Annotated in this window: 50 protein-coding genes (1 of these 50 running past the window's edge); 26 read left to right on the forward strand and 24 right to left on the reverse strand. The window is 61.0% G+C overall.

The window, feature by feature from the left end:
* Positions 1-204 precede the first annotated feature (204 nt).
* The 7 genes from cobU to HX801_RS27065 all read left to right on the forward strand — a co-directional run bounded on the left by cobU (position 205) and on the right by HX801_RS27065 (position 5492).
* Positions 205-726 carry a bifunctional adenosylcobinamide kinase/adenosylcobinamide-phosphate guanylyltransferase gene (cobU, locus tag HX801_RS27035; protein ID WP_087695211.1) on the forward strand — a complete coding sequence of 174 codons (522 nt, stop codon included), beginning with the start codon at positions 205-207 and terminating at the stop codon, positions 724-726.
* Complete coding sequence (gene cobT, locus HX801_RS27040; protein ID WP_177023053.1) at positions 723-1778, forward strand: nicotinate-nucleotide--dimethylbenzimidazole phosphoribosyltransferase; 1056 nt, start codon at positions 723-725, stop codon at positions 1776-1778. The genes cobU and cobT overlap by 4 nt, the downstream gene beginning before the upstream one ends.
* Positions 1775-2350 (forward strand): alpha-ribazole phosphatase family protein, encoded by a 576-nt coding sequence (gene cobC / locus HX801_RS27045; RefSeq protein WP_177019647.1) that lies wholly within the window; start codon positions 1775-1777, stop codon positions 2348-2350. The genes cobT and cobC overlap by 4 nt, the downstream gene beginning before the upstream one ends.
* A 2-nt stretch (positions 2351-2352) precedes the next feature.
* Complete coding sequence (locus HX801_RS27050; RefSeq protein ID WP_177023054.1) at positions 2353-3081, forward strand: adenosylcobinamide-GDP ribazoletransferase; 729 nt, start codon at positions 2353-2355, stop codon at positions 3079-3081.
* A gap of 42 nt (positions 3082-3123) precedes the next feature.
* Positions 3124-3528: a MarR family winged helix-turn-helix transcriptional regulator gene (locus HX801_RS27055; protein WP_177023055.1), complete on the forward strand. Its 405-nt coding sequence runs from the start codon at positions 3124-3126 to the stop codon at positions 3526-3528.
* A gap of 62 nt (positions 3529-3590) precedes the next feature.
* Positions 3591-4790, forward strand: coding sequence for an MFS transporter (locus tag HX801_RS27060; RefSeq protein WP_161635735.1), 1200 nt, complete (start codon positions 3591-3593; stop codon positions 4788-4790).
* A gap of 150 nt (positions 4791-4940) precedes the next feature.
* Positions 4941-5492, forward strand: coding sequence for a glutathione peroxidase (locus HX801_RS27065; RefSeq protein WP_102368350.1), 552 nt, complete (start codon positions 4941-4943; stop codon positions 5490-5492).
* A gap of 65 nt (positions 5493-5557) precedes the next feature.
* Here the strand turns inward: HX801_RS27065 and HX801_RS27070 are convergent, their stop codons facing one another.
* The 3 genes from HX801_RS27070 to HX801_RS27080 all read right to left on the reverse strand — a co-directional run bounded on the left by HX801_RS27070 (position 5558) and on the right by HX801_RS27080 (position 7966).
* A complete protein-coding gene (locus HX801_RS27070) occupies positions 5558-6847 on the reverse strand; it encodes an OmpP1/FadL family transporter (RefSeq protein ID WP_177019644.1) in 1290 nt (429 codons plus the stop codon).
* 146 nt (positions 6848-6993) lie between these two features.
* The gene (locus HX801_RS27075; RefSeq protein WP_087695206.1) at positions 6994-7476 is read right to left on the reverse strand and encodes a hypothetical protein; all 483 of its coding nucleotides are present in this window, start codon (positions 7474-7476) and stop codon (positions 6994-6996) included.
* Positions 7477-7741: 265 nt separating this feature from the next.
* The gene (locus HX801_RS27080) at positions 7742-7966 is read right to left on the reverse strand and encodes a hypothetical protein (RefSeq protein WP_003214941.1); all 225 of its coding nucleotides are present in this window, start codon (positions 7964-7966) and stop codon (positions 7742-7744) included.
* A gap of 846 nt (positions 7967-8812) precedes the next feature.
* Between HX801_RS27080 and HX801_RS27085 the strand changes: the two genes are divergently transcribed.
* Together HX801_RS27085 and rmuC are read left to right on the forward strand one after the other, a co-directional pair.
* Positions 8813-9136 (forward strand): sel1 repeat family protein, encoded by a 324-nt coding sequence (locus tag HX801_RS27085; protein ID WP_023659092.1) that lies wholly within the window; start codon positions 8813-8815, stop codon positions 9134-9136.
* A 175-nt stretch (positions 9137-9311) separates the two neighbouring features.
* On the forward strand, positions 9312-10676 hold the full coding sequence (rmuC, locus tag HX801_RS27090; RefSeq protein ID WP_173406092.1) for a DNA recombination protein RmuC: 1365 nt from the start codon (positions 9312-9314) through the stop codon (positions 10674-10676).
* 102 nt (positions 10677-10778) lie between these two features.
* On the opposite strand, the gene HX801_RS27095 is transcribed toward rmuC, so the two are convergent.
* Together HX801_RS27095 and HX801_RS27100 are read right to left on the reverse strand one after the other, a co-directional pair.
* The gene (locus tag HX801_RS27095; protein ID WP_003214948.1) at positions 10779-14249 is read right to left on the reverse strand and encodes a PAS domain-containing hybrid sensor histidine kinase/response regulator; all 3471 of its coding nucleotides are present in this window, start codon (positions 14247-14249) and stop codon (positions 10779-10781) included.
* 120 nt (positions 14250-14369) lie between these two features.
* On the reverse strand, positions 14370-15116 hold the full coding sequence (locus HX801_RS27100) for a 3-oxoacyl-ACP reductase family protein (RefSeq protein WP_177023056.1): 747 nt from the start codon (positions 15114-15116) through the stop codon (positions 14370-14372).
* A 114-nt stretch (positions 15117-15230) separates the two neighbouring features.
* Here HX801_RS27100 and HX801_RS27105 point away from each other — a divergent pair, with 114 nt between their 5' ends.
* Positions 15231-16154, forward strand: coding sequence for a LysR family transcriptional regulator (locus tag HX801_RS27105; RefSeq protein ID WP_177023057.1), 924 nt, complete (start codon positions 15231-15233; stop codon positions 16152-16154).
* 118 nt (positions 16155-16272) lie between these two features.
* On the opposite strand, the gene HX801_RS27110 is transcribed toward HX801_RS27105, so the two are convergent.
* The 3 genes from HX801_RS27110 to HX801_RS27120 form a co-directional block, all read right to left on the reverse strand.
* The gene (locus tag HX801_RS27110; RefSeq protein ID WP_003214954.1) at positions 16273-17001 is read right to left on the reverse strand and encodes an aspartate/glutamate racemase family protein; all 729 of its coding nucleotides are present in this window, start codon (positions 16999-17001) and stop codon (positions 16273-16275) included.
* A gap of 13 nt (positions 17002-17014) precedes the next feature.
* Positions 17015-18544 carry an NCS1 family nucleobase:cation symporter-1 gene (locus HX801_RS27115; protein WP_102368353.1) on the reverse strand — a complete coding sequence of 510 codons (1530 nt, stop codon included), beginning with the start codon at positions 18542-18544 and terminating at the stop codon, positions 17015-17017.
* Positions 18545-18896: 352 nt separating this feature from the next.
* Positions 18897-19631 (reverse strand): phosphoadenylyl-sulfate reductase, encoded by a 735-nt coding sequence (locus HX801_RS27120; RefSeq protein WP_003214958.1) that lies wholly within the window; start codon positions 19629-19631, stop codon positions 18897-18899.
* Positions 19632-19783: 152 nt separating this feature from the next.
* On the opposite strand from HX801_RS27120, the gene thrH reads away from it, so the two are divergent.
* The gene (gene thrH, locus HX801_RS27125; protein ID WP_177023058.1) at positions 19784-20401 is read left to right on the forward strand and encodes a bifunctional phosphoserine phosphatase/homoserine phosphotransferase ThrH; all 618 of its coding nucleotides are present in this window, start codon (positions 19784-19786) and stop codon (positions 20399-20401) included.
* A gap of 115 nt (positions 20402-20516) precedes the next feature.
* Here thrH and HX801_RS27130 read toward each other — a convergent pair whose 3' ends face one another.
* From HX801_RS27130 to HX801_RS27155, 6 genes are all read right to left on the reverse strand, one after another.
* Positions 20517-20873: a type II toxin-antitoxin system HigA family antitoxin gene (locus HX801_RS27130; RefSeq protein WP_087695204.1), complete on the reverse strand. Its 357-nt coding sequence runs from the start codon at positions 20871-20873 to the stop codon at positions 20517-20519.
* Complete coding sequence (locus tag HX801_RS27135) at positions 20873-21175, reverse strand: type II toxin-antitoxin system HigB family toxin (RefSeq protein WP_003214964.1); 303 nt, start codon at positions 21173-21175, stop codon at positions 20873-20875. The genes HX801_RS27130 and HX801_RS27135 overlap by 1 nt, the downstream gene beginning before the upstream one ends.
* A gap of 227 nt (positions 21176-21402) precedes the next feature.
* Complete coding sequence (pabB, locus tag HX801_RS27140) at positions 21403-22743, reverse strand: aminodeoxychorismate synthase component I (protein ID WP_177023059.1); 1341 nt, start codon at positions 22741-22743, stop codon at positions 21403-21405.
* Positions 22744-22748: 5 nt separating this feature from the next.
* Positions 22749-23735 carry an alpha-L-glutamate ligase-like protein gene (locus HX801_RS27145; protein WP_003214969.1) on the reverse strand — a complete coding sequence of 329 codons (987 nt, stop codon included), beginning with the start codon at positions 23733-23735 and terminating at the stop codon, positions 22749-22751.
* The gene (locus HX801_RS27150) at positions 23735-25267 is read right to left on the reverse strand and encodes an inactive transglutaminase family protein (RefSeq protein WP_003214971.1); all 1533 of its coding nucleotides are present in this window, start codon (positions 25265-25267) and stop codon (positions 23735-23737) included. Before HX801_RS27150 ends, HX801_RS27145 begins: the two co-directional genes overlap by 1 nt.
* A gap of 5 nt (positions 25268-25272) precedes the next feature.
* A complete protein-coding gene (locus HX801_RS27155) occupies positions 25273-25806 on the reverse strand; it encodes an ATP-dependent zinc protease (protein WP_023659091.1) in 534 nt (177 codons plus the stop codon).
* A gap of 272 nt (positions 25807-26078) precedes the next feature.
* On the opposite strand from HX801_RS27155, the gene HX801_RS27160 reads away from it, so the two are divergent.
* The 6 genes from HX801_RS27160 (at position 26079) to prpD (ending at position 34530) form a co-directional block, all read left to right on the forward strand.
* Positions 26079-26792 carry a GntR family transcriptional regulator gene (locus HX801_RS27160; RefSeq protein ID WP_008432676.1) on the forward strand — a complete coding sequence of 238 codons (714 nt, stop codon included), beginning with the start codon at positions 26079-26081 and terminating at the stop codon, positions 26790-26792.
* The gene (gene prpB / locus HX801_RS27165; RefSeq protein ID WP_003214976.1) at positions 26789-27682 is read left to right on the forward strand and encodes a methylisocitrate lyase; all 894 of its coding nucleotides are present in this window, start codon (positions 26789-26791) and stop codon (positions 27680-27682) included. The genes HX801_RS27160 and prpB overlap by 4 nt, the downstream gene beginning before the upstream one ends.
* A 40-nt stretch (positions 27683-27722) precedes the next feature.
* Entirely contained in the window at positions 27723-28850 is a 1128-nt protein-coding gene (prpC, locus tag HX801_RS27170) for a 2-methylcitrate synthase (RefSeq protein ID WP_008432675.1), read from the forward strand.
* 201 nt (positions 28851-29051) lie between these two features.
* A complete protein-coding gene (acnD, locus tag HX801_RS27175; RefSeq protein WP_102605101.1) occupies positions 29052-31646 on the forward strand; it encodes a Fe/S-dependent 2-methylisocitrate dehydratase AcnD in 2595 nt (864 codons plus the stop codon).
* A 42-nt stretch (positions 31647-31688) separates the two neighbouring features.
* Entirely contained in the window at positions 31689-32879 is a 1191-nt protein-coding gene (prpF, locus tag HX801_RS27180) for a 2-methylaconitate cis-trans isomerase PrpF (protein ID WP_177023060.1), read from the forward strand.
* Positions 32880-33045: 166 nt separating this feature from the next.
* Positions 33046-34530: a 2-methylcitrate dehydratase gene (gene prpD / locus HX801_RS27185; RefSeq protein WP_177023061.1), complete on the forward strand. Its 1485-nt coding sequence runs from the start codon at positions 33046-33048 to the stop codon at positions 34528-34530.
* A gap of 113 nt (positions 34531-34643) precedes the next feature.
* Here the strand turns inward: prpD and HX801_RS27190 are convergent, their stop codons facing one another.
* From HX801_RS27190 to HX801_RS27220, 7 genes are all read right to left on the reverse strand, one after another.
* Positions 34644-35966 carry an AAA-associated domain-containing protein gene (locus tag HX801_RS27190; RefSeq protein WP_177023062.1) on the reverse strand — a complete coding sequence of 441 codons (1323 nt, stop codon included), beginning with the start codon at positions 35964-35966 and terminating at the stop codon, positions 34644-34646.
* A gap of 14 nt (positions 35967-35980) precedes the next feature.
* Positions 35981-37726, reverse strand: coding sequence for an ABC transporter permease subunit (locus HX801_RS27195; protein ID WP_003214988.1), 1746 nt, complete (start codon positions 37724-37726; stop codon positions 35981-35983).
* Positions 37727-37953: 227 nt separating this feature from the next.
* Entirely contained in the window at positions 37954-38682 is a 729-nt protein-coding gene (locus HX801_RS27200; protein WP_003214990.1) for an alanyl-tRNA editing protein, read from the reverse strand.
* Positions 38683-38684: 2 nt separating this feature from the next.
* Complete coding sequence (locus tag HX801_RS27205) at positions 38685-39677, reverse strand: serine O-acetyltransferase (RefSeq protein ID WP_003214992.1); 993 nt, start codon at positions 39675-39677, stop codon at positions 38685-38687.
* A gap of 22 nt (positions 39678-39699) precedes the next feature.
* Positions 39700-40614, reverse strand: coding sequence for a PLP-dependent cysteine synthase family protein (locus HX801_RS27210; protein WP_043225528.1), 915 nt, complete (start codon positions 40612-40614; stop codon positions 39700-39702).
* Positions 40615-40638: 24 nt separating this feature from the next.
* Positions 40639-42501, reverse strand: a complete 1863-nt coding sequence (gene moeB / locus HX801_RS27215) for a molybdopterin-synthase adenylyltransferase MoeB (RefSeq protein ID WP_177023063.1) — start codon at positions 42499-42501, stop codon at positions 40639-40641.
* 1 nt (position 42502) lies between these two features.
* On the reverse strand, positions 42503-43396 hold the full coding sequence (locus HX801_RS27220) for a DMT family transporter (protein ID WP_166742189.1): 894 nt from the start codon (positions 43394-43396) through the stop codon (positions 42503-42505).
* A gap of 150 nt (positions 43397-43546) precedes the next feature.
* Between HX801_RS27220 and HX801_RS27225 the strand changes: the two genes are divergently transcribed.
* Positions 43547-44971, forward strand: coding sequence for a PLP-dependent aminotransferase family protein (locus HX801_RS27225; protein ID WP_032899027.1), 1425 nt, complete (start codon positions 43547-43549; stop codon positions 44969-44971).
* 190 nt (positions 44972-45161) lie between these two features.
* Here the strand turns inward: HX801_RS27225 and HX801_RS27230 are convergent, their stop codons facing one another.
* A complete protein-coding gene (locus HX801_RS27230; protein ID WP_003215001.1) occupies positions 45162-45980 on the reverse strand; it encodes a pyruvate, water dikinase regulatory protein in 819 nt (272 codons plus the stop codon).
* 178 nt (positions 45981-46158) lie between these two features.
* On the opposite strand from HX801_RS27230, the gene ppsA reads away from it, so the two are divergent.
* The 8 genes from ppsA to HX801_RS27270 all read left to right on the forward strand — a co-directional run bounded on the left by ppsA (position 46159) and on the right by HX801_RS27270 (position 54294).
* Positions 46159-48534, forward strand: a complete 2376-nt coding sequence (gene ppsA, locus HX801_RS27235; protein ID WP_003215003.1) for a phosphoenolpyruvate synthase — start codon at positions 46159-46161, stop codon at positions 48532-48534.
* Positions 48535-48641: 107 nt separating this feature from the next.
* Complete coding sequence (locus HX801_RS27240) at positions 48642-49631, forward strand: alpha/beta fold hydrolase (protein ID WP_003215005.1); 990 nt, start codon at positions 48642-48644, stop codon at positions 49629-49631.
* Positions 49632-49853: 222 nt separating this feature from the next.
* Positions 49854-50345, forward strand: coding sequence for a ribonuclease E activity regulator RraA (rraA, locus tag HX801_RS27245; RefSeq protein WP_003215007.1), 492 nt, complete (start codon positions 49854-49856; stop codon positions 50343-50345).
* A gap of 25 nt (positions 50346-50370) precedes the next feature.
* Positions 50371-51366, forward strand: coding sequence for a zinc transporter ZntB (locus HX801_RS27250; protein WP_003215009.1), 996 nt, complete (start codon positions 50371-50373; stop codon positions 51364-51366).
* Positions 51367-51452: 86 nt separating this feature from the next.
* Complete coding sequence (locus HX801_RS27255) at positions 51453-51698, forward strand: hypothetical protein (protein ID WP_003215011.1); 246 nt, start codon at positions 51453-51455, stop codon at positions 51696-51698.
* Positions 51699-51700: 2 nt separating this feature from the next.
* Positions 51701-52525 (forward strand): mechanosensitive ion channel domain-containing protein, encoded by an 825-nt coding sequence (locus HX801_RS27260; RefSeq protein ID WP_008432650.1) that lies wholly within the window; start codon positions 51701-51703, stop codon positions 52523-52525.
* 87 nt (positions 52526-52612) lie between these two features.
* Positions 52613-53203 (forward strand): RNA polymerase sigma factor SigX, encoded by a 591-nt coding sequence (gene sigX / locus HX801_RS27265; RefSeq protein ID WP_003215014.1) that lies wholly within the window; start codon positions 52613-52615, stop codon positions 53201-53203.
* Positions 53204-53310: 107 nt separating this feature from the next.
* Entirely contained in the window at positions 53311-54294 is a 984-nt protein-coding gene (locus HX801_RS27270) for an OmpA family protein (protein ID WP_003215016.1), read from the forward strand.
* A 60-nt stretch (positions 54295-54354) separates the two neighbouring features.
* On the opposite strand, the gene cobA is transcribed toward HX801_RS27270, so the two are convergent.
* Positions 54355-55098, reverse strand: a complete 744-nt coding sequence (cobA, locus tag HX801_RS27275) for a uroporphyrinogen-III C-methyltransferase (protein WP_003215019.1) — start codon at positions 55096-55098, stop codon at positions 54355-54357.
* A gap of 9 nt (positions 55099-55107) precedes the next feature.
* Positions 55108-57671, reverse strand: partial view of a nitrate reductase gene (locus HX801_RS27280; protein ID WP_177023064.1) — the 3' portion only. The gene runs 145 nt beyond the window's last position; the window shows 2564 of its 2709 coding nt (coding positions 146-2709); the start codon falls outside the window, past its right edge — the gene reads right to left on this strand; it ends in the stop codon at positions 55108-55110.

Consider the following 57671-nt stretch of genomic DNA (forward strand, 5'->3'; position numbering starts at 1 on the left):
GGCCAGGGATGGCCCATGACGGCGGCCCACGGTCCAAAGCCGGAGTGAGGGCACACCGAGCCTAAGCGAGGTGCCGAGTGGTGGGGCAAGAGCGTTTTGCTTACTTTTGCGCTCTTCAAAAGTGAGCCGCTGTAAGAGCGGAACCAATAGTCGCCGTTACCTAAATAACGGATATACACACAGTCAAAAACAGAGGCACAACCCATGCTCCAGTTGATCCTCGGCGGCGCCCGCTCCGGCAAAAGCCGCCTGGCTGAAAAACTCGCCACCGACAGCGGCCTAAGCGTCACCTACATAGCGACCAGCCAACCTCTGGACGGCGAAATGACCGCACGCGTCGCCCACCACCGCGAGCGGCGCCCGACCGAATGGGGCCTGATCGAAGAGCCCATCGAACTGGCCCGTGTCCTCAAGGAAAACGCCACCCCGAACCATTGCCTGCTGGTCGACTGCCTGACCTTATGGCTCACCAACCTGCTGATGCTCGAAGACCCCGACCGTCTCAACCACGAGCGCGAGGCCCTGCTACAAACCCTGGCCACCCTCCCAGGAGAAATCATTTTTGTCAGCAACGAGACCGGAATGGGTGTCGTCCCGCTGGGCGAATTGACTCGCCGCTATGTCGATGAAGCCGGTTGGCTGCATCAAGCCTTGGCCGAACGTTGTCAGCGCGTTGTCCTGACCGTCGCCGGCCTGCCCCTGACTTTGAAAGGTACTGCGTTATGACCGACACCTGGTGGCTCAACCCCTGCAAAACGATCGACCCCCAAGCCCACGAACAAGCCCTGGCCCGCCAGCAGCAACTGACCAAGCCCGCCGGCTCCCTCGGCCGGCTGGAAGCCGTGGCCGTCCAACTGGCCGGCCTCCAGGGCCAGGTCAAACCCAGCGTCGACCACCTGTGGATCGCGATCTTCGCCGGCGACCACGGCGTCGTCGCCGAGGGTGTCTCCGCCTTCCCCCAGGAAGTCACCGGCCAGATGCTTCACAACTTCGTCACCGGTGGCGCCGCCATCAGCGTGCTTGCGCGCCAACTCGACGCCAAGCTGGAAGTGGTCGACCTCGGCACCATCACCCCGACGTTGAACCTACCGGGCGTCCGCCACCTGAATATCGGTCTCGGTACCGCCAACTTCGTCAACGGCCCGGCAATGACCGAAGCCCAGGGCCAACTTGCCCTGCAAGCCGGCCGCGACAGCGTGCACCGCGCTATCACCAGCGGTGCGCAACTGTTTATCGGTGGCGAAATGGGCATCGGCAACACCACCGCCGCCAGTGCCCTGGCCTGCGCGCTGCTGGATTGCCAGGTCAGCGACCTGACCGGCCCCGGCACCGGCCTGAACGCCCAGGGTGTCAGCCACAAGGTCGCCGTCATCGAGCGCGCCCTTGCGCTGCACGCCAGCGACCGCGACGACGCACTGAAAACCCTGTTCAACCTCGGCGGCTTTGAAATTGCCGCGCTGGTCGGCGCCTACCTGGCCTGCGCTCAAGAAGGGGTCGTGGTGCTGGTGGACGGTTTTATCTGCACCGTCGCCGCCTTGGTCGCCACGCGCCTGAACCCCGGCTGCCGTGAATGGCTGCTGTTCGGCCACCGCGGTGCCGAGCCCGGCCATCGTCACGTGCTGCAAAGCCTCAACGCCGAGCCTTTGCTGGAACTCGGGCTGCGCCTGGGCGAAGGCAGTGGCGCCGCGCTCGCTGTGCCGTTGCTGCGCCTGGCCTGCGCGCTGCACGGGCAGATGGCGACCTTCGCCGAAGCAGCCGTAGCGGATCGCCCGGCATGACTTTGCGCCTGGACCTGCTGCGCCACGGCGAAACCGAACTGGGCGGCGGCTTGCGCGGCAGCCTGGACGATGCGCTCACGGCCAAGGGCTGGGAGCAGATGCGTGGGGCGGTGGTGGAGCAGGGCCCATGGGAGCGTCTGGTCAGTTCGCCGCTGCAACGTTGTGCGCGGTTTGCCGAGGAGTTGGGCACGCGCCTGAACCTGCCGGTCACCCTCGAAAAGGATCTGCAGGAACTGCACTTCGGCGCCTGGGAAGGGCAGAGCGCTGCAGCCTTGATGGAAACCGACGCCGACGCGCTGGGCCTGTTCTGGGCTGATCCCTACAGTTTCACGCCGCCGCAGGGCGAGCCGGTTTCACAGTTTTCCGCGCGTGTTTTGGGGGCTGTCGGCCGCTTGCATCAAGCCTATGCCGGCCAGCGAGTGCTGCTGATCAGCCATGGTGGAGTCATGCGTCTGCTGCTGGCCCAGGCGCGTGGCCTGCCGCGTGAGCAACTGTTGAATGTCGAAGTCGGCCATGGTGGCCTGTTCAGCCTGCAGGTCGAGGCGGATGGCGTATTAAGGGAAGGACGCTGAGCATGTTGCCGTTCTGGATCGCCTTGCAGTTTCTCAGCAGCCTGCCGATTCGCTTGCCGGGCATGCCGCAACCCCAGGAACTGGGGCGTTCGTTGCTGTTTTATCCGGTGGTGGGACTGCTGTTCGGGCTACTGCTGTGGGGCTTGAACGCCGTGTTGATGGGCGCGCCATTGCTGCTGCACGCCGCGCTGCTGTTGACCGCGTGGGTGTTGCTCAGTGGCGGCCTGCACCTGGACGGCCTGGCCGACAGCGCCGACGCCTGGCTCGGTGGCTTCGGTGACCGCGAGCGCACCCTGACCATCATGAAAGACCCGCGCAGCGGCCCGATCGCGGTGGTCACCCTGGGCCTGGTGTTGCTGCTCAAATTCACCGCGCTGGTGGCATTGATCGAGCAGCACAACGGCGCCGCGCTGATCCTCGCACCGTTGATTGGCCGCGCTTCAATGCTGGCGCTGTTTCTCACCACGCGCTATGTGCGCGTCGGTGGCCTGGGGCAGGCCCTGGCGGATCATTTGCCACGGATCGTCGGCCAACAGGTGCTGATCCTCAGCGGCCTGGCGTGTATCTTGATCGGCGGTTTCAGTGGCGGGATTGCCGTGCTGGTGGCTGCCCTTTGTTTTATCGGCTTGCGCCAATTGATGGTCAATCGCCTCGGCGGCACCACCGGCGACACCGCCGGCGCGCTGTTGGAGCTGCTGGAAGTGGCGGTGTTGATCAGTCTGGTGCTGTAACACTTTCTTGCATTTCATTAATCCCGGGTATATACACGCTCCATGCTTGCCTCCCAATGTTTATGCACAAACCTGCGTCGCGCCGCTCGTGGCGTCAGCAGGCATTACGACGGCGCTCTCGACGGCTTCGGGATCAACGTTGCCCAGTATTCTTTGCTGTGTAATCTGCAGCGCCTCGATCAACCGAGCATTTCCAGCCTGGCCGACGCCATGGGCCTGGATCGCAGCACGCTGGGGCGCAACCTGCGGGTGCTGGAAGGCGAGGGCCTGGTGCAGTTGGTGGAGGGCGATGACTTGCGCAACCGCCTGGTCTTGCTGACCGAGGCGGGTATCGAACGGCTCTCCGCCGCATTGCCGGCCTGGGAAGCGGCGCAGCAGAAATTGATTGATAAGTTGGGCGCCGAAAAGCGCGAAACCCTGTTGGCCTTGCTGGATGAACTCGCTTGACGCGAGTTTGTTCGATGATAAGCGGGTATATACCCGCGAACGGAGAATAAGAAATGACCTCGATGTGGCGCACCAGCGGCTGGATTCTTGTGGGGAGTGCGCTGATCCTCGCGTTGTCCCTCGGCGTGCGACATGGCTTCGGCCTGTTCCTGGCGCCCATGAGTGCCGAATTCGGCTGGGGCCGTGAGACCTTTGCCTTTGCCATCGCCCTGCAAAACCTGATCTGGGGCCTGGCACAGCCGTTTACCGGCGCCCTGGCCGACCGCTTCGGCGCCGCCAAGGTGGTGATGATCGGTGGTGTGCTTTACGCGCTGGGCCTGGTGTTCATGGGCCTTTCGGATTCGGCGTGGTCGCTGTCCCTGAGTGCCGGGTTGCTGATCGGCATTGGCCTGTCGGGTACTTCGTTCTCGGTGATCCTCGGGGTGGTGGGGCGTGCCGTGGCGCCGGAAAAACGCAGCATGGCCATGGGTATCGCCAGCGCCGCCGGCTCGTTCGGCCAGTTCGCCATGTTGCCGGGCACCCTCGGTTTGATCGGCTGGCTTGGCTGGTCCGCCGCGTTGCTGGTGCTGGGCCTGATGGTGGCGCTGATCGTGCCGTTGGTGACCATGCTCAAGGACCGACCGTTGCCTGCGGTGGCTGGCCAGCAGACCTTGCGCGAAGCCTTGGGTGAGGCCTGCTCCCATTCAGGGTTCTGGCTGCTGGCGTTCGGCTTTTTTGTCTGCGGTTTCCAGGTGGTGTTTATCGGCGTGCACTTGCCATCGTACCTGGTGGACCAGCACTTGCCGGCCTCGGTGGGGACGACCGTGCTGGCATTGATCGGCCTGTTCAATATCTTTGGCACCTATACCGCCGGATGGCTCGGCGGGCGCATGTCCAAACCCCGTTTGTTGACCGGTTTGTACCTGCTGCGGGCGGTGGTGATTGTGATCTTCCTGTGGGCGCCGGTGACGCAGACCAGCGCCTACCTGTTCGGCATGGCGATGGGCTTCCTGTGGCTGTCCACGGTGCCACTGACCAACGGCACGGTCGCGACCTTGTTTGGTGTCAGAAACCTTTCCATGCTCGGTGGGATCGTGTTCCTGTTCCATCAACTGGGCTCGTTCCTCGGCGGCTGGTTGGGCGGGGTGGTCTATGATCGAACCGGTAGCTACGATTTGATCTGGCAGGTGGCAATCGTCCTGAGCCTGGTGGCAGCGGCGCTGAACTGGCCAGTGCGCGAGCGCCCGGTGGCACGTTTGCAGGCGCAAATGGGGGTGGCATGAATTCGACCTGGCATTGGCTCGGCGCAGCAGGAGCAGGACTCTTGCTGCTGCTGGCGTGGTGGGGCTGGCAACAGGGCGGCCTGGCATTGATGCAGTTGGGCATGGCGATCTGTTAAGTTCTGTGTCTGAGACTTTTCAAGGACACCTCACATGCAGATGCGCTGGTTCGCAGTACCCGCTCTGATGGTGGCTTTTGGCGGTGTCGCCATGGCTGCCGATTGCCCGCCGTTGCTTGAAGGCCAGTTGCCCAAGCTGCGCGCCAAGGAATCCATCGACCTGTGCCAGCGCTTTGCCGGCAAGCCGCTGCTGATCGTCAACACCGCCAGCTTCTGCGGGTTTGCGCCGCAGTTCAAAGGGCTTGAAGCGTTGTACCAGCGCTACAAGGGGCAGGGGCTGGAAGTGATTGGCGTGCCGTCCGATGACTTCAAGCAGGAAGCCAAGACCGGGGAGGAAACTGCCAAGGTTTGTTACGTTAATTACGGCGTGACCTTCACCATGACCGAACCACAGAAGGTCAAGGGCCCGGACGCGGTGCATCTGTTCAAGATCCTGGCGCAGCAGAGCAGTGCGCCGAAGTGGAATTTCTACAAGTACGTGGTGGACCGCCAGGGCAAGGTGATCGCCAACTTCTCCAGCCTGACCAAGCCGGATAGCCCGGACCTGGTCAAGGCGGTGGAAGAGGCGCTGGCTTCGAAACCCTGATGGGCACCCACTAAAAAGCCCCGCCTCTTTTGCAAGAGTGCGGGGCTTTTTTATGTCGCTTTACATCAGAACTTGTACGTCACACCCAGGCCGAAACCGTTGGCGCTGTTTTCGTACTTGGCATTGTAGGATTGGCCCAGTGCGTTAGCGCGTGCAACTTTGACAGGTTCTTCCTTGAGGTAGGAGTAAGCCAGGTCGACGGTCATGTTCGGCATGACGTCGTAGCCCAGGCCGAGACTGAAGATCGTCCGGTCACCGGTAGGGATGCGAGGCGAGCGATCAGTGTTGTTGGTCGGCGACTGGTCGAACGTCAGGCCGGTACGCAGTACCACCTGCTTGGTCACGCGGTACGAAGTACCCAGGGCGTAGGCCCAGGTGTCGTGCCAGTTCTGGTCTTCCTTGATGGTGCCGACAATTTGCGGAGCCAGAGCGCCACTGCCTGCGGCGGCCGATACGCCTTCGTTATTGACGGTGATGTCTTTCAGGCGGCTCCAGCGAGTCCATGTTGCGCCCGCATAGAGTTTCCAGGCGTCGCTCAGGTCTTGAGTAACAGACAGATCCCAGGATTCAGGGGTGTCGATCTTCAACGAAGCGTCGTAACGACCGTTGTTCAAGAGACTGGCGGGAACGTTGGCCCCCTTGGTCACTTCGGTATGGCCTTCGAGCTTGTACTTCACTTTCGAGTGATAGGTCAGACCCACTCGAGTGGTGTCAGTGGCTTGTACCAGCAGGCCGGCATTGAAGCCGAGTGCGGTGTCATCACCCTTGATCTTGACGTTGTTGGAGCCGGTCCCGGCGATTGGCAGGTTGATATCGGACTCAAGCGTACCGGCGATACGGTTGATAGTCGGACCAAAACCAATCGACACCCGGTCGTTGAAGGCATAGCTGACGGTTGGCTGGAAGGTAATGACCTTCACTTCGCTCTTACTGCCGAATGCTTTGCCCTGGAAGCCGCTTTCGTAGTCAGTCACCAGGCCAAAGGGTGCATAGACGCCGAAACCGACAGCCCATTGCTCATTGAGTTTATTGGTGTAGAAACCGAAAGGAACGGCAGTGAAAGGGACCATGTCGCCTTTATTGCTACCGCTGGAGCGACCACTGACATCTTTGATGTTGGTGGAAGCATCAATCGCTGCAACACCACCTGTAACTTGCTGGCCGTCAAGGCGAGCCATACCGGCAGGGTTGCCATAAACAGTGCTTGCGTTTTCGGCAGATGAAGAACGTCCCGCAAAACCGGTACCCATCCCGGCAACGTCTTGTTCGTTGAGGGCGAAGCCGCTCGCGAACACGTGGGAGGATGCCATTGCAACGGCGAGGCTAAGTGTCGTCTTGAGCATTACTTTTTTCATTATTAGAACTCCGTGGTGATCACCGCTGCGGAAAGTAACAATAAATTTATGTTTGCGCTATAGGCTCAAACACAGGAGATAGAGCGTTTTTGTAGGACAATCCGACCAAAATCAACGTTTTTAGCCGAATCTTGCAAATCGCCCGGTCAACAGGCGACGTGATTCATGGGTGAAACACAGGTTTGCCAGGCCTGGGTGAAATCCCGGAGCCGGCCTTGAGGGTGAAATATTTCTTTCCAGATACGTGCCATCGCCAATACGTCGTCGGCCGGTGGCAGGTTTGGGCGGTGTTGTTCCACCAGCAGCCAGGCGATGGCGGTGGCGTAACGCAGGTTGACCGTCAGCTCAAGCTGCGGCCCGCTGAGGAAGGCATGCTGGCTGGCGAGTCCGCGTACCAGGCTGGCGCGCTCGGGGTCCAGCGCCAGGTAGTTATCCCACAGCGCGCGATGACGCGGCTCGGTGATGCTGTAGAGGCCATGGCCGCGGCGGTCGTGCAGGGCTGAACCGAGTGCCGACTGGCTGGCGGCGATGCCCAGCAGCAGGGATTCAGCCGTCTGGTTATGGCGACCCAGGTAAAGCAGGGTGGGCCGGATCACATAACGACACAATTCGCTGGCGGCGATGCCCATAAATGCCTCAATCCATGAAATTAATCGGCGATACCTGAGCGAGGGCTTGGCAGCGGTGAATCGGATCTCAGGTCCGCCGGAAGCGGATCATGCCGCTTGAGTTGAAGTGTAGTGTCATATTTACGATGTAAAGGACTGTTTTTAAAATATTTTCATCATTTAGTTATATCGTTTATATCAATTTAAACTTAGCGCGCCTGAATTTCAGGCAATAAAAAACCCCGGGTTTTAACCGGGGTTTTTGTGTTTCAGCGATTCGGGTCGATCAGGCAACCAGTGCCTGGCGAGTACGATCGATCACGGCCTGCAGCGGTTCTGCGCTGGAGTATTGATCGGGGTACAGGCGTTCGCTGTGACGAGCGATGCCGTGTTCGTTGACCAGGGTAAAGCTGAAGCAGCCTTTGCGAGCGGCCATGATCAGGCAGTTCATTGGTGCAAAAGCGTTGGTGAGGGTGCGAATGGCATCCTGAGTGTGGATTTGAGTGGACATATTATTGGTGTTCCTACAAATGACACGGTTAAGAACCGTGCAACGTTAAAACGTTCCAGTGACGTTGATCACCATTGATCGAACGAAGAACCCGACTGGAACAAAGCAGCCAGTTTGAAGCGCTATTAAGTTGGCGCGCTTGGGCTGGCAGGTAGGTACTTAGGAGGGCAGGCAACACAACAGGGGCAAAGGTTCTGGGCCCGGGGTGAAGATCCTGATCAATTTGCAGGTTGGTTCTTTCAGAGTATGGAAACTTCGCGACACCCTTTGCATTGTTCAAAGGCCGTGTCGTCGCAAGTGATACCTGGAAACCATCGAGGTGGTCGATCCCTTTTTGTCGGCGGTGCCGTGAGGGAGTTGTTCGACCAGAATTGACTTTCAGCTTGGTACTAACGCCGCGGATAGTAACGGATTGAAACGATGAAAGGAAGTGTGATAGGCAAAAAACTTTTCGGGTCCTGGGCCTGCGGTAACATTCCTTAGCCGCTGCCTGAGCAAAAAACGCGGTTGATATAACCGGCGAGTGGGTAGTTGTGCACATTGGTGGCGCCCTGTGTAACTGAACTGACATACGCCCCGCAAAGCGCCCGGGTGCCTGCAACTAAAATTTAAGTCAATGAAAAATCGAGCTTTTTTTTATTGGTGAAAAAATCGTCAGTTTGACTGCGGCCCCCGTTCCATGGGCCTTTGCGGGACTTACAGAACGGTTGTCCACTGAGTTATCCACAGCTTCTGTGGATTGTCCCAAGCGCTTGCTCTAGAACGGGCGTGCAGGCTTTTTTCAGCTTTACCTGTACGAAAAAAAGAGTAGAGTGGCGCGCCTTCCGTTCTGTCCCACAGTGCTTTATGAAGTTTCGCTCAGTATCACCTTCTGTTACCGACAGCCCTCAGGTTGTTACCGCACCCAAGCGTTTTTCCCTGAAAGTTGCCTTGTGGTTGCTCGACAGCCCGCGCCTGGGCCACAGCCCCAACGTCAAACATTTTGCAGGGCATTTGCTCAAGCAACCGGCTCGTGCTGGCGTGGTGGTGGCGCAAAGCCGTCTGGGCCAGTTGATGTGCCGCGAGTGCGGCAATGCCCGCGACCGCCGTATCGGCCACGAACTGCTGCGCCAGGCCGCCCGCGCCGGTGACCGCATCGCCCAGCGTGAACTGGGCCAGATCGAAGACTGAGCTGTCCTCAATGCGCTGGCTTGGTTAACCTTCTTCTTTTCGGGTGACGGCAGGAATCGCTATGGCTTTTGACTGGACCAGTGTTGTGCTGGGTCTCGCCGCTGCTGGGTTGCCGCTGTTGGGGCTGTGCTGGCAGATTCAGCGCCGACTGAGCGCGCGAATGGCCGGCTGGGAATTGCTCGAAGAGCGCCTGGCCACCGCACAACTGGCCCAGGAAGGGCTCGCCGCGCAGTTGGACGCCAGCCGTGACGAAATCAGCGACCTGAGCCAGGCCAACGCTGCCAAACAGGCTGATCTGGCCGCCGTGCGCCGGGAAGTCGAACTGCTGCAGATCGACCGTGACAACGCCCGCGACGCCGCCCACGCCTGGAACCTCGACCGTTCCGCCAAGGAAACCGAACTGCGCCGCCTGGATGCCTTGTCCGCGTCCCTGCGCGCCGAACTTCGCGAGCAACAGGAAAGCCATCAGCAACGCCTCAGCGACCTGCAAGGTTCCCGTGATGAGCTGCGGGCGCAGTTCGCTGAACTCGCCGGGAAGATCTTCGACGAGCGCGAGCAACGCTTCGCCGAAACCAGCCAACAGCGCCTCGGCCAATTGCTCGACCCGCTCAAGGAGCGCATCCAGTCGTTCGAAAAGCGCGTCGAAGAAAGCTACCAGAGCGAAGCCCGCGAGCGGTTTTCCCTGGCCAAGGAGCTGGAGCGCCTGCAACAGCTGAACCTGCGCCTGTCCGATGAAGCCACCAACCTGACCCGCGCCCTCAAGGGCCAGAAAACCCAGGGCAACTGGGGCGAGTTGATCCTGGAGCGGGTGCTGGAACATGCCGGTCTGGAAAAGGGCCGCGAGTACCAGACCCAGGTCAACCTCAAGGGCCCGGACGGCGAACGCTTCCAGCCCGACGTGTTGATCATGCTGCCGGGGGACAAGCAGGTAGTGGTGGACTCCAAGGTCAGCCTGACCGCCTATCAACAGTACGTCGCCGAGGACGACCAGGCGATCGGCCAGGCAGCCCTCAAGCAGCACGTACTGTCCTTGCGTAACCACGTCAAAGGCCTGGCCGGCAAGGACTACAAACGTCTGGAAGGCCTGCACAGCCTGGATTTCGTGCTGCTGTTCGTGCCCATTGAAGCCGCATTTTCGGCGGCGCTTCAAGCCGAGCCGAACCTGTTCCAGGAAGCCTTCGACCGCAACATCGTGATCGTCAGCCCGACCACGCTGTTGGCCACCTTGCGGGTGATCGACAGCCTGTGGAAACAGGAACGGCAAAGCCAGAACGCCCGGGAAATTGCCGAGCGCGCCGGTTGGCTGTACGACAAGTTCGTGCTGTTTATCCAGGACCTGGACGAGGTAGGCAACCGCCTGCAGCAGCTGGATAAAGCCTACAGTGCAGCGCGCAACAAGCTGACCGACGGACGCGGAAACCTGGTGAGCCGTACCGAGCAACTGAAGCTGCTCGGCGCCCGCGCCAGCAAAAGCCTGCCGGCCGACTTGCTGGAACGGGCGATGACCGATGAAGACGGCGTGGCGCAGTTGCCAGAATAGTCACCGGTCTCTGTGGGAGCTGGCTTGCCTGCGATGCAGGCACCTCGTTCCTCCAGATACACCGAGGCGATGCCATCGCAGGCAAGCCAGCTCCCACATGGGCTAAAGCGGCAGGTGCCGGCTCAACAAGGCCCGCAACGCCGCCGGCTTCACCGGCTTGGCCAGGTAATCCAACCCTGCCGCATGCACCTGGGCCACCATCTCCGGCCGCCCGTCGGCACTGATCACCACACCCGGAATCGGCTCTGCCAGTTGTGCCCGCAGCCAGCCCATCAACTCGGTGCCGGTCTCGCCGTGGTCGAGGTGGTAATCCACCAGGGCCAGTTGCGGCCGCACACCCTCGGCCAGCAACGCGGCACATTGCGCCTGATCGCGGGCGGTCCAGACTTCACAGCCCCAGCGCGTGAGCAAACTGCGCATGCCGATCAGGATGCTTTCTTCGTTATCCACACACAGCACCTGCGCACCGCTCAACGGCTGGCCGCTTTCCTGCGCCGGCTTGGCAGGCGCGCTGACCTGAGTGCGCGCCAACGGCACACGCACGCTGAACACGCTGCCTTTGCCCGGCCATGAACGCACGCTCAAGCGGTGCCCGAGCACGCGGCACAGGCCATCGGCAATCGCCAGGCCCAGTCCCAGGCCTTTCTCGGCACGGGTCTGGTGACTGTCCAGGCGTTTGAATTCCTCGAAGATGACTTTTTGCTTGTCCTGGGGAATCCCGGGACCACGGTCCCATACTTCCAGGCACAACTCGCCGCGACGGCGCCGCACACCCAATAGCACCGGCCCGTCGGCGTACCGGAATGCGTTGGTGAGGAAATTCTGCAACACCCGCCGCAGCAACTTGATGTCACTGTCCACCCGCAAACGACTGCCCCGCAGGCGGAAGCGCAAACCCTGCTCCTGAGCCAGCGCCTTGAACTCGGCGCCCAGCGTATCGAACAGTTCATTGAGCACGAAGGGCTGGCGCTGCGGATTGATCTTGCCGTTTTCCAGGCGGGAAATATCCAGCAGGTCGCTGATCAGGTCTTCCGCCGAACGCAACGAGCTGTCCAGATGCTGCACCAACTGCCGGGCATCCGGCGACATGCCGTCGTTCTGATGGGAGAGGGCAGCAGAGAACAATCTTGCGGCGTTCAACGGTTGCATCAAGTCGTGACTGACCGCTGCGAGGAACCGGGTTTTCGACTGGCTGGCGGTCTCGGCCACGCCCTTGGCATCGGTCAGCGCGACGTTGAGTTGCGACAGTTCGTGGGTTCGCTCGGTCACCCGCTGTTCCAGGCCTTCATTGGCCTCGGTCAACGCCTGCTCGGCTTCGCGGAACGCGGTGATGTCGGTGAAGCTCATCACAAACCCGCCACCCGGCATCGGGTTGCCGATCAGTTCGATCACCCGGCCATTGGGAAACAGCCGCTCGGAGGTATGCGCACGGCCCTGGCGCATCCAGTGCAGGCGGCGCGCCACGTGCACTTCGGCCTCGCCCGGGCCGCACAGCCCGCGCTCGGCGTTGTAGCGAATGATGTCGGCTATCGGCCGGCCCACACTGATCAGGCCTTCGGGGTAATTGAACAGCTCCAGGTACCGCCGGTTCCACGCCACCAGCCGCAGGGACTGGTCGACCACGCTGATGCCCTGGGTGATGTTTTCGATGGCGCCTTGCAGCAGTGCCCGGTTGAACTGCAGTACTTCCGACGCTTCGTCGGCGATGCGAACTACGTCCTCCAACTGCATTTCCCGGCCTTCAATGGCGGCTTTCACCACCGCCCGGGTCGACGACGCACCGAGCACGCCGGCCAACAGGCGTTCGGTGTGGGCAATCCAGTCATTGTCGGCGTTCTGGTTGGGGTTAAACCCTTTGCCTTGGCGATAGGCGAAGCGCACAAAACTCTGGTGAGCCCGTTCTTCACCGACAAACCGCGCTGCGAGGCTGAGCAAATCATTGATCTGCACCGAAAGCATTGAGCGGGCGCTGGCCCGCTGGCTGATTTCCTGGCCGATAAAACGCCCGGCCTGCCAATGTTCCGACACGCGTGTGCGGGACAGCATTGAGACCCACACAAACAGTGTGAAGTTACCCGCCAGGGAAAATACGGTGCCCAGCGTCAGAGAAGTTACAGACAAGCCCAGCGGATGCGAATGCAGCCACGTCATGCCCGGGAAAAGGCTGAACGACCAGCCCAGGCTTTTCGCGGTGACCGGCAGGACCAAGGTGTAGAACCACAGGAACGTACCCGCCGCCAATCCGGCAAACACGCCGCGCCGGTTGGCCTGTTTCCAGTACAGCGCACCCAGCATCGCCGGTGCCAGTTGGGTCACGGCAGCGAACGCAATCTGGCCAATGGTTGCAAGGCTGGCGGAGGACCCCAGCAGCCGGTAACTGACGTAAGCCAGCAGCAGGATGATGACAATACTCACCCGGCGTACCGACAGCATCCAGTGACGGAACACTTCGAACGGCCGCTCGGCGCTGGAGCGGCGCAGCAGCCAGGGCAGCAGCATGTCGTTGGAGACCATGGTCGACAGGGCGATGCTCGCGACGATCACCATGCCCGTGGCCGCCGAGGCGCCGCCGATAAACGCCAGCACCGCGAGCGCCGGGTGGGCTTCGGCCAACGGCAGGCTGATCACGTAGGAATCCGGCAATACCGAGCCCGGCAGCAGCATCTTTCCGCCGAGGGCAATCGGGATCACAAACAGGGCGGCCAGGATCAGGTAGGCCGGGAATACCCACTTGGCCAGGCGCAGGTCCTGGGGGTCGATATTTTCCACCACGGTGACATGGAATTGCCGGGGCAGGCAGATGATCGCCATCATCGCGACGCCGGTCTGCACCACCATCGAGGGCCAGTTGACGGTCTCTTTCCAGTATTCCTCCAACCGTGGCGCGAGCATCGCCTGGCTGAACAAATCGTCGAAACCGTCGTACAGGCCGTAGGTCACAAACGCACCGACGGCGAGAAACGCGAACAGCTTGACCAAGGATTCAAAGGCAATCGCCAGCACCATGCCGCGGTGGTGTTCCGTGGCGTCCAGGTTGCGGGTACCGAACACAATGGTGAACAACGCCAATACCAGCGACACGATCAGCGCCGTGTCCTGGGAGCGGGTGCCCGTGGTGTCGGCGCTGGCGCCGATCAGCAGGTTCACCCCCAGCACGATGCCTTTGAGTTGCAAGGCTATATAAGGCAGGACGCCCACCAGGCAGATCAGCGCCACCACCACCGCGAGGGATTGGGATTTGCCGTAACGGGCGGCGATAAAGTCGGCGATGGAGGTGATGTTTTCCTGCTTGCTGATCAGCACCATCTTCTGCAGGACCCACGGCGCGAGCACCAGCAGCAGCACCGGTCCCAGGTAGATCGGTAAAAACGCCCACAACTGTTCGGCCGCCTGGCCTACGGCACCAAAGAATGTCCAGCTGGTGCAATACACCGCCAGCGACAGGCTATACACCCAGGCACGCATCCGCGGCGGCAGCGGCGCATGGCGACGGTCACCGTAAAAGGCGATGGCAAACATAATGGCCATATAGGCCAGGGCAACGGCGGCGATCAGCCCGCTGGACAGCGTCATGAGAACTCCAGACATAAGAACGCCCGGGCATTCCCGGCCCGGGCGAACAGTCTCGCATGATGCTTGGCGTTAGTCAGTGTCGACCAAGGTCGGAGCGTGGTGTGATGTCGCAGCGTTGGTTCAGGCGCCGAAACCACCGTCGATGGTCAGGCTGGCGCCGGTGATGTAGCCGGCCTCAGGGCCTGCCAGATAGGCGACGAAACTGGCGATCTCTTCTACATGGCCATAACGGCCCACGGCCATGAAGCCGATCAGGCTTTCGGCGAAATCACCGCTTGCCGGGTTCATGTCGGTGTCCACCGGGCCTGGCTGCACGTTATTGATGGTGATGCCCCGTGGGCCCAGGTCGCGGGCCAGGCCTTTGGTCAGGCCGACCAGCGCCGATTTGCTCATGGCGTACGGGCCGCCACCGGCAAACGGCATGCGATCGGCATTGGTGCTGCCGATGTTGATGATGCGGCCACCTTCGCCCATGTGCCGCGCGGCTTCCTGGGTGGCGACAAATACGCTGCGTACGTTGATGGCGAGGGTGCGGTCGAAGTCTTCCAGCTTGAAATCTTCCAGCGGGCCGACGGCCAGCACGCCTGCGTTGTTGACCAGGATATCCAGGCGCCCGAACGCTTCGACGGTGGCGTTGACGGCGCTGCGGATGGCGTCTGCGTCGGCGCTGTCGGCATGAATCGCCAGGGCTTTGCCGCCTTGGCTGATCACGCTGTTCTGCAAATCTTCAGCCTTGGCAGCCGAACTGACGTAGGTAAAGGCGACGGCAGCGCCCTGTGCGGCCAGGCGCTTGACGATGGCGGCGCCGATGCCGCGGGAACCGCCCTGGATCAAGGCGACTTTGCCGCTGAGGTTTTGTGTGGTCATGTCGTTCTCCAAAAGGTGTGTTGAGGTTGGAGTCGAGTATCGACCTCGTGTGGCGTCCTCGGTAGACCGTGATTGCTATAGTCTGTGTAAACCAAAAGTTTAGAGTGGGGCGATATGGAAAGCTTTGGCAGTATCGAATGCTTCGTGCGCAGCGCCGAAGGCGGCAGTTTTGCCGAAGCTGCCCGGCACCTGAGCCTGACCCCGGCGGCCGTGGGCAAAAGTGTGGCCAAGCTGGAGGCGCGCCTGGGTGTAAGGCTGTTCCAGCGCAGCACCCGGCGCCTGACGCTGACTGAGGCCGGCAAGCTCTTCCTCGAAGAAGTCAGCGGCAGCCTCACCACCATTCAAAACGCCGTGGCTAACCTGGCCAGTGCCGAAGGGCGGCCAGTGGGCACGCTGAAAGTGAGCATGGGCACGGTGTTCGGCAACCGTTATGTGGTGCCGTTGCTGGGGGAGTTTCTAAAGCGCTTTCCTGATATCAACCCCGACTGGCATTTTGATAACCGCCAGGTGGACCTGATCGGCCAGGGCTTCGATGCCGCGATCGGCGGTGGTTTTGAGCTGCCCCAGGGCGTGGTTGCGCGCAAGCTGGCGCCGGCGCACCGGATCCTGCTGGCCTCACCGGAATACCTCGCCAAACGCAAGCCGGTGGTCGCGCCCGAGGACTTGTCTGTGTGCAACGGCATCCTGATCCGCTCACCGCAAACCGGCCGCGTGCGTTCGTGGCAACTCACCCACCGCACCCTCGAACAACGCCCGCTGGTGCTCAAGCCGCGCATGACCATGAGCGACTCGGGCGCTGCCTGCTGCGCCAGTGCCCAGGGCCTGGGGATTGCGCTGGTCAGCATGCCGATGGCGGTGCCGTATCTGGACAGCGGCCAACTGGTGCGAGTGCTGCCCGACTGGTACGTCGACGACGGCAACATCTCGCTGTACTACGCCGAACACAAGCTGCTGCCCGGCAAGACCCGGGCGTTTGTGGATTTCATCCTGGAGCAGTTTGTCGAACGCGAGTTGGGGCGGCGGTTCAGCGCCATTTGATCCTTGTGGGGATCAAAGTGTGGGAGCGGGCTTGCTCGCGAAGGCGGTGTGACAGTCACCACATGCATCGACTGATCCACCGCTTTCGCGAGCAAGCCCGCTCCCACATTTTGGATCTTCAATGTCCGAACTTTCCGGGCCAGCCGATCACTTTCTTCGGCCTCGGCGTCGCATACGTGCGGATCTTCGAGGTCGACAGTCCCAACCGCACCAGGCCTTCGGCAATGGTGACAGCCGAGGTCACACCGTCCACCACCGGCACACCCGTGCGGTAGCGAATCTGCTCATCCAGCCCGGCCATGCCGCCGCAGCCCAGGCAGATCACTTCGGCCTTGTCTTCGCTGATCGCCAATTCGGCCTGGCGTACGATGGCCTCCATGGCCCGCAGCGGGTCTTCTTCCAGCTCCAGTACCGCCATGCCGCTGGCCCGTACCGACGCGCAGCGCTGATACAAACCCGCCAGTTTCAGTCGGTCCTCGATCAGCGGCACGGTGCGGTCCAGGGTGGTCACCACGGAGTAGGCATGTCCGAGGAACATCGCGGTGCTGGCGGCCGCTTCGGTGATGTCCACCACCGGCACGTTGAGCAACTCCTGTAAGCCTTCGCGGCCATGTTCGCCGTAGCCGGCCTGGATTACCGCATCGAACGGCTGGTCGTAGGCCATCACCCGGTCCATCACCGCGATGGCCGCCAGGTAGCTTTCGAAATTGCCTTCCACCGATTCGGCACCGAAAAACGGAGTCAGGCCGACGATCTCGGTGCCGGGGGACGCCACCGCCCGTGCCTGTTTGGCGATGGCCTCGGTGATGGACTCGGTGGTGTTGACGTTGACCACAAGGATGCGCATGGAATGTCCTTACTTAATGACTGATGTTATCGACTGCAATGCTTTCGCCGCTCACATCGGCGTAGTACGGCTGGCGCTTGGCGAACAGCAGATACAGCAGCCCTGCAATACCGGCGCCAATCAGCCAGGAGAAGGGCGAGACGAGGGCGAACCCGGGCAGCAGGGCCAGGAGAATGGCGATCACCGCCGCAGGAATAAACGCCGCCACCGCCCGCAGATTGACTCCGCGGCTGTAGTAATAAGCGCCATTCGGGTCTTCGCTATACAGCTGCGGCACGTCCACCTGGCTTTTGCGGATCAACCAGTAGTCGACCATGATCACCCCGTACAACGGCCCCAGCAGTGCGCCCAGCCCCGAGAGGAAATACACGATCACCAGCGGGCTGTTGTAGAGGTTCCACGGCAGGATCAACACCGCCACGGTGGCGCTGATCAGCCCGGCGCGGCGGAAGTTCAGGTACTTGGGCGCCAGGTTGCTCAGCACAAAGGCCGGCGCGACGAAGTTGGCCATGATATTCACCGCCACGGTCACAATCAGGAACGCCAGGCAGCCCAGCACCAGGAAGAACGTATTCGGAATCGCCGCAATGATTTCCGTGGGGCTCTCGATCACCCGGCCATTGAGGTGGAACTGCCCGCCGCACAGCAGCACGGTGATGGCCGCGAACACCAGGATATTCACCGGCAGGCCCCAGAAATTGCCGACCTTGATGGTCTTGCGGCACGGCGAGGAGCGGGCGAAGTCGCAGAAATTCAGGATCAGCGTGCCGTAGATCGCCAGCCACAGCGCGCCGCCGGCAAAGATATTGCGCCACATCTCACCACCGGTCAGCGGCTCGCGGATCGACCAGGCGATCTGGCCGCCGGCCTGGAAATACATCCAGCCGGCCAGGGACGCTACTGTCAGCAGAATCACCGGCCCGGCGAAGGCTTCATAGCGGCGCACCATCTCCATCCCATAGGCGAGGATGGCGAGCTGCACAAACCAGATCGCCACAAAACACGCCCAGCCCAGGGTGGACAGGCCGAGGATCGAGTTGTGGTCGTAGTCGGCAAAACCTGGATGAACCGCTGTCAATAGCACGCGGAAAACCACCGAGGCCAGGTAGGTCTGTATCCCGAACCAGGCAATCGCGATCACCGCACGAATCAGTGCAGGAATCTGCGCACCATGGATGCCAAAACTGATGCGGCTGATCACTGGAAACGGTACGCCGGTCTTCTGCCCCATATAGCCCGACAGGTTCATGAAGAAGTACACCAGCGCCGCGCCGATCCCCAGGGACAGCAGAATCTGCCAGCCACCCAGGCCCAGCGCATACAGGCCGATGGCGAAGGAGTAGTTGGCGATGTTGTGCACATCGTTGGTCCACAAGGCAAAGATGCTGTAGCGGCCCCAGCGCCGGCCTTCGGCCTTGGTAGGCGCCAGGTCCTTGTTGTGCAGGCGCGGGCTGAGGACCAACGGGCCGGGGCTCGTGGCCTCGGGGTTCAGGGTGGAGGAGGGCAGATCCAGTGCGATGTTATTGGAGAGACTTGTACGCATTCCGGCAGGCTCCTGGACATCAGCAGGAGAGCGGCTGATGTCAAAGTGTATGTATCTTTTTTATTAATTGTATACAAAGTGTGTTTTGCCTTAAGCCACATGCGTGCCAGATTTTCGCCGGGTGAAATACACGGCGATTTGGTTTTTAGCGTGATTGGAAATAACAGACTGAATTTAAAGCGATATAAATTGACCGTTTGAACAGCTATTTATTTTGTGGTGCAGAGAGGGGCGGGGATTTTAGAAGAGGTGTGACGAGGGAGGATGTAACTTTTCGGTGCAGGATTTTATAAGTGCACACAAAAATGGCACCGATGGTGACATTTCTGTGTACAGGATTCTGGCTCAGGCGTTACGCCTTGCTGATGATGTTCCCGGCGTGCAACCCGCATTCTTTTTGGGTTGCTTCTTCCCACCACCAACGGCCTTCGCGTTCGTGCTGGTTCGGCAGTACCGGACGGGTGCACGGCTCACAGCCGATGCTGATAAAACCGCGCTCGTGCAGGCTGTTGTACGGCAACTCCAGCATGCGGATGTAACCCCATACTTCCTCACTGGTCATCTGCGCCAGCGGGTTGAACTTGTACAGGGTGCGTTCCGGGGTGGAAAAAGCCGTATCGATTTCCAGCGCGGCCACCTGGCTGCGGGTGCCGGGGCTCTGGTCGCGGCGCTGGCCGGTGGCCCAGGCGCTCACACCGGACAGCTTGCGGCGCAGCGGTTCGATCTTGCGCACGCCACAGCACTCGCCATGGCCGTCCTTGTAGAAACTGAACAGGCCCTTTTCCTTGACGAAGGGTTCCAGCTTGCTCTGGTCCGGCGAGATCAGTTCGATGTCGATCTTGTAGAACTCACGCACCTGCTCGATAAACCGGTAGGTCTCCGGGTGCAGGCGACCGGTGTCGAGGCTGAACACCTTGACGTTCTTGTTCAGCTTCCAGGCCATGTCTACCAGCACCACGTCCTCGGCACCGCTGAAAGAGATCCACAGGTCGTCGCCAAACTGGCTGAAGGCCAGCTTGAGAATGTCCTGGGCGGATTTGTTGGCGTAAGTCGCGGCGAGTTCAGCGACGTCGAAGGCTTGGTTCATCAGGACGGTTCCTACAGGTCAGTGGCGCTGAGCGCTCTATAGGGGGGCGATGGTAACAAAATCCCGCCTGCGTTGCGGCGGCCAGCGTGAATCGCTAGAGTTCGGCAGTCCTTTTGCTCGCTCAACTCAATAACTTTAAATGGGAGTGTCTTGTGGAAATTGCCTGTCTCGACCTGGAAGGGGTGCTGGTTCCGGAAATCTGGATCGCCTTCGCCGAAAAAACCGGTATTGAATCCTTGCGGGCCACCACCCGGGACATCCCCGACTACGACGTGCTGATGAAACAGCGCCTGCGCATTCTTGATGAGCATGGGCTGAAGCTCTCGGACATCCAGGAAGTGATCGCCACCCTCAAGCCGCTGGACGGCGCCATCGAGTTCGTCAACTGGCTGCGCGAGCGCTTCCAGGTGGTGATCCTGTCTGACACCTTCTATGAGTTCTCCCAGCCGCTGATGCGCCAACTGGGTTTCCCGACCTTGCTGTGCCACCGGTTGATCACCGACGAGAGTGACCGGGTGGTGAGCTACCAGCTGCGTCAGAAAGATCCCAAGCGTCAGTCGGTGCTGGCCTTCAAGACCCTGTACTACCGCGTGATTGCCGCCGGTGATTCCTACAACGACACCACCATGCTGGGTGAGGCCGACCGTGGGATTCTGTTCCACGCGCCGGAGAACGTGATTCGCGAGTTCCCGCAGTTCCCGGCGGTGCATATGTTTGAGGACTTGAAGAAAGAGTTCATCAAGGCGTCGAATCGGCAGTTGAGCCTGTAAGTTATTTGGCGTGGCTGACGCCTCATCGCAGGCAAGCCAGCTCCCACATGTTGACCGCGCTCCCATGTGGGAGCCGGGCTTGTCCGCGATAGGGCCGGTATGGCCACTGCACAGCCTAGACCCCTGCCAGCAAACTCTCATAAGGAATGCGCAAGCCTTCATGCAGGCGTTTGATCATCGACAAGCTCAGCTTGCGCTTATGATTCAACACTTCGGAAACCCGCCCGCTCGGACCTATGAAAGGCTCCAGGTCACGGGCGGTCAGGCCTAGTTGCTCCATTCGAAATTTAATCGCTTCTACGGGATCCGAAGGCGGCATTGGGAAATGCTCCGCTTCGTACTTTTCGATAAGTATCGCGAGAATTTCCAGCTCGTCACCCTCGGGCGAGCCGATTTCCGCTTCCCATAGCTGTTCGACGCGCGCGAGCGCAGCGGTCAGGTCTTCCTGGGAATGAATGGGTTTGATGTTCATCACACGGTCTCCGCATTGATCTGATCGTACTGCGCGTGGGTCCCCACGAAGCGTATGAACGCAAGCTGTCGCTGATAATTGATCGCCATGATCACTCGATACTTGTTGCCACCTATGTTGAACACAACCCGGCCCCCTTTGAGAATGCTCGCTGTCCTTAGCTCTGCCTTGAGGGCCTGAGGGGTTGGGTAAACAGCTTTTTCCATATGGCGATACAGCTCGACCAGCGGCGTTTTGGCATCCATGCAACCAGGGTGGTTTTCCCAGAATATTCGTAGGGCAGACAGAGCGATTATCCGCATCGCTGCGACCTCCCAATTTGGGAGATGATAGGTGCGGTTGAGGGCAGATGCAATCTCGGAAATCTTTCCTGACAAGTAGGCAGTCGTTTCATGTGATCCTTCACAGACGGCTGGTGGACGGTTGAAACCGGACGCTATCCTCCGGCTTCGACCCCGTCTACTTAGGTACTGATTCAGGTCTTTTCTGCTGCCTGGCTCCGCGTCGCAGAGCCAGGGAGGGCTGCGTGCTACAGGCTTTCCAAGGTTTGTAACAACACCCGCACCTTGGTCATCGACTCCTGATACTCCGCCTGCCACTCCGAGTCCGCGACAATCCCGCCGCCGCCCCAGCAGCACACCTGACCTTCCTTGACCAACAGGCTGCGAATGGCGATGGAGCTGTCCATCTCGCCGCGCACGTCCAGATACACCAGCGAACCGCAATACAACCCGCGCCGGGTCGGCTCCAGCTCGTCGATGATCTGCATCGCGCGAATCTTCGGTGCGCCGGTGATGGAGCCGCCGGGGAAGCTGCCGGCGATCAGGTCGAGGGCGTCTTTATCGTCGGCCAATTCGCCGGTCACGCTGCTCACCAGATGATGCACGTTGGGATAGCTTTCCAGGCTGAACAACTCCGGGACCCTCACCGAGCCGGTGCGGCAGGTGCGGCCCAGGTCGTTGCGCAGCAGGTCGACGATCATCAGGTTTTCGGCACGATCCTTGGGGCTGGCCAGCAATTCAGCGGCGTTGGCTGCATCTTCCTCGGGCGTCGCCCCCCTTGGCCGGGTGCCCTTGATCGGGCGGGTTTCCACCTGGCGCTGGCTGATTTTGACGAAGCGCTCCGGCGATAAACTCAATACCGCGCCATCATCCGGCAAGCTCTGGAACCCGGAAAACGGTGTTGGGCAGGCTGCGCGCAGGGCGCAATAGGCCACCCACGGATCGCCACTGCACGGGGCACGGAAGCGTTGGGCAAAGTTGACCTGGTAGCAGTCACCCGCCTGGATGTAGTCCTGGATGCGGGCGATTGCGTGCTGGTAGGTGTCGGCTGTCACGTCCGGGGCCATTGGGCCTTGCAGCTTGAAGGTGGCCGATGCGCTGATGGTCGGCTGACCGAACAAGGTAATCAGGCGTTGCCGTTCGCTTTCCGCCAGTTTGGGATGGAACACCAGTTGGCTGGTCTGCGCCTGGTGATCGCTGATCAAGGCCCAGGCGTACAGGCCAAAGCGTGCATCCGGCAGGTGCAGGTCGTCCACCGCCAGGTGTGGCAGGTGCTCAAGATGACGACCGAAGTCGTAGCTCAGGTAGCCGATGAGGCCGCCGGCAAACGGCAGTTCGTAGGGCGCGGGGATCGTGGCTTCACCCAGCAACGTCAGGTTTTCCCGCAGGCGCTGCAGGAAATCACTGCCGCTTTCGTCGGGCAGTACCGCCAGGGTCGTCTCGGGCCAGGCGCTCAGCAGGTCATAACGGCCGCGCTCGGCCGCCGGTCGGCCACTGTCCAGCAGCACCGCGCCGGGCGCATGGCGGATTGCTGCAAAGTATTCGGCAGGGTTGGCCCGGTAGGGCAGCGGGTGTACGGAGCAGGTCACTGGGTTTATCCCTCGACCGCCGGAATATGCCCAAACATTTCCTGCACAAACTTAACCCGTTCCTCCGGTGTTTCCGTCACGCCCGCCGCCTTCAGCTCTTCCAGTCGAGCCTCCACGGCATGGGTGCGCAAGGTCAGGCCGCAGTCGTTGGCAATCTGGATGTTCAGCCCCGGGCGAGCGTTAAGTTCCAGGATCAACGGACCCTTTTCCTGGTCCAGCACCATGTCCACGCCGATATAGCCCAGGCCGCACAGTTCGTAGCAGCCGGCGGCGAGCTTCATGAAACCGTCCCAGTTGGGCAGTTGCACGCCGTCCACCGCATTGGTGGTGTCGGGGTGCTTGGTGATGATGTTGTTCAGCCAGGTGCCGCGCAGGGTCAGGCCGGTGGCGAGGTCGACACCCACGCCAATCGCGCCCTGGTGGAGGTTGGCCTTGCCGCCGGACTGGCGGGTGGGCAAGCGCAGCATGGCCATCACCGGGTAGCCCATCAGCACAATGATGCGGATGTCCGGTACGCCTTCGTAGCTGATGCTCTTGAAGATCTGGTCGGGCACCACCCGGTATTCGATCAGTGCCCGGTCCCGGTGGCCGCCGAGGGAATACAGGCCGGTGAGGATGCTGGAAATCTGATGCTCGATTTCTTCATGGCTGATGATCTTGCCGGAGACGGTCCGGTAGCGCCCTTCAAAACGGTCGGCGATCACCAGGATACCGTCACCACCGGCGCCCTGGGCCGGCTTGATCACGAAGTCGCTGCGCCCGCCGATGATCTCGTCGAGCTTGTCGATTTCCTTCTCGGTGGAAATGACCCCGTACATTTCCGGCACGTGGATGCCGGCGGCCATGGCCCGTTCCTTGGTGATGATCTTGTCATCGACGATCGGATACAGGCTGCGCTTGTTGTACTTGAGCACGTAGTCGGCATTTCGCCGGTTGATGCCCATGATCCCCCGCGCTTCCAGGGCCTTCCAGGTCTTCCAGAAGCCGAACATTACGAGTCAGCCTTGAGGAAGGCCTTGAAACGCACCAGTTCGGTCAGGCGGTAGCCGCGATAACGACCCATGGCCAGCATGAAGCCCACCAGGATCAACAGGATCGCCGGGAAGGTGAACACGAAGTAGATCAGTTCCGGCACGCTCATGATGATGTGCGCCAGGGAAGCGGCGAACAGCGTGCCGATCGCGACTTTCATCGCATGGCCGCCACCGCGTTCTTCCCAGGTAATCGACAGGCGTTCGATGGTCATGGTCAGGATCACCATCGGGAACAATGCCACCGACAGCCCGCGTTCCAGGCCGAGCTTGTGGCTGAACAGACTGATGGCGGCGATCAGCACCACCACGAAGGTCAGCACCACCGAGAGCCTCGGCAGCATCTGCAGCTTCAAGTGTTCCAGGTAAGACCGAAGCGACAGCCCCAGCGCCGTAATAATGGTGAACAGCACAATCCCGAAGCCCAGCTGTGTCTCTCGGAACGCCAGGGCAATCAGCACCGGGGTAAACGTGCCAAGGGTCTGCAGGCCGATCAGGTTGCGCAGGATCAGGATCACCAGCACGCCAATCGGGATCATCACCATGATCATGAAGGTCTGCTGGGTTTGCAGCGGCAGGCCGTACAGCGAGTACTCGAGGAAGTTGGCGTCGGTGTTTTCGTCCGTCAGCTTGGCCAGGCGAATCGCGTTCATTTCGCTGTTGTTGAGGCTGAAGGTCACCATGGCCTTCTTGCCGCCGTCGACGGTGATCAGGTTTTCATCACCGGTCCACCACAGCAGGCGGTCGGCCGGCAGGCCTTGCTCGCCGGTGTCGGGGTTGAAGTACAGCCAGTCATTGCCGTTGAAGCTGCGCAGCCAGAGTTCCGGGGTTTGCGGCTGGTCGGCCACCAGGCGGATGGTGTGGACCTTTTCCACCGGCACGTGGGCGATGGACAGCAGCAACTCGACGATCTTGGCCTTGTGCGGCGTCGACGGGTCGCCCGCCAGCAGCAGCTTCACGTTGTCGTCGTTGAGGTTGTTGGTGCGCTTGATGGCTTCGCTGATAAAGGTCTCGACGTCGGCCGAGTGCTGGCGGATCGGCGCCAGCAGGGCTTCGGCGGCGATTTTTTCCGGGCCTTCGACGGCGATGCTGTCGCGGAAGGTCGGGCCCTTGACCTTGACCTTTTCACCGCTGTAACGCTTGGTCAGCACCAGGCGGTAGTAGAGGGTCTGGTTGCCCTTGGCCCGGCGTGCCGACCAGGTGACCTTGCGGTTGCCGTCGAGGCGATTGACGCTGACGCCGTAGTTATTCGAGATAAAGCTTTCATTCAGGCTGACGAAGTCGCGGCTCAGGGGCGGCACGAACATCTGGATTTTCACCGGGTCCTTGGCGCTGGCGACGAACTCGACCTTGGCGTCGATGTTCCACAGGTCGTCGGTGGCGTCCTCGGTGACGGGAATCCCCAGCACGAAAATCTGATAGGCGGTGACCGAAATGCCCAAGACCACCAAAACGGCGATCAGGATTTTCAGGTGCAGATTAAGAGAGCGCATTCAAATTACTCAGCGGTATGAGCGTCGGAGGCGCAGGCAGGTTTGCCCGCCGCGTATTTAAGACTGGGGTCGACCAGCGCATCAAAGCGTTTCAGCGCTTCGGAGCCGATCAGCAGCGGGTATTGGAAGGCGCTGCGGTCAGTCAAGTTCACTTCGATACTGCGTAAAGCGGTGCCCATGCAGATGTCCAGGGCGATGACTGGACGGGCGGTGTAGTTCTTGTCTTCATCGGGGTCGTAGTCACCGGCGCGGCGCTTGATCTTGCTCACGCGGGCCAGGGGGCGCTCGATGGGGTGGGAGTGTGCGGTGTCGATGGCCAGGTAGAAGCGCACCCAGGACTCGCCGTTGCGCTTGAAGCGCTTGATGTCGCGGGCGCTCAAGGACGCGGTCTTGGCCCCGGTGTCGAGCTTGGCGGCCACTTCCAGGTCAATGCCGGCCAACTTGGCGTATTCATTGAGTCCATAAACGGTCTTCTCGGCAGCAACGCCAAGGCCCGGGATAAACAGTAGAAGCAAAAGGGGGAAGGGCTTGAGTCTCATAAATCCTGACGCGGTGCAGTGCGATGTTCAATTCAAGGCGACTGGCATTGCTGCGCAAGCTCCCTCGTGCGCCTTTTCATCCAGGGATGTGAGGCAAAAGTGGCCGGCATTCTAACATGAAGGTTTTCTGGCGCCAGCGCTGGCAGCCGGCCATGCCCCGATAGAGTGCAAGGCGGGTTATTAGACGATTGTCGACAATGTGTATTTATTCTTTGACTATCCGGGGCTGATTGGCTAGTTTTTGCGGCATTGCTTTTAAAGGTGTCGACAATATGCTGGATCAACTGGAAACCCCAGTGATGGCCCAAGACGATTCCCAGACCATGTCCGAGAACGTCTTCCGGCGTATCCAGGCCGCCATCGTCAAGGGCGAAATCGCCCCCGGCAGCAAGATCTCCGAGCCGGAACTGGCGCGCACCTATGGCATCAGCCGTGGCCCGCTGCGCGAGGCGATTCATCGCCTGGAAGGCCAGCGCCTGCTGGTGCGCATCCCCCATGTGGGCGCGCGAGTGGTCTCGTTGAGCCATGAAGAACTGATCGAACTCTACGAAATCCGCGAATCCCTGGAAGGCATGGCCTGCCGCCTGGCCGCCGAGCGCATGACCGACGCCGAGATCGAAGAGCTGCGCCAGGTGTTGCACACCCACGAGCGCGATGCGGCCTTCCAGGCCGGTGTCGGCTACTACCAGCAGGAAGGCGACTTCGATTTTCATTACCGGATAATTCAAGGCGCCGGTAATCGCACCCTGACCCAAATGTTGTGCGGCGAGCTGTATCAGTTGGTGCGCATGTACCGCATCCAATTCTCCGCCACCCCCAATCGTCCACGCCAGGCCTTTGCCGAGCATCACCGCATTCTTGACGCGATTGCCGATCGCGACGGTGAACTGGCCGAGTTGTTGATGCGCCGGCATATCGGTGCCTCCAAACGCAACATTGCCCGTCACTTCCCGGACGGCGCTCCCCAATCACGAGGTGAGTCATGAGTTCCAATAACAACACCACTCCAGGCCAGCGTTTCCGTGACGCGGTTGCCAGCGAGCACCCGTTGCAGGTAGTCGGCGCGATCAACGCCAACCATGCGCTGCTGGCCAAGCGCGCCGGCTTCAAGGCGATCTACCTGTCGGGTGGCGGGGTGGCTGCCGGCTCCCTCGGTGTGCCGGACCTGGGCATCACCGGCCTGGATGACGTGCTGACGGACGTGCGCCGCATCACCGACGTGTGCGACCTGCCGCTGCTGGTGGACGTGGACACCGGTTTCGGCTCCTCCGCGTTCAACGTGGCGCGCACCGTCAAGTCGATGATCAAGTTCGGCGCGGCGGCGATCCATATCGAAGACCAGGTGGGCGCCAAGCGTTGCGGCCATCGCCCGAACAAAGAAATCGTGTCCCAGCAGGAAATGGTCGACCGCATCAAGGCTGCGGTGGATGCGCGTACCGATGACAGCTTCGTGATCATGGCCCGCACCGACGCACTGGCCGTGGAAGGTTTGGAATCCGCCCTGGAACGTGCGGCCGCCTGCATTGAGGCCGGCGCCGACATGGTCTTCCCGGAAGCCATCACTGAGCTTGAGATGTACAAGCTGTTCGCCTCTCGCGTGAAAGCGCCGATCCTGGCCAACATCACCGAATTCGGTGCGACACCTCTCTATACCGTCGATCAACTGAAATCTGCGGATGTTTCCATCGTCCTGTACCCGCTCTCGGCCTTCCGCGCCATGAACAAGGCGGCCGAGAACGTCTACACCGCGATCCGTCGCGACGGCACCCAGCAGAACGTGATCGACACCATGCAAACCCGCATGGAGCTTTATGATCGCATCGACTACCACACCTTCGAGCAGAAGCTCGACGCGCTGTTCGCCGCCAAGAAGTAACGCGAGCGCCTCACTAATAACTACAAGATTGGAGATAACCATGGCCGAAGCAAAAGTACTCAGTGGAGCTGGCCTGCGTGGCCAGGTTGCCGGGCAAACCGCACTGTCCACCGTGGGCCAGGCCGGTGCCGGCTTGACCTATCGCGGCTACGACGTGCGCGAACTCGCCGCCGATGCCCAGTTTGAAGAAGTCGCCTACCTGCTGCTCTACGGCGAACTGCCGACCAAAGCCGAACTGGCCGCCTACACCGCCAAGCTCGGCAAACTGCGCGACCTGCCCCAGGCGCTGAAAGAAGTGCTGGAACGCATCCCCGCCGACGCGCACCCGATGGACGTGATGCGCACCGGTTGCTCGTTCCTGGGCAACATCGAGCCGGAGAAAGACTTCAGCGTGCAGCGCGATGTGACCGACCGCCTGCTCGCCGCGTTCCCGGCGATCATGTGCTACTGGTACCGCTTCAGCCACGACGGCCAGCGCATTAACTGCGTGACCGACGAGCCGAGCATCGGCGGGCACTTCCTGCACCTGCTGCACGACAAGAAGCCCAGCGACTTGCACGTCAAGGTGATGAACGTGTCGCTGATTCTCTACGCCGAGCACGAATTCAACGCCTCGACCTTCACCGCCCGCGTGTGTGCGTCGACCCTGTCGGACCTGTATTCCTGCGTGACTGCCGCCATCGGCTCCCTGCGTGGCCCGCTGCACGGCGGCGCCAATGAAGCGGCGATGGAGATGATCGAGCGTTTCTCTTCCGCCCAGGAAGCGGTGGAAGGCACCCTCGGCATGCTGGCGCGCAAGGACAAGATCATGGGCTTTGGCCACGCGATCTATAAAGACAGCGACCCGCGTAATGAAGTGATCAAGGCCTGGTCGAAAAAACTCGCCGACGAAGTGGGCGACACCGTGCTGTTCCCGGTTTCCGAAGCCATCGACAAGACCATGTGGGAGCAGAAGAAACTGTTCCCCAACGCCGACTTCTACCATGCCTCGGCGTACCACTTCATGGGCATCCCGACGAAGCTGTTCACCCCAATTTTCGTCTGCTCGCGGCTGACAGGATGGGCAGCTCACGTGTTCGAGCAGCGAGCCAACAACCGCATCATCCGTCCGAGCGCCGAGTACATCGGCGTTGAGCAGCGCAAGTTCGTGCCAATCGAACGTCGCTGAGTGGAGAAACCGCTGATCTTGAGGTGAAACCGGATCAAAAATGTGGGAGCGGGCTTGCTCGCGAAGGCGGTGTGACAGTCGCCATGTGTGTTGCATGACACACCGCTTTCGCGAGCAAGCCCGCTCCCACATTTTGATCGCATTCCACCTTGGATCAGCAACGGTTCTTCCTTTTGCAACTACCGTGACCGAGTCCTGACGATGAACACTGAACACCGCAAAGCGCTCCCCGGCAGCCGCCTCGATTTCTTTGACGCCCGCGCGGCAGTCGATGCAATCACCCCCGGCGCCTACGCCACACTGCCGTACACCTCCCGCGTGCTCGCGGAAAACCTGGTGCGTCGCTGTGACCCCGCAACCCTCAATGCCTCCTTGAGCCAACTGATCGAGCGCAAACGCGACCTCGACTTCCCGTGGTTCCCGGCCCGCGTGGTGTGCCACGACATCCTCGGCCAGACCGCCCTGGTGGACCTTGCCGGCCTGCGCGACGCCATCGCCCTGCAAGGCGGTGACCCGGCCCAGGTCAACCCGGTGGTGCCGACCCAACTGATCGTCGACCACTCCCTGGCCGTCGAAGCCGGTGGTTCTGACCCGCAGGCGTTCGAGAAAAATCGCGCCATCGAAGACCGTCGCAACGAAGACCGTTTCCACTTTATCGAGTGGACCAAAAAGGCCTTCAAGAACGTCGACGTGATCCCGCCGGGCAACGGCATCATGCACCAGATCAACCTGGAGAAAATGTCTCCGGTGATCCAGGTACGTGACGGCGTGGCCTTCCCGGATACCTGCGTCGGCACCGACAGCCACACGCCTCACGTTGATGCCTTGGGCGTGATCGCCATCGGCGTTGGCGGCCTTGAAGCAGAGAGCGTGATGCTCGGCCGCGCCTCGTGGATGCGCCTGCCGGAAAGTGTTGGCGTGGAGCTGACGGGCAAGCTGCAACCGGGCATCACCGCCACCGACATGGTGCTGGCGCTGACCGAGTTCCTGCGCAAGCAGAAGGTCGTCGGTGCGTGGCTGGAGTTCTTCGGTGAAGGTGCTTCGGCGCTGACCCTGGGCGACCGTGCCACCATTTCCAACATGGCCCCGGAATACGGCGCCACCGCCGCGATGTTTTACATCGACCAACAGACCATCGCCTACCTGAAGCTCACCGGCCGTGAAGACGAGCAAGTCACCCTGGTGGAGCAGTACGCTCGCCACACCGGCCTGTGGGCGGACGACCTCAAGGGCGCGCAATACGAGCGTGGCCTGAGCTTCGATTTGTCCTCGGTGGTGCGCAACATGGCCGGCCCGAGCAACCCCCACGCCCGCGTCGCCACCAGCGATCTGGCGGCCAAGGGCATCTCCGGCCAGTGGGATGACGTGCCGGGGCAAATGCCCGACGGCGCGGTGATCATCGCCGCCATCACCAGTTGCACCAACACCAGCAACCCGCGCAACGTGATTGCCGCCGGCCTGCTGGCACGCAATGCCAACAAGCTCGGCCTGGCCCGCAAGCCGTGGGTCAAGTCGTCCCTGGCACCGGGTTCGAAAACCGTCGCGATGTACCTCGACGAAGCCGGGCTGACCACCGAGCTGGAGCAGTTGGGTTTCGGCGTGGTGGCGTTCGCCTGCACCACCTGCAACGGCATGTCCGGCGCACTCGATCCGGTGATCCAGCAAGAGATCATCGACCGCGACCTGTACGCCACCGCCGTGCTTTCGGGTAACCGCAACTTCGACGGCCGTATCCACCCGTACGCCAAGCAAGCGTTCCTCGCGTCGCCGCCGCTGGTGGTGGCCTATGCGATTGCCGGCACCATCCGTTTCGACATCGAAAAAGACGTGCTGGGCCTGGACGCCAATGGCAAGGAAATCCGCCTCAAGGACATCTGGCCAAGCGACGAAGAAATCGACGCGGTGGTCAAGGCGTCGGTCAAGCCGGAGCAGTTTCGCCAGGTGTACATCCCGATGTTCGCGATCCACGAAGACACCGGCCCGAAGGTCACGCCGCTGTACGACTGGCGCCCGCAGAGCACCTACATCCGTCGCCCGCCGTACTGGGAAGGTGCCCTGGCCGGTGCACGTCCGCTCAAGGGCATGCGCCCGCTGGCGGTGCTGCCGGACAACATCACTACCGATCACCTGTCGCCGTCCAACGCGATCATGCTCGACAGCGCCGCCGGCGAATACCTGGCGAAAATGGGCCTGCCGGAAGTCGACTTCAACTCTTACGCGACCCATCGTGGCGACCACTTGACCGCGCAGCGCGCCACCTTCGCCAACCCGAAACTGTTCAATGAAATGGTGGTTGAAGACGGCAAGGTCAAACAGGGTTCGCTGGCGCGCCTGGAGCCGGAAGGCAAGGTCACGCGCATGTGGGAAGCCATCGAAACCTACATGGAGCGCAAGCAGCCGCTGATCATCATTGCCGGCGCCGACTACGGCCAGGGTTCGTCCCGTGACTGGGCGGCCAAGGGCGTACGCCTGGCCGGTGTTGAAGCGATTGCCGCCGAAGGTTTCGAGCGCATCCACCGCACCAACCTGGTGGGCATGGGCGTGCTGCCGCTGGAGTTCCTGCCGGGCACCGACCGCAAGACCCTGAAGATCGACGGCACTGAAACCTACGACGTGATCGGCGAACGCACCCCGCGTGCGCAACTGACGTTGCTGATCAACCGCAAGAACGGCGAGCGTGTCGAGGTGCCGGTGACCTGCCGCCTGGACACGGCTGAAGAAGTGTCGATCTACGAGGCGGGCGGCGTGTTGCAACGTTTTGCCCAGGACTTCCTGGAATCGGCTGTAACTGCCTGACAACTGCGGCCGGGGCCAACGCCCCGGCCCATGAGGACCACCATGGCACACGTACCGCAGATCAAGATTCCCGCCACCTACATGCGTGGCGGCACCAGTAAAGGCGTGTTTTTCAGCCTCAAGGATTTGCCCGAGTCGGCCCAGGTGCCGGGCGCGGCGCGGGATGCGCTGTTGTTGCGGGTGATCGGCAGCCCCGACCCGTATGACAAGCAGATCGACGGCATGGGCGGCGCGACTTCCAGCACCAGCAAAACCGTGATCCTGGCCAAAAGTACCCGAGCCGATCACGACGTGGACTACCTGTTCGGCCAGGTGTCCATCGACAAACCGTTCGTGGACTGGAGCGGCAACTGCGGCAACCTGTCGGCGGCGGTGGGTTCGTTCGCCATCAGCGCCGGCCTGGTAGATGCCGCGCGCATTCCGCACAACGGCGTGGCCGTGGTGCGGGTGTGGCAGGCGAATATCGCCAAGACCATCATCGCTCACGTACCGATCACCGACGGCGCGGTGCAGGAAACCGGCGACTTCGAACTCGACGGCGTGACCTTCCCGGCCGCCGAGGTGCAGCTGGAATTCATGGACCCGGCGGCGGAAGAAGAGGGCGGCGGTGGCTCGATGTTCCCTACCGGCAACCTGGTGGATGACCTGGACGTGCCGGGTGTCGGCACGTTCAAGGCGACGCTGATCAATGCCGGGATTCCCACCATCTTCATCAACGCCCAGGACCTGGGTTACACCGGCACCGAGCTGCAGAGCGCGATCAATGGCGACCCCAAGGCCCTGGCGATGTTTGAAACCATCCGGGCCCATGGTGCGCTGCGCATGGGCTTGATCAAGCACCTGGACGAGGCGGCCCAGCGTCAGCACACGCCAAAGGTGGCGTTTGTGGCGCGGCCTGCGGACTACGTGGCGTCCAGCGGCAAGGCGATCAAGGCGGGTGATGTCGACCTGCTGGTGCGGGCGCTGTCCATGGGCAAGTTGCACCACGCGATGATGGGCACGGCGGCGGTGGCGATTGGCACGGCGGCGGCGATTTCCGGCACGCTGGTGAATTTGGCGGCGGGCGGCGTGGAGCGCAATGCGGTGCGGTTCGGGCATCCCTCCGGGACGTTGCGCGTAGGCGCCGAGGCCAGCCAGATCGACGGTGAATGGGTCGTGAAAAAAGCCATCATGAGCCGCAGTGCGCGAGTGTTGATGGAAGGGTTCGTACGCGTCCCCGGCGACGCTTTCTAACCGATCGTTCCCACGCTCTGCGTGGGAATGTATCCCGTGACGCTCTGCGTCACCCTTGCGCCGTACGGGACGCGAAGCGTCCAAGGCGGCATTCCCACGCAGAGCGTGGGAACGAACACCCTGACCCTGAGGATGGACCACACCTAACCCACTTTGGAGTACTGCCATGAGCGCCAACGTCGACCAGAACAACCGCCCCGACTACGACCAGGTCCTGCAGGACATCGCCGACTACGTACTGAATTTCAGGATCGAATCCCGCGATGCCCTCGACACCGCCCGCAACTGCCTGATGGACACCCTCGGTTGCGGCCTGCTGGCCCTGCGTTTCCCGGAGTGCACCAAGCACCTGGGGCCGATCGTCGAAGGCACGGTGGTGCCGTTCGGCGCACGGGTGCCGGGCACCTCGTTCCGCCTGGACCCGGTCAAGGCCGCATGGGACATCGGCTGCATCGTGCGCTGGCTCGACTACAACGACACCTGGCTTGCCGCCGAATGGGGTCACCCTTCCGATAACCTCGGTGGCATCCTCGCGGTCGCCGACCATCTCTCGCAAAAACGCCTGGCCAACGGCGACGCACCGCTGACCGTGCGGGCAGTGCTGGAGGCGATGATCATGGCCCACGAAATCCAGGGTGTGATTGCCCTGGAAAACTCCTTCAACCGTGTCGGCCTTGACCACGTGCTGCTGGTGAAAGTCGCCTCCACCGCCGTCACCGCCAAGCTGATGGGCGCCAACCGTGAGCAACTGCTGTCGGCCCTGTCCCAGGCGTTTGTCGATGGCCAGGCATTGCGTACTTATCGTCATGCGCCGAACGCCGGTTCGCGCAAGTCGTGGGCGGCGGGGGATGCGTCGAGTCGCGGGGTGCGCCTGGCGGATATCGCCATGCGCGGCGAGATGGGCATTCCCGGTGTGTTGAGCGCGCCGCAGTGGGGCTTCTATGACGTGCTGTTCAGCCACACCAACAAGGACCTGGCGCTCAAGCCCGAAGACAAGCGCGCCTTCAGCCTGTCGCAGCCCTACGGCACGTATGTGATGGAGAACGTACTGTTCAAGATCAGCTTCCCCGCCGAGTTCCACGCACAAACCGCCTGCGAGGCAGCAGTCACCCTGCACCCACAGGTGAAGCACCGCCTGCATGAGATCGACAGGATTGTCATCACCACCCACGAGTCGGCGATCCGGATCATCTCCAAGGTCGGGCAGTTGGCCAACGCGGCGGACCGCGATCATTGCCTGCAGTACATGACCGCTGTACCGCTGGCGTTTGGCAACCTGGTGGCCGAGCAATACGAAGATGAATTCCACGCGGCCCATCCGATCATCGATGAGCTGCGCGAAAAGATGGTCATCGTCGAGGAGCCGCGCTACAGCTGCGAATACCTGGAGGCCGACAAGCGCTCCATCGCCAATGCGGTGCAGGTGTTCTTCAAGGATGGTTCCAGCACCGAACAGGTGGCCGTGGAATACCCGATTGGCCACCGTCGCCGTCGGGTGGATGGCATTCCGTTGCTTGAAGACAAGTTCAAGGCCAACCTGGCGACCCGGTTTACCGCGCAGCGCAGTGCCGAGATTTTTGCGCTGTGCAAGGATCAGGCACGGCTTGAGGCCACTCCGGTAAACCGGTTTGTGGACCTGTTCGTCATCTGAAGAACACCACTGGTCAAATGTGGGAGCGGGCTTGCTCGCGAATGCGGAGTGTCAGCCAATACATATATGGCTGATCCACCGCATTCGCGAGCAAGCCCGCTCCCACATTAAACCTACATGCTGCCTTCCACATCATCCAGGCTGAACGTCTCGGTATGGTCGTCATAGGAGAAGATCTCCGCATACCGCCCCCAGGCCACCACGCTTTCCAGGGTTTTCTCCACAAAGGCTTCCGTCATCGAGTCTTCCAGTTCCTGCTCGAAGCGCACCCGTGGCGCCCGGTGGCCGCTGCGCTCAAGCAACACCTGGTGAATGCGCGCGGCCAATGGCACGTGGCGGATCAAGTGTTCGGCGAACAGGGTTTTACGCTCCTGGGTGCCGTAGTCGGCGAACAGTTTGCCGGCATCGGTCAGGGTGATATCGGCACCCTTGAGTTCGGCGAAGCCCAAATGCTCAAGCATCTCCGCCACCGGGAACAGATCGTCGACTTCCAGCAAACGCCGTTCAGCCACGGTAGGCAGGCCGGCGTGGCCATTGTAGGGCTCGGCGGCCAGGGTTTCGATCAGGCCAGCCATCAGGTTGGTGGAGACTTCCGGCAACAGGCTGCCCATTTTCAGCTCAGGCAAACCTCTGCTCGCGTCGGCGCTGCGGCGGTCGGTCATCAGGGCGTAGATGTCGTCGACCATTTGCCGGAAGGTCGGGTCCAGGCGGTTGCGCGGGTGGGCAAACGGCACCTTGATCTCGGCCACCACCCGGCCAGGGTTGGACGACAGCACCAGGATGCGGTCGCACATCAGCACCGCTTCTTCGATGTTGTGGGTCACGATCAGGATCGATTTGATCGGCAGTTGCTTGCCGCTCCACAGATCCAGCAAGTCGGTGCGCAGGGTTTCAGCGGTGAGCACGTCCAGCGCCGAGAACGGTTCGTCCATCAGCAGCAGGGTCGGGTTCACCACCAGCCCACGGGCGAAACCCACGCGTTGGCGCATGCCGCCGGACAGTTCGCGCGGGTAGGCGTTTTCAAAACCGTCCAGGCCGATCAGGTCGATGGCCGCCAGGGCGCGCCTGCGGGATTCCTTGCGCTCGACCTGCAAGGCTTGCAGGCCGGCCTCGACGTTTTCCAGCACGGTCAGCCACGGGAACAGCGCGAAGGTCTGGAACACCATGGCCACGCCTTCGGCCGGGCCGTTGAGCGGCGCGCCGTTGTAGCGCACTTCGCCCGACGACGGCTGAATCAGCCCGGCGATGATGCGCAGCAAGGTCGACTTGCCCGAGCCGGACCGGCCGAGCATGCCGACAATCTCGCCTTCGTGCAGGCTCAAGTTCACGCCGCTGAGGACTTGCAGCTCGTCTTTACCTTTGCCGAACACCCGGTTCACGTTTTTCAACGAGTAGATTTCCGGAGTGTCGGCGGCATGCTCGGTATAGGTAGTCATCACAGCGAGTCCCATCAATTCAGACGAAGTTTGTTTTCAGCCATGGCGTACATCGGCCGCCACACAGCGCGGTTGAACGCCACCACGAAGATCGACATCACCACCACGCCCAGGGCGATCTTCGGGAAGTCGCCGGCCGCGGTGGTCTGGGCGATGTAGGCGCCCAGCCCGTGGGCGACCACGTTGTCGTGGCCCCAGGACACGTACTCGGACACAATACTGGCGTTCCAGGCACCCCCCGAGGCGGTAATCGCGCCGGTGACGTAGTACGGGAAAATCCCCGGCAGCATCACCTTGCGCCACCACAACCAGCCGCGAATGCGGAAGTTGGCGGCGGCTTCCTTGAAGTCATTCGGGAACGCGCTGGCTCCGGCGATCACGTTGAACAGGATGTACCACTGGGTGCCCAGCACAATCAGCGGGCTCAGCCAGATATCCGGGTTGAGGTTGTAGTGCAGGATCACGATGACGAACACCGGGAACAGCAGGTTCGCCGGGAAGGCCGCAAGGAACTGCGCCAGCGGCTGGATTTTTTCCGCAAGCGCAGGGCGCAAGCCGATCATCACGCCCAGCGGCACCCAGATCAGCGAGGCGATCAGGATCAGGCCGACCACCCGCAACAACGTGATCAGCCCTAGCACGAATACATGGCCGACTTCGGCGAGGGTCACTTCGGTGCCGACGTACTGCACGATGTGGTACAGCGCATAAGCGGCCAGCAGCGCGATGAGCGCGCCCCATACCCAGTCGATCACTTTTGACGCTTTCGGGGTTTCTGCCGGCAGCGCCTTGAGTGCACCGCCCGCCAGGCTGAAGCGCTTGTTGCCAATGCGGCTGATGGCGCGGGTGACAGGCCGCAGGATGCGCTGGACGATGCGCGTGCGCTGGATCAGGTTCAGCAGCCAGGATTGCGGCGCGGCACCCTGGGAGGCGGTGGTTTCCATGCGGAACTTGTCGGCCCAGGCCACCAGTGGGCGGAACAGGAACTGGTCGTACATCAGGATGACCACAATCATCGCCAGGATCACGTAGCCCACGGCGTGCAGGTCTTTCTGGGCAATCGCCAGGGCCAGGTATGAGCCCACGCCCGGCAAGGTGATGGTCTTGTCGCCGACGGTAATGGCCTCGGAGGCGACCACGAAAAACCAGCCGCCGGACATGCTCATCATCATGTTCCACACCAGCCCGGGCATGGCGAAGGGCACGTCGAGCTTCCAGAACCGCTGCCAACCGGAAAGTCGCAGGTTGGTTGACACTTCCACCAGGTCATGGGGCAGCATGCGCAGCGACTGGTAGAAGCTGAACGTCATGTTCCAGGCCTGGCTGGTGAAAATCGCAAAGATGGCCGCGAACTCCGCGCCGAGCACACGCCCGGGGAACAGCAGCAGGAAGAACGTCACTGTGAACGAGATGTAACCCAGCACTGGTACTGATTGCAGGATGTCGAGCACGGGCACCAGCAGTTTCTCGGCGCGCCGGCTTTTGGCGGCCAGGGTGCCGTACAACAGGGTGAACACCAGCGCTGCAACCATCGCCGCCAGCATGCGCATCGTGGTGCGCATCGCGTATTCCGGCAGGTTGGCCGGGTCCAGCGAGATCACTTCACTCTGCAGGGTGGCGATAGGCGCCCAGGTTTCCCGCGCAGTGATGGAGAAAAACAGTAAAAAGCCGATCACCAGGGGCAGGGCGACCAAATCCCAGCGGTTGGGGAGCAAGCGCAATGTGGATGCAGGGATGTAGTGACGGAACACTCTTTTCATAGGCAGTCATTCCTGCAGCGTTCAGGTTCAGGGGCGTGATGGGAGTGAGCTTAGCTGCTGCACGAATGACCCACCGAGAAGGGCGGGCGCTGTTTTCGCGAGTCAGGGGCAACGAGGCGTTGCTGGCGGGATTGTACGTTTCTGAATGTTACAAGCGCATAAATTTGCTGTCAGTTTCCTGTACGAACGGCGACTAGGGCGTCGGCGCCCCGGTCGTCGCTCGGCGGTTATTCAAACCGCAGGATCACCCTGCGATTGTGTTTGCTCTTCTTCTCGATTTTTTCGCAGAACACCCGGCCGATTTCCTCGGTATTGGTCACATGGGTGCCGCCGCAGGGCTGGATATCGATCCCGGCGATTTCAATCACCCGTACTGCCCCCTGGATGACCGGTGGCGCCACCGCCTGGGTGCGAGTGATCTGCAGCAGGGTTGAATACTCCGAGGCGGGCATGGACAGGGTTTTCACCCCATGAGCCTGTTCGATCAAGGCATTGAGGTCACGGGTGATGGTCTCTTTGTCGAGGGTCATTTCCGGCAGGTCGAAATCCAGGCGGCCCTTGTCGGCGCCGATGCTGCAACCGGTCACCGGAGCGTCGATGATCGAGCACAGGAGGTGCAGGCAGGTGTGCATTTTCATGTGCTGGTAGCGACGTTCCCAGTCCAGGCTGGCGTCTACCTGCATCCCGGCGGCCAGTTGCTCGGGGCAGTGTTCTACCTGGTGCCAGATGATCGAGCGCAGCACCGGGTCACGCACGGTGCCGGTGATGTCGACGCGGCTGCCGTCGGGCAGGATGAAATGGCCGGTGTCCCCCGGTTGGCCGCCGCCGGTGGGGTAGAACAGCGTGTGCTCCAGGGCGATTCCCTGTTCGCTGACGGCAATCACCCGCGCACTGAAGGCATTCTGGTAAGGCGCGCTGTCGAACAGCGCGAGGGTTTCCATGGTGTGCACGGACATGTTCAACCTCCGACGATCAGTGGGCTGGCTTGCAGCAGGCGACGAACCATCGCGCTCAAGCCAGGAGGAGATAGCAGGGTGATTTCAAATTCGGGCCCGGTCACTTTCAGGTTCAGCGGCAGGCGCGGCGGGTAGGCGTTGGTTTCGATGTGCCGCAGGCGGAATTGCAGGTGATGACGTTCCTTGACTGTCGGCTCCAGCAGCAGGCCGGGCAGGGGATGAAAGTCAGCGTCCAATACCGTCACCTTGTGGCTGGCGTTGACTTCGCCCACCACGTGCAGGCGTTCGTCGAGGGCAAATGCGCCGAGGTAATTGCTGTGGTCCGACTCATCGTTTTTCTGCAGCTGGATCTGGTTGACCACCTTGACCTTGGTGCCGGCCGGCACGTCCTGGGTGATCACGCAGGACGGACTGATGAACACGTTGTCACCGATCAGCACGTAACCGAGCACCCGTGCGCCGGAGCCGACTTCCACGTTGTTGCCCAGCCGCGGGTGGCGCTTGCCGTCCGGGTTGTTGGCGATGCCCCGGGCGCCGAGGGTCACGCCGCAGAGGATGTAGCAGTCGTTGCCGATCTCGCAGGTTTCACCGATGACCGTGCCGTAACCGTGGTCCAGCACAAAGCGCCGGCCGATCCGCGCCGCGGGGTGAATTTCGGCGCCGGACAGGATCTTGCCCTGGTTGCTCAGCTTCAGGGCGATGGCGGAAAACACGCCGTTGTTCTTGTCCGGGAAATTCCACACCAGGTGCGCCAGGCGGTAATACAGCACGGCCTTGAACGAGGCGTAGGACTCCAGGATCAGCTCTCCGCGCCCACGGGACGCCGGGTCGCGCCAGGCATAGGCGATCAGGTCTTCGGCCACCGCCTGGGCCGCCGCCTGGATCAGCGGCGCGAGATGCGCCTCCAGCTGCTTCAACTGCGCAGGCGTAAGCGTGGTGATGAGGTGGGTGAGCAACTCATCGTGCAGTTGTTGCATGTCGATAAAGCCCCCCATGGAGGCACCCCCGCAATAGTTGTTATTCAAAACAGGGCAGATAGCTGTCGGCACTGTCGTAGACCATGGTCAGCACGACGGTGTCGGTGGGCAGCTCCGGCGCCAGCTTGGCGATGGCTACCATGTTGGCGGCCGACGACAGCCCGAGGCTGATGGCGTCGGTGCGCATGATGCGTTTGATCATGTCGAGGCATTCCTGGCGCGACACCTTGAGCATCCCGTCAATGATCGCGACGTTGAGAATGCTCGGGATCAAGCCGATCGACAGGCCCTGGATATGGTGCGGCGCATGGCGGTCGCTGAGCAGGTCGCACTCTTCCGGCTCCACCCCCATCACGCGGATCGCCGGCCAGGTGCTCTTGAGGGTTTCGCCGATGCCGGTGATATGGCCCCCGGTGCCGATGCCGCTGACGAAGTAGTCCACACGCAGCTCGCCGAAGGCGCGGATGATTTCCCGGGCGGTGGTGTCACGGTGGGTCTGCGGGTTGGCGCCGTTGCGCTGCTGGTTGAGCATCACGTAGCTGGGGTTTTCCAGCTGCAGCTCCATGCACTTTTCGCCGTGGGAATTGTTGCCCAGGCGGCTGTCCGACAGCACCACCCTGGCGCCGTACAGGCGCAGCAGTTTCTGCTTCTCGGGGCTGTAGTTGTCGGGGATCACCAGCACCACTTTATAGCCCAGCACGTTACCGGCCATCACCAGGCCGATGCCGGTGTTGCCGCCGCTGGGCTCGATGATGGTTTGCCCTGAGCCACGAATCAGAATGCCCCGGCGCTCGGCGTCGAGGATCATGCCCAGGGCGATGCGTGCCTTGTGGCTTCCGCCGGGGTTGAGGGATTCCAGCTTGGCGTAGACCTCGATGCCGAGGTCTTCGGAAAACTGTTCCAGGCGCACGATGGGCGTTTGGCCAATGGCGTCGAGTATCGAGTTATGCAACATCAAGTAAGAGCCCATGGCCGCTGATCAGTACAAAGGCATGTCGGGTTCGACGTCGCGAACCCAGTGTTTCATGCCACCTTGCAGTACTTTGGTGTTGGCGAATCCGGCGGCCAGCAAGGTGCTGGCGGCTTGCTCCGCGCGGGTCCCGGCGTAGCAGATGAGGTAGTGCGTGTTGTCGCGGCTGAGGTTGGCGAGTTGCCCGTCGAGCTCGGCCAGCGGGATGTGCACCACCCCCGGCAACTTGCACACTTCCAGCTCGCTGGCGTCCCGCACATCCAGCAGTACGTCGGCCTTGCTGTGTTGCTCGAGCAGTTGCTTGAGCACCCGCGGCTTGATGTAGCGTTCTTCGGCCAGGGAAGGTTGGCTTGGCAGGGCGTCGGCGCAGACGGCGGGGGCGATGGTTTGGCTGTGTCGCAGTTCCGAGCAGCAAGGGCAGTCGGCGCGGCGCTTGAAGCGGATCTCGCTGAACTTCATCGCCAGCGCATCAAAGCGCATCAGCCGGCCCGAGAGTGGTTCGCCAATGCCGATCAGCAGCTTGATCGCCTCGGTGGCCTGGATCATCCCGACCACCCCGGGTAATACGCCGATGACCCCGCCGGCGCTGCAGTTGGGCGCCAGTTCCGCCGGTGGTGCCTGGGGAAACAGGCAGCGATAGCACGGCCCGCCTTTATAGTTGAGCACGCTGATCTGCCCGTCGAAGCGGTAGATGGCGCCGTACACCAACGGCTTGCCCAACTGCACGCAAGCGTCGTTGACCAGGTAGCGGGTTTCGAAATTGTCGGTGCCGTCGATCACCAGGTCATAGGCGCCCACCAGTTCCAGGGCGTTGTCGGTGTTGAAGGCGGTGTCGTAGGTGTTGATCTGGATGTGGCTGTTGAGGTCCTGCAAGCGCTGCTTGGCGGACTCGACCTTGGGCAGGCCCAGGGTGCTGTTGCCGTGGACGATCTGGCGTTGCAGGTTGCTGCTTTCCACCACGTCGAAATCCACCAGCCCCAGGGTGCCGATGCCGGCTGCCGCCAGGTACAGGCTGATGGGCGAACCGAGGCCGCCGGTGCCGATGATCAGCACGCGGGCTTTCTTCAGGTTCAACTGGCCTTCGCGGCCGACGCCGGGCAGGGTGATGTGGCGCACGTAGCGCTGCACTTCTTCGTTGCTCAGTTGGTCGACGTCCATGCCGCCGGAGGTGGCCAGCAGTACTTCGATTTTGGCTTCTTCCGGTAACCTGTCATCGGCGTTGATCAGTTCTTCTTCGGCGATAAAGAGGAAGTGCTCCTTGATCTGGTTGTTATTTTCGTGAAACAGGTGCGCACGTAAATTCGGATGGTTATCGCACAGGTTTTCAATGACTTCGCGCAATGTCGATCCGGCACCCTCGAGGGTCGATGCTGGCAGCTTGGCCACGCGGACCAGGATGTCGGGGAAAGAGACAGCGTTCATGCACAACTCCGTTTGCAGGTCGTTGAAGGGGTTTTGGGCGAAACGTTTGCCATCCCAGGCAAACAGCTTGGAACCTTGGGTCTTGCCCTGGCGAACATCCACCACCAGGTAGCTTACGGGGTAGATCGGCTCGCCCATGAAAAGGGCCTTGTCCTGGTCTTCGTCGCTGAAATACGCGCCGACGTCAGGGTGGGAGTGGTAGATCACCACCACCGGGTTATCACTGCGAAACGCCTTGTTCATCATCAGCGTGTCGGCCACCGAGAAGGTGTAGCCGTTGGCGGCGCTGCGTGAATACATATCCGGGTTCTTGCTGTGCAGCTCGTTCTGGATGTTGCTGCCCAGGTACACGCTGCCATCGGCGAAAACGAAACCGCAGCATTCCTCGGGGTAGCTGCGGTCGGCGTGGGCGTAGATCTGCTCCAGTGCGCTTGGGCTCAGGACCTTCATCTCAGTTTTTCTTCGCCAGGAGCTTTTCGATGGGCAGCTTGGTGATGGCAAAGCCGGCCAGCAGGATCGCCGAATACATCATCAGGTCCCTGGAAATCTGCACGCCCTCGTACCAGGCCCCGATGATCACCGCGAACACCGGGAAGATGATGAACACGAAGGACAAAATGATCGGGCTCAGGCGCTTTAGCAGCATGAAATACACGATAAAACCGCCCACCGAGGCCACCAGCCCGAGGTAGAACAGCGCACTCCAGGACCGCAGGGTGATGTCTTCAAAGGTCGGGGTTTCAAACCACAGCCCGGCGACAAACAGCATCAACCCGGCGATGCCGATGGGCAGGGTGTTGTAGGTGATCACGCTGATGGCACTGCCTTGTTTCTTGGTAATCACGTAGCACAAGGCATGCATGATCGCCGCAGCGAGGATCGCCAGCACGCCGAAGAACTCGGCGTGGTCCAGGTGCAGGCCCTGGCTCTTGATGATCATGTACAGGCTGCCGAACCCGATGGCGATGCCGATCACCTGGGAAAAGTAGATGCGCTCGCGCAGGAACAGCGCGGAGAAAATCAGGATAAACACCGGCATGCAGCTGAACAGCAGCGCGGTGAGGCCGGACGAGACATGCATTTCGCCGTAGTTGAGCAGGTAATACGGAACGCTGAAGTAGGACAGCGTCACAAACACGAAGAACCAGCGGCTTTCCCGGGGAAACAGGATCGGCTCGCGGCGCACCCAGGCGAAACACAGGAACAGCGGAAACGCGATCAGGAACCGCAGCCCGGCGGAGGTCAGCGGTGGCACGCTTTCCACGGCGATCTTGATGCCCAGCCAGGTAGTGCCCCAGCTGAGACACACGATCAGGAACATCACACTGGTAATCAGCCCGGCCAACCACTGCTTGTGAGTTTTTGTTTTTCCAGCATTTTCGAGAACGGCGGACATTGGCATCGTGACATTGCTTCCATGAGACCGAATTGACCTCTATATTGAGTGCCATGATTCGGTGATTGAACCCGTAAAAGCACACTATTAGGGCGAATGATGGCTGTCAAAACAAATATTGACATGGTGTCAATTATGCGAGAAGGACTCTCCAACGGGCAGGGCGTGAAGTACAAGCGCCTGTCCGATGTCATGGAGCGAGGCATCCTTGAAGGCTTGATTGAACCGGGAAGAAAACTGCCGCCTCATCGGGTGCTTTCCGACAATCTGGGGGTCACCATTGGCACCATCAGCCGCGCCTACGGTGAGCTGGAACGCCTGGGGCTGGTAGTTGCGCGGGTGGGCGACGGCACTTTCGTACGCAAGCGTGGGATGGAGCGCCAGCGGGATGAAGGCTTTCGCAACTTCAGCGACGAGCCGCGGCAATACTTTGATATGAGCCGCAACATGCACATCCCCGGGCAGGAGACCACGTTTCTGGCCCAGAGCTTCCAGACGCTGGCGAACAACGCCAAGTTCTTGCAGGACATCAGTGCCTACACCCCGGATGCCGGGCTGCCGCGTTACCGGGCGGCGGGTGCGCAGTGGCTGGTGCAGCGGGATTTCCACCCGATTCCCGAGCAGGTGATTTGCGTGAACGGCGGCCAGCATGGGTTGCTCTGCGCAATGATGGCGCTGTTGCGAGCCGGCGATACAGTGGTGACCGAACAGTTGACCTATCCGGGGCTGATCACCGCCGCGCGCATGCTGGGCATCCGCCTGATCGGCCTGGAAATGGATGAAGAAGGGCTGCTGCCGGGGGCGCTGGATGAAGTCTGCCGCAATCACCGGGTTTCGGCGTTGTACTGCACGCCGACCATCCAGAATCCTACGACAGCGGTGCTGTCGGTCGCGCGCCGTGAGGCATTGGTGAAGGTCTGTCGAGAACACAACCTGCTGATTCTTGAGGACGAGGCCCACGGTGTGCTGGTGGAAGACCGTCCGCCGCCCCTGAGTCATTTTGCTCCGGAGCGTACGATTCTGATCAGCAGCCTGAGCAAGGCGGTATCGGCAGGCTTGCGGGTTGGGTACGTGCATGCACCGCCGGCGCTGGTCAGCCGGATTTCTGCGGCCTTGCGTTCCACCTGCTGGATGGCCACGCCGGTCACCCTGGAACTGGCGACCCAGTGGATCGAAAACGGCACGGCGGAACACCTGTTGCACCAGCAGATCCAGGAAATCAGCCGCCGCAAGGCACTGGTGGAAGGTTTGTTGATCGGGCTGGAGTACCGCACTCACCTGAACAGCCCGCACTTCTGGATCGAAGTCCCGGAGCCATGGCGCGCGTCGGAAATCGAAGCGGAGTTAAAGCAGAACAATTACCTGATTGCGACAGCCGAAGCGTTTGCCGTGGGGCAGACGGCGGTGCCGCAATTCATTCGGGCGAGCATCTGCAATACGTCGGGGGATGATCAGTTGCTGCTGGATGGGTTCGATGCGCTGGCGACGGCGCTGGGGCAGGGCGGCGGGCGGTTTCACCTGTGAACCCAACAGCTTGTTGTGAACATGACCCCTGTGGCGAGGGAGCTTGCTCCCGCTGGGCTGCGAAGCAGCCCCAAAGCCATTCACTAAATACCAGTCGTCTGGTTTGCGACTGCTGCGCAGTCGAGCGGGAGCAAGCTCCCTTGCCACAGAAGCTCCCTCGCCACACAAGCACCTTGGCCAGCGCGCGGAGTTACTTGAACCGCCGCTCCACCCCTTTCTCCACCAGTATCTTCGCCGAAATCTCTTCCACCGAAAAATGCGTGGAATTGATGTGCGCAATATTTTCCCGGCGGAACAGATTTTCCACCTCCCGCACTTCAAATTCGCACTGCGCATAGCTGGAGTAACGGCTATTGGGCTTGCGCTCGTTGCGAATCGCCGTCAGGCGGTCCGGGTCGATGGTCAGCCCGAACAGCTTGTGCTGGTGCGCGCGCAGGGCGCTCGGCAGCGTCAGGTGCTCCATGTCGTCTTCGGTCAGCGGGTAGTTGGCCGCGCGAATCCCGAACTGCATGGCCATATAAAGGCAGGTCGGCGTCTTGCCGCAGCGGGACACGCCCACCAGGATCAAATCAGCCTTGTCGTAGTAGTGGGTGCGGGCGCCGTCGTCGTTGTCGAGGGCGAAGTTCACCGCCTCGATCCGCTCCATATAGTTGGAGTTATGGCCAATGGAGTGAGATTTTCCGACAGAGTATGACGAATGTTCACTTAACTCTTGTTCCAGCGGCGCCAGGAAGGTAGAGAAGATGTCGATCATGAAACCATTGGAGGTGGCGAGGATCTCACGAATGTCCTGATTGACGATGGTGTCGAAAATGATCGGACGAAATCCGTCTTTTTCGGCCGCCAGATTGATTTGTTGTACCATGGCTCGCGCTTTATCCACGCTATCGATATAGGGTCGCGTGAATTTGCTGAAGGTAATGTTTTCGAACTGCGCCAGCAGGCTTTGACCCAGGGTTTCGGCTGTAATGCCGGTGCCGTCGGAGATAAAGAAAGCAGATCGTTTCATTTGAGCCTTGGGCCTTAAGCTGATGACGAATCTTGGATATGATAGGCGCGATTTTGCCGTCCCGCAGTGGGCCGCATTCTCACTTATTTTCCAGGTCCAGGCCACAAACGCCGGTAACCGCTCCTACTGAGCCGCCGGCGTCCTGAGCTTTTCCAACACAGAAAGTGGAGAGATCACCTTGGTAGAGTACGTAGTTTCCCTCGATAAGCTCGGCGTCCATGATGTAGAGCACGTAGGGGGCAAGAACGCATCCCTGGGCGAGATGATCAGTAATCTTGCGGGTGCCGGTGTATCGGTGCCAGGTGGTTTTGCCACCACCGCCCAGGCTTACCGTGATTTCCTCGAGTTGAGCGGCCTCAACGATCAGATCCACGCCGCCCTCGATGCGCTGGACGTCGATGACGTCAACGCCCTGGCCAAGACTGGTGCCCAGATCCGTCAATGGATCATGGAAGCCGAATTCCCCGAGAAGCTCAACGCCGAGATCCGCACCGCGTTTGCCACGCTGTCGGCCGGTAACCCCGACATGGCTGTCGCCGTGCGCTCCTCGGCCACCGCCGAAGACCTGCCTGACGCCTCCTTTGCCGGCCAGCAGGAAACCTTCCTGAACATCCGCGGCGTGGAAAACGTGATCCGCGCGGCCAAGGAAGTGTTCGCCTCTCTCTTTAACGATCGCGCCATTTCCTACCGCGTGCACCAGGGTTTCGACCACAAGCTGGTGGCCCTGTCTGCCGGTGTGCAGCGCATGGTGCGTTCGGAAACCGGCACCGCCGGCGTGATGTTCACCCTGGACACCGAATCGGGCTTCCGCGACGTGGTGTTCATCACCGGCGCCTACGGCCTCGGCGAAACCGTCGTACAAGGCGCGGTGAACCCGGACGAATTCTACGTCCACAAACACACCCTTGAAGCCGGCCGCCCGGCCATCCTGCGCCGCAACCTGGGCAGCAAGGCGATCAAGATGATCTACGGCGACGAGGCCAAGGCCGGTCGCTCGGTGAAAACCGTTGATGTCGACAAGGCCGAACGCGCGCGTTTCTGCCTGACCGACGCCGAAGTCAGCGAACTGGCCAAACAAGCGATGATCATCGAGAAGCACTACAAGTGCCCGATGGACATCGAATGGGCCAAGGACGGCGACGACGGCAAGCTGTACATCGTCCAGGCCCGCCCTGAGACCGTGAAGAGCCGCACCTCGGCCAACGTCATGGAACGCTACCTGTTGAAAGAAACCGGCACCGTGCTGGTGGAAGGCCGTGCCATCGGCCAGCGCATCGGCGCCGGCAAGGTGCGGATCATCAAGGACGTGTCCGAGATGGACAAGGTCCAGCCAGGCGACGTGCTGGTCTCCGACATGACCGACCCGGACTGGGAACCGGTGATGAAGCGCGCCAGCGCCATCGTCACCAACCGTGGCGGGCGTACCTGCCACGCGGCGATCATCGCCCGCGAGCTGGGGATTCCGGCAGTGGTCGGTTGCGGTAACGCCACCCAACTGTTGAAAGACGGCCAGGGCGTAACCGTGTCCTGCGCTGAAGGCGACACCGGCTTCATCTTCGAAGGTGAGCTGGGCTTCGATATCAAGCAAAACTCCATCGACGCCATGCCCGACCTGCCGTTCAAGATCATGATGAACGTCGGCAACCCGGACCGCGCCTTCGATTTCGCGCAATTGCCGAACGCCGGTGTGGGCCTGGCCCGCCTGGAGTTCATCATCAACCGCATGATCGGTGTGCACCCCAAGGCCCTGCTGAACTACGACGGCCTGCCGCCGGACATCAAGGAAAGCGTCGACAAGCGCATCGCCGGCTACAACGACCCGGTGGGCTTCTACGTCGAGAAGCTGGTGGAAGGCATCAGCACCCTGGCAGCGGCGTTCTACCCGAAAAAGGTCATCGTGCGCCTGTCGGACTTCAAGTCCAACGAGTACGCCAACCTGATCGGCGGCAAGCTTTACGAGCCGGAAGAAGAAAACCCGATGCTGGGCTTCCGTGGCGCCTCGCGCTACATCAGCGAAGCCTTCCGCGACTGCTTCGAGCTGGAATGCCGTGCCCTCAAGCGCGTGCGCAACGAGATGGGCCTGACCAACGTCGAAATCATGGTGCCGTTCGTGCGCACCCTGGGTGAAGCGAGCCAGGTGGTGGACCTGCTGGCTGAAAACGGCCTGTCCCGTGGCGAGAACGGCCTGCGCGTCATCATGATGTGCGAGCTGCCATCCAATGCCATCCTGGCTGAAGAATTCCTGGAGTTCTTCGACGGCTTCTCCATCGGTTCCAACGACCTGACCCAGCTGACCCTGGGCCTGGACCGCGACTCCGGGATCATCGCCCACCTGTTCGACGAGCGTAACCCTGCGGTCAAGAAGCTGCTGGCCAACGCCATCCAGGCGTGCAACAAGGCCGGCAAGTACATCGGGATCTGCGGCCAGGGCCCTTCCGATCACCCGGACCTGGCCAAGTGGCTGATGGAGCAGGGCATCGAAAGCGTCTCGCTGAACCCCGATTCCGTACTGGAAACCTGGTTCTTCCTGGCTGAAGGTCAAGCCCAGGCGTAACACGCAACACCCAAAAGTGCCGGTCAACCTTGCGGTTGGCCGGCATTTCTCATTCTGTACAGGGCGGAACTCCTTCCGGACGCCGCCCTTTTTTGTGCAAGAGCATTATGCAAAGCAGCAGCAACCTGTTTCCCGTCGCCTTGATCAGCGCTGAGCGTCGTGGCGACCTGAGTGAAGATGTGTATCGGCTGAAACCCGGCAACAGCCCTGACGGTACCGTCGAGCTGGCCGTGACCCGCCTGGGCCTGGCTGACGTCCCGGAAAACCGGGGCGTGCCGGTGGTTTTGTTGCATGGCAGTTTTTCCAACCGCCGCTTCTGGTACTCGCCCAAGGGGATCGGCCTGGGCGCCTACCTGGCGCGCGAAGGGTTTGACGTCTGGATCCCGGAAATGCGCGGTCACGGGCTGTCCCGGCGCAACCAGGACTACGCCAGGAATCGTGTCGCCGACTATGCTCGCTACGACTTGCCGGCCATTGCCGCCTTCGTGCGTGAGCAAAGCGGGCAGATTCCCCACTGGATCGGGCATTCCCTGGGTGGCACAACCCTGGCTGCGGCCCTGGGTGGGCAGCACCTTGGCGCGCCGGCAGTGGCCTCGGTGGCGCTGTTTGGCTGCCAGGTCAGTCGCACGCATTGGCCGTTGAAGTTGCCACCGGTGGAGTGGACCGGTCGCCTGCTCTTGAAACGTTTCGGCCAATTGTCCGGCGCTCGGTGGAAACGCGGCCCGGAGGACGAGCCGGCGGGCGTATTGATTGAAGCCATGCGCTGGAATGGGCTGTTCGGCCGCTTTGGCGAAGGTAAGCAGGATTGGTGGAAAGGCCTGGCCGAGGTTGACGTGCCGCTGTTGGCGGTGAGCGCCGCCGGCGATCACCAGGACCCGGACTGGGCCTGTCGCAAGCTCTTTGAGCAGGTCGGCTCCGAGCATCGCCAATACCTGTGCCTGGGGCGCCAGCAAGGGTTCAGCGGGGATTTCGGGCATGTCGAGATGCTCGTCAGCAAGGCCGCCCAGGCTGAAGTGTGGCCGCTGGTGACGCGCTGGTTGAAAAATCCGCTTACACCTTTGCTGGGGGCGCAGGCGCAGGAACTGGCAGCGGTTTGAGCGCAAGGCTCTATCAGGGGCGTTTCGCTTGTTTGCCGTAGAGGCTAAGATATGACGCGTTGGGTGGTTCTGGTCATATTCAGTCGCGCAGTGGGTCTTGCGTTGCTATCCGATGGGCCTGACTATTCGGCCCGGATTAAAGAACCTTCACGGCAAAGCGTTTCCAGATGTAAGTAAACAGTGGGATGTTTGACACCTTCTTTCACCTACAGGAGTTTCTCGATGAACCATTACCTTACCCCCGACCTGTGTGACGCCTATCCGGAGCTGGTGCAGGTGGTTGAGCCGATGTTCAGCAATTTCGGCGGCCGGGACTCCTTTGGTGGCGAGATCGTGACCATCAAGTGCTTTGAAGACAATTCCCTGGTCAAGGAACAAGCCGAGCTCAATGGCGCCGGCAAGGTGCTGGTGGTCGATGGTGGGGGTTCCCTGCGCCGCGCGTTGCTGGGCGACATGATCGCCGAGAAAGCCGCGAAAAACGGCTGGGAAGGGCTGGTGATCTACGGCTGCATCCGCGATGTCGACGTGATCGCCCAGACCGACCTGGGCGTGCAGGCCCTGGCCAGCCACCCGATGAAGACTGACAAGCGCGGTATTGGCGATTTGAACGTGGCGGTGACATTCGCCGGCGTGACCTTCCGCCCGGGCGAGTACGTGTACGCCGACAATAACGGCGTGATCGTCTCCCCAAGCCCGCTGAAAATGCCTGAATAAATAGCCGTAGCCGACAGGGGTGAGGATGTTCGAGGAAGAAAACGCGCAGTGGGGGCTGGTGCATGCCCTGGTGCTGGACGGTAAAGGTGGTGCGCGTTCGATTGCCCGGACAGAGCTTGATGAGCTGCAACTGCAGCCTCAGGAAAGCCTGTGGCTGCATTGGGACCGTAGCCATCCCCAGACCCAGACCTGGTTGCGCAAATCCAGCGGCCTCAGCGAATTCGCCTGTGACCTGCTGCTGGAGGAGAACACTCGCCCACGCCTGTTGCCGCTGCCGGATGCCGAACTGCTGCTGTTTTTGCGCGGGGTCAACCTCAATCCCGGCGCCGAACCGGAAGACATGGTCTCGGTGCGGATCTTTGCCTCGGCAGCGCGGGTGATTTCCCTGCGTTTGCGCCCATTGCGCGCCACCGACGAGTTGCTGGTGCAACTGGCAGACGGCAAGGGGCCGAAGACTTCCTCGGAACTGGTCCTGTATATGGCGCAGTACCTGACCAACAAGGTTCAGGATCTGGTCAGCGACTTGTCCGAAATCGTCGATATCGAAGAAGAAAAACTGGATGCCGACGAACGGTATACTCCGGAGCACGGCAGCGTTTTGCAGATCCGTCGGCGCGCCGCCGGGCTTAAACGTTTCCTGTCGCCGCAGCGGGATATTTTCGCGCAGTTGACCCGGATCAAATTGCCCTGGTTCTGTGACGACGATGCTGACTACTGGAACGAATTGAACAACAGCCTGACCCGCTACCTGGAAGAGCTTGAGCTGGCCCGGGAGCGCGTGGGGCTTGTGCTGGAGACCGAAGACCGGCGTTTGAGCCTGCGCATGAACCGCACCATGTACCGCTTCGGGATCATCACCGGGATCTTCCTGCCGATGAGTTTCCTGACCGGTTTGCTGGGCATCAATGTAGGCGGAATTCCGTTCTCTTCCAGCCCTTACGGGTTCCTGATTGCCTGCCTGATGATGGTCACGGTGGCGGTCGGGCAATGGTGGTTGTTTCGACGGTTACGTTGGGTTTGAGCTGAATGTGACCTGAACGTGGAAAGAGGTCATGTGACCCGAAGAATTTTACCCTCGTCTTTTAAATCACTTGCGAGAGGTTTTTTATGCACGATCCGTTCGAACAGTCTTTGCGTGACATGCTCAATGCCTCGCCGTCCAACCGGGACGACGATGCTTGCCTGGGTCGCGTCTTGAAAACCGCCAACCGCCAGGTCGGGGCGGGGGATCTGTTCGGTCTGCTTGGCCGCTGGTTGCCGGCGTTGATGATGGCCTTGAACAATGGTTCGGCCCATGTCTCACCGGTTTCCCGTCGTAAACCTCTTGCTCGCACTGCTGATAAGGCTGAATGAATATGGAACTCGATCTCTGGACCCAGAGTCTGGTAACTGCAATGACTGCGTTGTGGACCAAGGTGGCGAATTTCATTCCCAACCTGTTTGGTGCACTGGTGGTGGTACTGCTGGGTTTTGTCGTGGCCAAGCTGCTTGACACCCTGCTTTCCAAATTGCTGGCTAAGCTGGGTCTTGATCGATTGATGGGTGGCACCGGCCTGACCAAGATTTTGGGGCGTGCCGGGTTGCAAGTGCCGATCTCGACACTGATCGGCAAGATCGTTTATTGGTTTGTTTTGCTGATTTTTCTGGTTTCTGCGGCTGAATCCCTTGGACTTGAGCGAGTTTCAGCTACGCTCGACATGCTGGCGCTGTATTTGCCGAAAGTATTCGGTGGCGCGCTGGTGTTGCTGGTAGGGGTTTTGCTGGCGCAACTGGCCAATGGCCTGGTGCGTGGCGCGGCTGAAGGCGTGGGTCTGGATTACGCCAGCGGCCTGGGGCGAATTGCCCAGGGTCTGGTGATTATCATCAGTATTTCGGTCGCGATCAGCCAGCTGGAGGTCAAGACTGACCTGCTGAACCATGTGATTGTGATTGTTTTGATTACCGTTGGTCTGGCCGTTGCGCTGGCCATGGGACTGGGAAGCCGGGAAATTGCCGGGCAGATTCTTGCGGGAATCTATGTGCGTGAGCTATATCAGGTTGGGCAACAAGTGCGTGTGGGCGAGGTCGAAGGGCAGATCGAGGAGATCGGCACGGTCAAGACGACAGTGCTGACGGACGATGGCGAACTGGTGTCGCTTTCGAACCGGATCCTGCTGGAACAGCATGTGACTAGCCGCTAACCCGGCGAATCCTGCTAATGTACGCCGCCGCAAACCTGGGTATCCAGGCCATGGCGGACATTGACCTGACTGTCGGCACGACTTGTTTTGAATAAAGCCCAAACGCTGTCCACGCGCTATGACCCCCGTGAGCTCTCTGATGAGGAGTTGGTCGCGCGCTCGCACACGGAGCTGTTTCACGTAACACGCGCGTACGAAGAATTGATGCGCAGGTATCAACGCACTCTGTTCAACGTTTGTTCAAGGTATTTAGGGAACGATAGAGATGCGGATGATGTCTGTCAGGAAGTGATGCTCAAGGTGCTATACGGCCTGAAGAACTTCGAGGGAAAATCGAAGTTCAAGACATGGCTCTATAGCATCACGTACAACGAGTGCATCACGCAGTATCGGAAGGAACGGCGAAAGCGTCGCTTGATGGATGCTTTGAGTCTGGACCCCCTTGAGGAAGCGTCTGAGGAAAAGGCGCCTACCCCGGAAGAAAAGGGCGGACTCGATCGCTGGTTGGTGCATGTGAATCCGATTGACCGGGAAATTCTGGTGCTACGATTTGTCGCAGAGCTGGAGTTTCAGGAGATCGCTGACATCATGCATATGGGTTTGAGTGCTACAAAAATGCGTTACAAACGCGCTCTTGATAAATTACGTGAGAAATTTGCGGGCAGCACTGAAACTTAGTGCGTGGCAAATATCTCTTACGTGTAGGCAAGTTCTGTTAGACTTGTCGCCGAGTTGTCCCCCGGTATGTGGGACTGCTTTACAATCACCAGATGGGGATTTAACGGATGAAACTGAAAAACACCTTGGGCTTGGCCATTGGTACTCTTATTGCTGCCACTTCTGTCGGCGCTCTGGCACAAGGCCAAGGCGCAGTTGAAGGCCAGCTGTTTTACAAAAAGCAGTTCAACGATAGCGTCAAACATATCGAAGACGGCTTCAATCCTGGCGCCAGCATCGGTTACTTCCTGACCGACGACGTGTCGATCAACCTGAACTACGACACTACCAACCACACCCGTTCGAACGACGGTACTGGCAACCAGAAGATCAAAGGTGATACCGGCAGCGTTACTGCCCAGTACCACTTCGGTCAAGCTGGCGTCGACTCCCTGCGTCCATACGTAGAGGGCGGTTTCGGCCACCAGAGCCGTACCAACGTTGAAGCTGATGGTCACAAAGGTCGCGATCAATCGACCCTGGCTATCGCTGGCGCTGGTGTGAAGTACTACTTCACCGACAACCTGTTCGCACGTGCTGGTGTTGAAGCTGACTACGCTATCGACAACGGCAAGTGGGACTACTCCGCACTGGTTGGCCTGGGCGTAAACTTCGGCGGCAACGCTGGCAAAACTGCTCCAGCTCCTACCCCAGCACCAGCTCCAGAGCCAACCCCAGAGCCAGAAGCTCCGGTTGCTCAGGTTGTTCGTGTTGAGCTGGACGTGAAGTTCGACTTCGACAAGTCGGTTGTTAAGCCTAACAGCTACGGCGACGTGAAAAACCTCGCTGACTTCATGAAACAGTACCCACAAACCACCACCGTTGTTGAAGGTCACACTGACTCCGTCGGTCCTGACGCTTACAACCAGAAGCTGTCCCAGCGTCGTGCTGACGCTGTTAAGCAAGTCCTGGTCAAAGACGGTATCGCTCCTAACCGTGTAAGCTCGGTTGGTTATGGCAAGTCCCGCCCAGTTGCTGACAACGCAACTGAAGCTGGCCGTGCTATCAACCGTCGCGTAGAAGCCTCGGTAGAAGCACAAGCAGCTCAGTAATTACTGAGTTGTAGAAAAAAGCCCGGCTTAGGCCGGGCTTTTTTTCGCCTGCAATTTGCCTCAGGCCGTGGCGCTGGCCAGGGCCGCAAGCGCCTGCGTCGCTTGAGCAACCCGGCCAATCACCAGGATAGCCGGGCTCTTGAGCGCGAATTCGTGCGCATCATCCTGCATCCGGGCGAGGCTGCTGCGGCATTCGCGCTGTTGTGGCAGTGAAGCGTTTTCAATCATCGCCACCGGCATGTCATCGCTCATGCCACCTTCCAGCAATTGCCGGCGGATTTCCCCCAGTTTCGCCACCCCCATATAGATCACCAGCGTCGTGCCGCCCTCTGCCAGGGCCCGCCAATTGAGGCTGCTGTCGTCCTGGGTATGGGCCGTGACCAACGTGACGCCACGGCTGACACCGCGCAACGTCAGCGAGATATCGCAGTTCGTTGCCCCGGCCAGCCCTGCCGTAATGCCGTTGACCAACTCCACTTCCACCCCTTGCTGCCTGAGCCACGCCGCCTCTTCGCCGCCGCGACCAAAAATGCACGGGTCGCCGCCCTTGAGCCGCACCACGCATTTACCCTGCCGGGCATAACGCAACATCAGGCGATGGATAAATGCCTGTGGGGTGGAACGGCAGCCACCGCGTTTGCCCACGGTGATCAGCCGTGCAGCGGGGCAATGCTCCAGCAGCGCCGGGTTGACCAGATCATCGATCAGCACCACATCGGCTTCCCGCAGGGCTCTCACCGCCTTGAGTGTCAGCAGTTCCGGATCGCCGGGGCCTGCGCCCACCAGCCAGACTTTTGCGCTCATATGCTTGCCTCACACTCTGATCGCGATTGGCTGCTCGCCGCTCGCCAATAACCGTTTGATTTCCGGCACACAGGAGCCGCATTGCGTGCCGCAACCCAGTTCCTGCTTCAGCCCGTTCAGGTCCAGGCCCCGGGCAATGCCGGCGCAGACCGCGCTTTCGCTGACGTTCTTGCAGTTGCACAGCGTCTTGTTGCTGCTTGAGCCGCCCCCCGGTGGCGCACTCAATGGCGCCAACAACCAGCGGCGTAACTGCTCATCGGTGCGACCTTCCAGCCACAGGCTTTGCAGCCAGTGGCGAGCCAGGGTTTCGCCAGCCAGGCGGATCGCGGTGATACGGCCTTTTTCAATCTTTACCCGCTTGCCAATGGAGCGCCGCGGGTCGTCGTACGCCATCACGGGGCCGTCGTTGAGGCCCAGCAGTTGGTCGATCTGCTTGAGCAGTTCAAGGGCGGGCGCCTCGTGATGCGCCGCACGAATCAGCAGGGCAGGCCGCTCGCGTCCGGTCAGGCTCAGGCTGACGTAGGCAAAGCCGTCACACAGCGGTCGCAACGCTTCGAAGTGTTGCTGCACATCGCCTTCAATCAGCGCAAACAAGTGCCAGGGCAGTCGCACCGCCTCCAGGCGCACGCCGCTGTGCTTGAGTTCCGGCTGTTTGGACAGCGGGTCGAATGCCGGCTGGGTCAGCGCATTTACGCCGCCTTTAAGAAAACGGTCGCCCCAGTGCATCGGCAGGAAAGCCTGGCCGGGACGCACGCTGTCATCGCTGCCGACGGCCACAATCACGCTGCCGCGCCGGCTTTTCAGGCTGACCAGATCCCCTTCCTTCAAGCGATGGCGACGCAGTTCGTCCGGGTGCAGGCTGAGCACTGCTTCACTGACATGGCCGAACAGCTGCGCAGCGGTGCCGGTGCGGCTCATGCCATGCCATTGGTCCCGCAGGCGGCCGGTGATCAGGGTGAGTGGGAAGCGCGCGTCACGCTGCTCCTTGGCGGCGCGATAAGGGTCGGCGACAAAGTGCGCGCGGCCAGTCTCCGTAGGGAAAAATCCGTCGGTGTACAGCCTTGGTGTTCCGCCCACCGCATCGGCCGGGAATGGCCATTGCTGCGGGCCTATCCGGTCCAGCAGCGCGTGGCTGATACCCGACAGGTCCAGGTCCCGGCCACGGGTCAGCAGCTTGTATTCATCAAAGATCTGTGCCGGTTGCTCAAAGGCAAAAAGCCCCGGTTTTCCGGGACAAAGACGCTGCTCCAGGCGTTGGGCAAAATCCACGGTGATTGCCCAGTCCGGCCGCGCTTCCCCAGGTGGGGCGATGGCTCGGCGAACGTGGGAAATGCGCCGCTCAGAGTTGGTCACTGTGCCTTCCTTCTCGCCCCAGCTCGCGGCTGGCAGCAACAGGTCGGCGTAACGCGCCGTCTCGGTTGTACGAAAGGCTTCCTGTAGCACCACGAACGGACACGCTTCCAGGGCCTGGCGCACGGTGTTCTGGTCGGGCAGGGATTGGGCGGGGTTGGTGCACGCGATCCACAAGGCCTTGATCTTGCCGGCCTGCATCTGTTCAAACAATTCGATGGCGGTCAGCCCGGTGCTGGCCGGCAGTTGGTCGACCCCCCAATACGCGGCTACTTCTGCCCGATGTTCGGGGTTGGCAGCCTCACGATGGCCAGGCAGTAAATTCGACAAACTGCCGGTTTCCCGCCCACCCATGGCATTCGGCTGACCCGTCAGGGAGAAAGGTCCGCAGCCAGGGCGGCCGATGGTGCCGGTCGCCAAATGCAGGTTAATCAAGGCGCTGTTCTTCGCGCTGCCGGCGGTGGACTGATTGAGCCCCATGCACCACAACGACAGAAAACTCGCCGAGGTGCCGACCCATTCCGCACACAGGTGCAGTTGCTCGACACTGATCCCGCACAACTGCGTGACCATTTGCGGTGTGTAGTCGTGAACCAGGCGTTTGAGTTCGACCAGGCCGTCGGTATGGGCCTGGATAAAGTCGCGGTCGATCCAGTCTTCCCACAACAGCAAGTGCAGGATCCCATGGAACAATGCGACATCCGTACCCGGCAGAATCGCCAGATGCAGGTCCGCCAAGTCGCAGGTGTCGGTGCGCCGGGGATCAATTACCAGCACTTTCATCTGTGGCCGGCGGGCCTTGGCTTCCTCCAGGCGTCGGAACAACACCGGATGCGCGTAGGCCATGTTACTGCCGACGATCATCACGCAGTCGCTCGACTCCAGGTCCTCGTAGCTGCACGGTGGCGCGTCGGCCCCCAGGCTGCGCTTGTAGCCGACCACCGCCGAAGACATGCACAGCCGCGAGTTGCTGTCGATATTGTTGGTGCCCACCAGCGCTCGCGCGAGTTTGTTGAAGCTGTAGTAATCCTCGGTCAGCAACTGCCCGGATATATAGAACGCCACGCTGTCCGGCCCGTGTTCAGCGATGGTTTCGGCAAACACGTTCGCCGTGTGCTCCAGGGCGGTATCCCAGTCGGTGCGGCTGCGGGCCAGGCCTTTGCCCAGCCGCAGTTCCGGGTACAACGCGCGGGCCGCGAGGTCTCCGGTGAGGTGCAGGCTGG

The organism is Pseudomonas sp. G1002 (assembly GCF_013385455.1).
Taxonomy (GTDB): Bacteria; Pseudomonadota; Gammaproteobacteria; order Pseudomonadales; family Pseudomonadaceae; genus Aquipseudomonas.

Bases quoted from the DNA above. Each gene is read 5' to 3' on its own strand.
- cobU (WP_087695211.1), top strand. From the start codon at position 205: ATGCTCCAGTTGATCCTCGGCGGCGCCCGCTCCGGCAAAAGCCGCCTG.
- cobT (WP_177023053.1), top strand. From the start codon at position 723: ATGACCGACACCTGGTGGCTCAACCCCTGCAAAACGATCGACCCCCAA.
- cobC (WP_177019647.1), top strand. From the start codon at position 1,775: ATGACTTTGCGCCTGGACCTGCTGCGCCACGGCGAAACCGAACTGGGC.
- HX801_RS27050 (WP_177023054.1), top strand. From the start codon at position 2,353: ATGTTGCCGTTCTGGATCGCCTTGCAGTTTCTCAGCAGCCTGCCGATT.
- HX801_RS27055 (WP_177023055.1), top strand. From the start codon at position 3,124: ATGCTTGCCTCCCAATGTTTATGCACAAACCTGCGTCGCGCCGCTCGT.
- HX801_RS27060 (WP_161635735.1), top strand. From the start codon at position 3,591: ATGTGGCGCACCAGCGGCTGGATTCTTGTGGGGAGTGCGCTGATCCTC.
- HX801_RS27065 (WP_102368350.1), top strand. From the start codon at position 4,941: ATGCAGATGCGCTGGTTCGCAGTACCCGCTCTGATGGTGGCTTTTGGC.
- HX801_RS27070 (WP_177019644.1), bottom strand. From the start codon at position 6,847: ATGAAAAAAGTAATGCTCAAGACGACACTTAGCCTCGCCGTTGCAATG.
- HX801_RS27075 (WP_087695206.1), bottom strand. From the start codon at position 7,476: ATGGGCATCGCCGCCAGCGAATTGTGTCGTTATGTGATCCGGCCCACC.
- HX801_RS27080 (WP_003214941.1), bottom strand. From the start codon at position 7,966: ATGTCCACTCAAATCCACACTCAGGATGCCATTCGCACCCTCACCAAC.
- HX801_RS27085 (WP_023659092.1), top strand. From the start codon at position 8,813: ATGAAGTTTCGCTCAGTATCACCTTCTGTTACCGACAGCCCTCAGGTT.
- HX801_RS27095 (WP_003214948.1), bottom strand. From the start codon at position 14,249: ATGACGCTGTCCAGCGGGCTGATCGCCGCCGTTGCCCTGGCCTATATG.
- HX801_RS27100 (WP_177023056.1), bottom strand. From the start codon at position 15,116: ATGACCACACAAAACCTCAGCGGCAAAGTCGCCTTGATCCAGGGCGGT.
- HX801_RS27105 (WP_177023057.1), top strand. From the start codon at position 15,231: ATGGAAAGCTTTGGCAGTATCGAATGCTTCGTGCGCAGCGCCGAAGGC.
- HX801_RS27110 (WP_003214954.1), bottom strand. From the start codon at position 17,001: ATGCGCATCCTTGTGGTCAACGTCAACACCACCGAGTCCATCACCGAG.
- HX801_RS27115 (WP_102368353.1), bottom strand. From the start codon at position 18,544: ATGCGTACAAGTCTCTCCAATAACATCGCACTGGATCTGCCCTCCTCC.
- HX801_RS27120 (WP_003214958.1), bottom strand. From the start codon at position 19,631: ATGAACCAAGCCTTCGACGTCGCTGAACTCGCCGCGACTTACGCCAAC.
- HX801_RS27130 (WP_087695204.1), bottom strand. From the start codon at position 20,873: ATGAACATCAAACCCATTCATTCCCAGGAAGACCTGACCGCTGCGCTC.
- HX801_RS27135 (WP_003214964.1), bottom strand. From the start codon at position 21,175: ATGCGGATAATCGCTCTGTCTGCCCTACGAATATTCTGGGAAAACCAC.
- HX801_RS27145 (WP_003214969.1), bottom strand. From the start codon at position 23,735: ATGTTCGGCTTCTGGAAGACCTGGAAGGCCCTGGAAGCGCGGGGGATC.
- HX801_RS27150 (WP_003214971.1), bottom strand. From the start codon at position 25,267: ATGCGCTCTCTTAATCTGCACCTGAAAATCCTGATCGCCGTTTTGGTG.
- HX801_RS27155 (WP_023659091.1), bottom strand. From the start codon at position 25,806: ATGAGACTCAAGCCCTTCCCCCTTTTGCTTCTACTGTTTATCCCGGGC.
- HX801_RS27160 (WP_008432676.1), top strand. From the start codon at position 26,079: ATGCTGGATCAACTGGAAACCCCAGTGATGGCCCAAGACGATTCCCAG.
- prpB (WP_003214976.1), top strand. From the start codon at position 26,789: ATGAGTTCCAATAACAACACCACTCCAGGCCAGCGTTTCCGTGACGCG.
- prpC (WP_008432675.1), top strand. From the start codon at position 27,723: ATGGCCGAAGCAAAAGTACTCAGTGGAGCTGGCCTGCGTGGCCAGGTT.
- acnD (WP_102605101.1), top strand. From the start codon at position 29,052: ATGAACACTGAACACCGCAAAGCGCTCCCCGGCAGCCGCCTCGATTTC.
- prpF (WP_177023060.1), top strand. From the start codon at position 31,689: ATGGCACACGTACCGCAGATCAAGATTCCCGCCACCTACATGCGTGGC.
- prpD (WP_177023061.1), top strand. From the start codon at position 33,046: ATGAGCGCCAACGTCGACCAGAACAACCGCCCCGACTACGACCAGGTC.
- HX801_RS27190 (WP_177023062.1), bottom strand. From the start codon at position 35,966: ATGACTACCTATACCGAGCATGCCGCCGACACTCCGGAAATCTACTCG.
- HX801_RS27195 (WP_003214988.1), bottom strand. From the start codon at position 37,726: ATGAAAAGAGTGTTCCGTCACTACATCCCTGCATCCACATTGCGCTTG.
- HX801_RS27200 (WP_003214990.1), bottom strand. From the start codon at position 38,682: ATGTCCGTGCACACCATGGAAACCCTCGCGCTGTTCGACAGCGCGCCT.
- HX801_RS27205 (WP_003214992.1), bottom strand. From the start codon at position 39,677: ATGGGGGGCTTTATCGACATGCAACAACTGCACGATGAGTTGCTCACC.
- HX801_RS27210 (WP_043225528.1), bottom strand. From the start codon at position 40,614: ATGTTGCATAACTCGATACTCGACGCCATTGGCCAAACGCCCATCGTG.
- moeB (WP_177023063.1), bottom strand. From the start codon at position 42,501: ATGAAGGTCCTGAGCCCAAGCGCACTGGAGCAGATCTACGCCCACGCC.
- HX801_RS27225 (WP_032899027.1), top strand. From the start codon at position 43,547: ATGGCTGTCAAAACAAATATTGACATGGTGTCAATTATGCGAGAAGGA.
- HX801_RS27230 (WP_003215001.1), bottom strand. From the start codon at position 45,980: ATGAAACGATCTGCTTTCTTTATCTCCGACGGCACCGGCATTACAGCC.
- HX801_RS27240 (WP_003215005.1), top strand. From the start codon at position 48,642: ATGCAAAGCAGCAGCAACCTGTTTCCCGTCGCCTTGATCAGCGCTGAG.
- rraA (WP_003215007.1), top strand. From the start codon at position 49,854: ATGAACCATTACCTTACCCCCGACCTGTGTGACGCCTATCCGGAGCTG.
- HX801_RS27250 (WP_003215009.1), top strand. From the start codon at position 50,371: ATGTTCGAGGAAGAAAACGCGCAGTGGGGGCTGGTGCATGCCCTGGTG.
- HX801_RS27255 (WP_003215011.1), top strand. From the start codon at position 51,453: ATGCACGATCCGTTCGAACAGTCTTTGCGTGACATGCTCAATGCCTCG.
- HX801_RS27260 (WP_008432650.1), top strand. From the start codon at position 51,701: ATGGAACTCGATCTCTGGACCCAGAGTCTGGTAACTGCAATGACTGCG.
- HX801_RS27270 (WP_003215016.1), top strand. From the start codon at position 53,311: ATGAAACTGAAAAACACCTTGGGCTTGGCCATTGGTACTCTTATTGCT.
- cobA (WP_003215019.1), bottom strand. From the start codon at position 55,098: ATGAGCGCAAAAGTCTGGCTGGTGGGCGCAGGCCCCGGCGATCCGGAA.